We start from the raw sequence: 56,704 nt of genomic DNA, 5'->3' as shown, positions 1-56,704 counted from the left end.
GAAGGCCCAGTTGAACGCCTGATTGAACTGTTGGTCGATTACGTTTCCAATCATGATCTGATCAGTCCCTCCGAGGAGAGCGGGCGTGACAAACGCACCGAATGTGGGTATAGCAACCAGGATAATTCCTGCGATTAGCCCATTGTAGGTGAGCGGGAGCGTCACCGAGTAGAACGTTTTGATCGGTCCAGCACCGAGGTCTTTCGAGGCATCGATGAGGTCCGTATCGAGGTTACTCAACGAAGCATAGAACGGTAGGGTTGCAAGCGGAAGCCAGACATATGCCAGGCCGATGAGTACGGCTTCGTGAGTGAACAACATCCCGAAATCTTCGTTGAGAAGGCCGACGGTGTTGAGCACCCAACTCATCGCACCACCAGTCTGGAAGATATTGATGAGCGCATACATCCGAACGATGTAGTTCGTCCAGAACGGGAGAATGACCAGTAGCAACAGGAGAGTCGTTCGGCGGCTAAACTGGACAACGCTGTACGCAAGGGTGTATCCAACGGCCGTCACGAGTACCGTAACCTGAACAGTCATCGTCAGCGTCCGCCAGAGGACGTTCAGGTAGAGGCTGTCGAACAACCGCATGTAGTTCTCGAGTGTATAGGATGCTGGAGGCATCCCGTCGTGAAACGAGAGCCATAGCATAATCATGAGCGGCAAGACGAAGAACAAAAGAAGGACACCGACCGGTATCCCAACTAGCAGGAGAAGTCGGAGCCAGTATCGATCTCGAACCGACATGTACAGACGGTGCAAGTGGTCTTTGACGGGAAGCCGACGAGAGGGTGTAGAGCTTGCCATTTAATCACACGGGGTTTACATTGGTTTTCGTATCGTTCGTTGGGGCGAACAGATAGGTGCCGGCCCGCGACCAGGTGAGATGAATCGGTGTGCCATTCGTGAACTGTTCGTTCGCTGCATCCTCGATAACCAGAAACTCGTCCCACCTGGTTTCGATAATATACGCAATTTCGTTGCCCCGAAACATCCGGCTTTTCACGGTTCCGGTAACCGAGAACTGGCCGTTGTCTGGGGGCTCTGTCTGAAGCGAAATCTCGTGTGGCCGGAGACAGAGATTGACCGGTTCGCCCTCGGTCAGGCTATCACTGTGGATCAGATTTTCATCTCGTCCCCCTGCATCCAACTCAATCTCGATCAGGCCCTCGCTCGTATCGAGCGTGACATGCTCGTCCGACAGATTGGTGATCGTCGACGGTATCGCATTAAGATCACCCAGAAAGTCGGCGACGAACTGTGACGTCGGCGTATTGTACAACTCCTCGACAGTTCCAACCTGTTGGATAATGCCATCGTTCAGGACAATCATCCGATCTGAAATTGAAAGCGCGATATCTTGATCGTGTGTCACGTACAGGAACGTAATTCCAGTTTCCGATTGGATCCGCTGGAGTTCGAACTGCATATGCTGTCGGAGTTTACGATCAAGCGATGCTAGCGGTTCGTCGAACAGGACGACTGCTGGTTCGTTGACGATCGCCCGAGCCAGTGCAACACGCTGTTGTTCACCGCCGCTCAACTCGTCGGGTTGGCGGTCTCCGTATCCTTCGAGTCGGACGGTTTCGAGCATTTCCGAAACCCGCTTCTGACGCGTCTCTTTATCGACGTTGTTCTGTTTGAGACCATACTCGATGTTCTCTGCAACAGTGAGGTGTGGAAACAGCGCTAAGTTCTGAAACACCATGTTACTGTCACGCTCAAACGGCGGAACACCAACGACTTCGTTCCCTTCAATCGTGATCGACCCCGTTGTCGGGGTTTCGAATCCAGCGACCATTCTAAGAATTGTCGATTTACCGGAACCGCTTGGTCCTAAAATTGATACGAACTCGCCGTCTTTGATCTGGAAGTTTGCGTCCTCGACTGCGGTGAGGGACCCAAACTCCTTCGTGACATTTTCAACTTCTATTGTATTCATATTCATTTTCTGTTTGACTTATTATTAATGGATTTGTAACGTCTATATTCTCTCGAATCGGTTTCGACATCACATTGTGCCTTGACAACTCTCATCAAACATATGCACCTCATTCATCCGTAGGTGTAATAAATGTTTTGAACACCGCAACGAGTCGATTGCGGTTCGTCGCTACTTTGTGTCGTCCGACTGCTCTCAACTCCCGGGACTCTGAGTCGGTGCCGTTCAGACTGGAGTTGCAAGTTGGAGTAGCGCGTTCGTCAGAACATTTGCGCCGGCAACAGCGTCTTGCCACTCCGTGTACTCGTCTTCGTTGTGAGTGGTTCCGTCAACACTCGGAACAAACAACAGACCCGCGTCGGTAATACTCTGGAGCGAGACTGCATCGTGGCCCGCTCCACCGATTATATGCTGAGATGAACATCCCGTTTGATCCGCTGCTTTCGACAACGCCATTCTGGTCACCGGCGAAAATTCCGTGTGTGGGATGTGCCAGAGGGTTTCAAAATTATATTCGGTTCCCTCACGGTCGCAAGCCGCTGCTATCTCCGCTTCGATACGACCGACCGCATCAGTCACAGTCTTGTCGTCGTAGCTTCGGACATCAATAGTAAATGTCACTTCGTCGGGAATTACGTTAATCGAGTTCGGGTGGACGGAGAGTTCGCCGACGGTCATCACAGCATCCTGAGAGAGTTTCTGCGGTAATAACCCAATCCGATTGATCGCACTGCCTGCTGTCGCCATTGCATCCGTTCGCTGGTCCATCGGCGTCGGGCCAGCATGATCAGCGGTTCCCTGAATCGTGACCTCAAGCCATGCCATGCCGAAAATTCCGTCAACGATACCGACACTTTTCCCCGCTGTATCAAGCTTCGGTCCCTGTTCGACGTGGAGTTCGAGATAGGCAGCGAGCTCGTCGGCTTCGCAGGTGACCTCACCCCGGTAGCCGATGTCTTCGAGTTCCGACTCTAGGGATGTCCCGTCATCATCGGTTGCGGCCAGTGCGTCTTCAAGTGCATGATCCCCAGCGTACGTGCTGCTTCCCAAAAGCGCGGGTTTGAACCGCGAGCCTTCCTCGTTTGTCCAGTTGACGATCTCTATCGGATGTGCCGTATTGATGTTCAAATCGTCCAGTGTACGGAGTGCCTCGAGCGCAGACAGAACTCCCAGCTGCCCGTCGTATCGACCACCATATGGCTGTGAGTCGAGATGTGAACCGATAAGCACTGGTGCACGGTCGCTACAGGTCCCCTCTCGTCGACCGAATATGTTGCCCAGTTCGTCAATACGAACCGAGACGTCCAGTGCTTCGAGATCGCTGATAAATTGATCACGCACACGACGGTCCGCATCACTCAGTGCCAGCCTATGCAATCCGCCGTTGTCTGTCGCACCAATCGCGGAATATCGTTCGAACGTCTCACTGAATCTCTTGGCATCTATCTCGAGCATTGGTACCTATCATCTCGATGCCCGATTAAATCTTCCGGGGCCTAGATTTAGTATCTTTCACCTGAATGGGGGGAGTAGCCAGTGGAGAATCAACTATGTCCAGGAAAATCACAGAACTCACTGAACCGAGCGAGTGGCAAGCAGCGTTTCCAGTCCTCCAAGAACTCCGGTCGCACTTGACCGAGGAATCGTTTCTCGACCATCTCGACTCGATGTGGTCTGATGGGTATCGACTATTCGCTACGATCGAAGACGACGAACTCGTGGCTGTTGCCGGCGTGATCGTCCATACGAACTTCTATTACCACCAGCACGCGTTCCTTTACGATCTCGTCACGACTGAATCTAGACAGTCAGAAGGAATCGGGGCCGAGTTGCTAGCCCACGTCGAATCCTGGGCACGAGAGCAGGGATGTGAAACGATCGTTCTGGAATCGGGGCTCTGGCGGTCGGATGCGCATCGATTCTATGAAGATCGAATGGATTATGAAAAATACACCTACACCTTCAAAAAATCCCTTACAGCGGACGACCGGTCGACAGAAGACGGGTAACGCATTCCGCGTCGAACGCGATTACAGACTCTTTGCTCTGAGATCAATGTTCTTCGGCAGCTGGTCCCGTGTTTCGGAACAATTAAATACGGTCTCTCCGATGGCCATGTCATGTCTTCCCAAGAGTCACGGGTACGCATAGACAACAAAATCGAATCGCTCGAGGACGACCTCGTAACACTCCTATCGGACCTGGTCTCGAAACAGACTGTAACCGGTCATGAAAAGCCCGGGCAGGATCTAATTCTGGGGGTATTCGAAGAGATGGGGCTCGAAACGGACGTATGGATACCGGACATCGACGCTCTCGAGGACCACGAGGGTTTCTTCCGAACGTCGGCGTACGACGATGTTGGCTTCGAAGACCGGCCGAATGTGGCTGCAACGTTACACGGTAACGGCGATGGTCCAACCCTCAGCATCAACAGCCACATGGACGTCGTCCCGGCAACTCCCGAATCCGAGTGGACGACCAGTCCCTGGGAGCTTCGACGCGAGGGGAATCAGCTCTACGGTCGCGGAAGCGCAGACATGAAAGGTGGACTCGCCGCGACCGTCATCGCCGTGAAAGCTCTCCAGGCCCTCGACATCGAACTCGACGGCGACCTCATCTTGCAGAGCACGATCGAGGAGGAAGCCGGCGGAACAGGCGGCCTTCTCTCGGCGCTCGAACGGGGATACGTTCCAGATGCTGCACTCATTCCGGAGCCGTTCGATCTGCCCAACGTCGGGATCGCGAGCGCCGGCGTAATGTACTTCGAAGTCTCGGTGCCAGGAGAGAGTGCCCACGCCGCCTGGGGACACGAAGGTGTGAGCTCTTTCCTCAAGTCTCGACTCGTCGTCGACAAACTTGAGGCACTCAACAACCGACGACAACGCGAGATCGACTTCGAACCGGCATACGCATCCGATCCGGCCCTCGAGGGGAACGAGACGAATATCAACATCGGGATGGTTGAGGCGGGTGACTGGCCGTCGACGGTCCCCAACGAGACGGTATTCCAGGGACGCGTCGGCTGGCCGCCGGGCGAAAGTCGAGCCGAGATTCGAGAGCAGATCGAAACTGCTGTTTCCGCTGCTGTAGAGCAGGATGAGTGGCTGCGTGAACACCCACCGACCGTGGATTGGTTTGGCTGGAATGCGGCGCCACACGAGGTCTCGACCGATGCGGAGATCGTCCAGTTGGCGAAGGCTCACGCGGAGGAGATAACCGGTGAACCGGGCGAGTTCGTCGGTGGCAACGCGTCGCTCGACGAGCGGTTTTACCAGCGGTACTACGATGTACCGGTCGTTACCGCGGGCCCAACGGGTACGAACCTTCACGGTGTCGACGAATGCGTTACGCTCGATTCGTTGCTCACGACATCGCAGACGATCGCCCGGACGATCGTTGATTATTGCGGTACTGTCGACAGCTAAGACGACCTGGAGCGGCCACTCGGCGTACGTGTGGCACCCGGCACGAACTACTTGGCCCGAACGGCAGTATCGGCACCACCCTCGGACTGCAATCGGATACAACTATGTCGAGCCGACAGGCTGCAATAGCACGTCTATGACCACGTGTCGTCTTTGTCGTTCATGATTCGATGGGACAGGGGTGCGTCGGTTACTCGGATTCCGACCCTGCGGGAGATGAGCGCGTCGGTTCTGGATTCCCACCGTCGTTACTGCGATGGAGAATCACGCTACACAGAAGGGCGATCAGCGCAGCAACCGCGGCGATAGCGAATGCAATCTGGTAACCGACGTCGGTGTAGACGCGAGAACCACCGACAGTCTCACCTGTCCAGTACACGTCGAGTGCAGCCCCCATAAGTGTCGGAAACGTGGCCGCACCTGTAAATCCTGCACAGTTGACGGTTGCCGTCGAGAGTCCGCTCGTCTGAACCGAGAACTGTTCTTTGACGACCGGATAGCCGAGTGTGAAGGCACCCGTAAGCAACCCGATCGAAAAATACGCGACAGCGACGACGGCGAGGGGTTGGCGACCAGGGCTGGCCAACACGAGAAACGCAAGAACGTACGCACCCGCTCCCGCAACGAGCAGTTCCGTTCGGCGACCGAGTCGGTCGGAAAGCCAGCCGATTGCCGGCGGACCCACTAGCAGTCCGACACTCCCGAGCAGTGTATACTGCGAGGCCGTCGTCACCGAAACGTCGTACATCTGAACGACAAACGGAACGCCCCAGAGACCGAGCAGCGTCGTGACCGTCCCGGTTGTACAGAACAAGATAATCCCGACAAGCCACGTCCGCGGGTGAACAAGGACTCGAGCGATGCGTTTTCTGTACGCAATCTGTCGTTTGGCTGTCGATGGACTCGATTTGCCGTCTCCGTCCTCCTCGTTGAGGGTCTCTGGGGGGTCGTCGCGCACAAGTAGGTAGACACCTGCGCTGAGACAGAGCCCGGAAAGACCAAGTCCGAAGATTACGGATCGCCATCCGATCGCATCGGTCGCCAGCGCGAGCGGTGTTGCTGCTAGAATACCTCCTAACCCAGTAATTGCGACGGTAAGTCCACTCATGGTTGCATACTCGTCGGCGCGATACCAGCTCACGCAAAATCGCATAATCGACACGAACACGACACTCCCACCCACGCCGATCAGGGCTCGAGTGAGAAATCCGGTAAAAAACCCAGTACTCCCTGCAAACCCAATCGCACCAAGGCTCAACAACAGACAGCCTGCAGTTACCATTCGCCGGGGACCGATGCGGTCGACGAGAACCCCTGACGGGAGTTGTAACAGTGCATAGACGTAGAAAAACGACGCGTGTAACGTTCCGAGTTGGGACCCACTTACGTCGAATCCCGCCATGAGACGATCGGCCAGAACCGCCGACGAGAGTCGATACACGTTTACCAGCAAGAACACCAGTGCGAGGAGGGCCCAGAGGATCCACCGGCGTTTCCGTGGGTCTATCCACACACTATAGAGCCGTGATTGGGTGATTGTTGTCTCTGTCACTACTCGTCCACTCGGTTACTGATCGGTAGTTCGTTCTCCATCTTCGTTCCACTTCGCTCGCGTTCCACTCTTCGGTTATTATTAAAAAGTCTTCTGACAATTGCTACTAGCATGAGAAATGGCTATCGAAACACGATCAAATCCCGGATCGTGGTTCGCTCGGACAGGTTCCGTTCCTTCTGAGTATTTATGCTGCTTGTACTTCGGTCCAGATCTCGTCGTATCTCTCCTGAACGTCCTGATCAAGTGGACGAGCCCAGTGTAACCTTTCCATCATCTCGTCATCCCACAGAATGTCGTCGACTAATGCGTCCGGGATACCCTCTTTTCCTCGCACTTTCTCCTCAAGATCTTCCAGTGGCGTTTTGTACGCAAAGACACGTACGAACTCTTCGAGTGCTTCGTCACTGAGCATGAAGTTGAGGAAGTTTAGGTTGGCACGTGGGTTCGGTGCGTTCGTCGGCACCGCCAGCAAGTCGGTCGTGTAGACGGCACCCTCCTCAGGAATTGTCCACGAGACGTGATCAGCGTCGTGAAGATAGTTTGCCATGTTGATTCGGCCACTGGTGTGGGTCCCGACATCGATGTCCTCGTTGATGAACATCTGCATGTGTGTCTCGTGTTCGTCACCGTAGGTCAGGTTCAAGGGCTTTTGCTGAATCAGCGCTTCCCTGATGTCTTCGAAGTCATCGGGATCGTTGGGGTCCTGACCAGTGTAAAGTGCCCCAATCTGGCACACTGCCGCCGAATAGTGAGCCATCAGAGCCATTCGGTCCTCATACTCGTCATCCCAGAGGATGTCCCACGACGTTGGTGGACTATCAAAATTATTCTCGTTGTATACAAGCGTTGGGAAGACGCTCATCGAATGTGGCAGCGCGTAAACGCCACCATCATCGTCCGAAAAGTGCTCCAACACCGGCTCCTTGAATCGATCGTCGATATTCTCCCAGTTCGGCATTCGATTAACTGGAAGCGGTTCAAGGAAGTCATTGCTCATCGCTCGATCGACCCACTCTGCGGTCGTGCCGACGCTATCGATCTCGTGATTGCCTGCTTGAAGTTGTGAATACCATTGGGACGGCTGTGAATATGCGTCGACGGTGGTACTCACGTCGGGGTATTCCTCTTCGAACCGCTCAGCACCCCATTCGACCCACTGCACATACCAGTTCCAGATGTGAAGTGAGTCTTCGTACTCATCTGTCGGAATCGATTCGACTTCCATCGGTCGAATTGACGGTTCGTCGTCCCCTCCGAGACAACCAGCCATCCCGGCGAGTGCACCAGCACCCGCCAGTTTGGTGAACGTTCTGCGGTCTACTCTGTCTTGTGACGGCATACCAAATAGGAGTGCAGACTCTACCATCTTAAATATTTTGGTGAATTTAAACTGTACTGCCCATAGGCTGCTTGAAGTTGGCATCAGCAACCGGCTGACCGAGTCACATCGATCAAAACAATTGGCTTGAAAACGCCGGACCGCCACTGGACGCAGATATCTCGATAGAAGGCCTCATCGAGCAGTTCTGAGTTCGAGCAATACTCGGTGGCGACAGGCAAACCTATTTATCCTCTAACTGGGAACGAGGGGTTATGGTTGTTGGACCACCAATTGACGAATTCCAGTACGACGCACCTGATGTTGATACCGTCCCCGGCCCAAAGTCCAAACGTTTGATTGCACGACAGGACGAGATCGACAGTAGCGCAGTTGCCTATCCGAACGACATCCCAATCGCGTTTGAGGAAGGAAAAGGTGCAACCATCCGAGACGTCGACGGAAACACGTACCTCGACTTCTTCGCGGGGATTGGCGTCTTGAATGTCGGCCACTCGAACCCGTACGTCTTGGAGGCTGTACACAAACAGACCGACAAACTGGTCCATACGATTGATTTTCCGACCGATGCACGGCTGGAACTGATCGACAAGCTTGAGACGATCGCTCCAGGAAATCTCGCTGGAAACAGCCGTGTCGTCTTCGGTGGACCCACCGGAAGCGATGCAAACGAAGCCGCAATCAAACTCGCCAAGCACAACACCGGTGGCGACGGACTCATCGCGTTCCGTGGTGGCTACCACGGTGCGACGAGTGGGGCAATGAGTCTCACGTCAAATAAGAGCTTCAAAGGCAATTACACGCCGCTACTTCCTGACGTTATCCACGCGCCGTATCCGTATCCATTCCGTCAGGACAAGGATCCGGAAACAGCTGTCGAAGACGCTCTGACCGAAGTGAGAGCGATAGTCGAAGACCCATACAGTGGACTTGCTAATCCTGCTGGCATCTTCGTCGAACCAATCCAGGGCGAAGGTGGCGTCATCGTCCCACCGAAGGGCTTCCTTGAAGGGCTTCGAGCAATCGCAGATGAGAATGAACTTCCGCTTATCTTCGACGAGATACAGAGTGGTTTCGGCCGAACCGGGAAATGGTGGGCCAGCGAGTGGTACGACGTCACACCGGACGCAATTACCTCGGCGAAAGCGCTCGGAGGCATCGGTTTTCCACTTTCGGCCACGATATATCACGAGGACCTCGACACATGGGAGCCGGGTGGTCACGCTGGGACCTACCGCGGTCACGTCGTCGGTATGCGTGCCGGTTCTCGAGCAATCGAATATATTGAGTCCCATGATTTGTTAGCTCACGCTCGTGAGCTAGGCCACGTCATTCAGTCACGGCTTACTGAAATCGGTGAGAAAAACTCCTCTCTCGCGTCGGTTCGAGGAAAAGGTCTTTTCATCGGTGCCGAATTTGTCGATAAGAATGGCGATCCCGATGGTAACGCCGTCGATGCTATACAACAGTACTGTTACGAACACGGTATCCTTGTCTGGACGGCTGGCCGTCACGGAAATATCCTGCGACTGCTTCCGCCGCTTGTCCTCACGCACGAACAGGCCGATATCGGCCTCGAAATCATTGAAGACGCGATTCGAGCGAGTACTGACAGCACCTCATAACTTCGTTGATACGTTCATGTGATTATATTTTTGCGTGGTTTTGTCGCTGCATTTGCGAACATAACTGGCTTACTTTGCTTGCGAGCTGGTGCAGAAGGCTTCGCAATGAAGTGGTAGGACGAGTTTGATGTGTCCAGCAGCAAAGCCGTCCTACCGGATGGACAATCCCGTGTTCGCTCTCGATTGAGGAAACGAACACAGGTTGATGACCTACTTGAACCTCTGAAAGGCGTCCTCCACTGTTCCTGCGACGTGATTTACGGACCTCGTGCAGTGGCACGAGAGCATCGTAGTGAAGATGTCTGGCGACAGTCCTCCGTTCCGGTGGACGTCGCGGTTCATTGCTGACTTTGAACACGTCGCAGAAGAAGTTTCGTCCGGCTGTTGCACTCGCTGATCACCACCGCGGAAACGATGTCGCTGGCCTGGACATCACACCATGAAATCCATCTTGCCCACTGCCCACGAATGTGCCGTCGCTTCTCGTAAGGTTCAGTAGTTGATTCAGAATTCAGCTCTTCTGAATCTTGTCACAGATTTAAAAAAACACTTATACGACTGTACAGTCCTTCTACAAGTACTATGCCATCACATGACTCAGATAAGCCGATTCAAGCCGTTGAAACTTCGTTCAGGATCATTGAGGAACTCAGGCGGCTCGAAACCGCAGGCGTAACCGATCTCGCGAACAAACTCGAGTTGCCAGCAAGTACGATCCACAATCATCTACACACGCTCTGTGAACTCGGCTACGTCATCAAAGACGGGAACGAGTACCAAGTTGCACTGCGATTCATCCACATTGGTGAGCACGCCAAACACCGACTAGAGATCTACGACAGCGCTCGAGCAAACGTTTGCGAGCTTGCGCAAGAGACCGGTGAGTTTGTGAAGCTACTGGTCGAAGAAAATGGACGAGGAGTGTTCGTAACCGTCTCTCGTGGCGACAAATCAATTTGTCTCGACCCGTACACCTTTGATCGGGAGTATCTCCACTGTACCGCACTCGGCAAGGCGATTCTCGCAAACCTGCCCCGAGAGCGAGTCGAAGAAATTCTTGACCAGCACGGGCTTCCAGCATTAAGTGACGACACGATTACGGACCGCAATGAGCTGTTTGCCGAACTTGACGAGTGTCGATCGCAGGGATATGCGCTGGATGACGAAGAGCGGCTCGCGGGGCTACGGTGTGTTGCGGCGCCGATTAAGCTCTCCGAGGACGAATATGCAGCCGTGAGCGTCTCAGGACCAACAAGTAGAATCGATGATCAGCTGTTCAGAAATGAACTGCCAAAAACCATTGTCAACACGGCCAATGCGATCAGCATCGACGTCAGGTACTCATAGCACGAAAGTTCCGGTTCAGGTAGAGCACAGCTTTGTACGCTGATTATCGCTTTCGATACTACAAATTGTATTCCGAGTGAATACGTATTGCGCTTGCTTCCATAGAGTTGAACCCATTTTCAGTAGAGCTAAATTTCTTTCCTAGTCAGAATATTAGGAGATTACAACTGTACTATTGTAATCACAACACTCTCGAGATCATTTCGGCCGTTTCGTGTGAATATAATCTGTTATTTCGATTTAAAATCTATAGAGTTCGAGACCCCGAAATTGTGTTCTTTATGAGCAGTCACCTGTAGAAGTCAGCCACCAAGGTTTTCTCGAATCAGTTGTCGGTGTTGAGGATGAAACTGAAGAAACTCCAGTATTTCATAAAGCTCGCTAGCAAGAGGAGTCCGCTTGGCAAGTGGTGTCCAAGCCAAGTAAATAATGAATTCTACAAGGATATAATGAAGAGGACTTATAAAATACGGAATCATAATTCGATTATGAAAATAAAAATTCTGTCAATAGGGATTGGAGGCACCGCTGCCGGTCTGTGTAGATGTCTTTCATATTTCGCTCTTGTGAAGGACACCTATGAGAATCCTGCGACCTAGATTATCGGCTAAATCATGATAATGGTTCGGGTCAGAGTTGGCTTACCCGATCGTATGGGCGGAAAGTGATAGAAAGCGTCGGAATCAGCAGGTGAACACGGAGAATAGGCGGGGGATTCCTGTTTGCGGAGCGGTTGCTGTTGCGGCCGCGAACAGATCGAGCCTGAGGGACTGCCCGTCCCTCAGGCACTCACCTCCGGTGGGTCGTACGGTTCTTCACGAGAGAGCATGTAGAAGATTGAGACGAGTAGCTTTCGAGCGGTTGCAACGATCGCTATCTTGTGGTTCTTCCGCTCTTTGAGCCGTGTGTAGAAGTTACCAAGATACTCGTCGTAGCGGATCGCGTTCGTTGCAGCTTGGACGAGGGCCCAGCGCAATACCGCTGGGCCCTCTTTGCTGATACTCCCACGAACTTCTGTCTCACCGGATTGGTGAACAGTTGGATCTAGTCCAGCGTAACTTACGACCTCCTCGTGGCGATCGAACCGCTCTATTTCACCGAGTTCTGCTGCGACGACCGCGCTTGTAAAGCTTCCAACGCCAGGAATGGACAAGAGCAACTCTGTCTCCTGATGTTCGAGGACCCTCATCTCGATGAGGTCCTCGATCTGTTCAATTTGCTCGGTAAGTTCTTCGATGACAGAGAGGTGCGCGTCAATAATCGTTTGATCGGCCGTACTGAGCGAGAGTTCCGCGAGGAACTCTCGCCCAGTCGGCCCGAACAGTTCACTATCGTACGTATTGTTCGTACGAGTGAGAACTGCTCTGACGCGGTTTTTCTCAGCTGTACGCTCTTCGACGAGCGATTTCCGTGTTCGGACGAGATCGCGCAGTTCGCGGATCTCGTCCGGTGGAACATAACTCTCTGCGAGCATATCTGCACGCAGCATGAGCGCCAGACGTTTGGCGTCGACGCGATCGGTCTTGACCGTCGCGTCGGCAATAATCCGCGTCTTTGCTGGGTTCACTAACGTAACGTCGAGATGCTCGACGAGCATCTCGTAAATCGGGCGATACGTTCCCGATGCTTCGATGGCTGCACTACTGCCAGCATACTCTGCGGCGAAAGCACCAAGATCATCGTTTTGCATTTGAATCTCTTCACGCAAGTTGCCGTCGTCATCCACGACGGCAACTTGCGAGTAGTGTTTGTGAGTATCAATACCAAGGTACATGGAATGCCTCCATTGGGGTTGTGCGTGCGTGAATCGAAGAGACACCTATGCGTGCTCTGAGGCACAGTTTTCCTCGTTCTTTCACGACACTTGGACCAGTCATTGGTTGCATGCTCGAAGCATTGCTTCACAGGCGGTCTCGGCCAACCCCTGTTACTTATTCACGCACACAGGGGCTTAATAGCAGGATTCTCACGGAGTCATTGTTGGTGAGTCAGAGAACAGTTCGAATAATCTCTTTCAGGGCGTCTCGCCCGGGTTTGCGTAGGATTTTCCGGCGAAGTTCGAAGAGTCTGAGATACGCAGTGAGATTGTTCTTCGAGATGCCTCGATGGGGCGAGAGCCACCGTCGCGCCAGCGACGCGTGGCTCTCGCACGTATTCACGTGTGCGTCTCCATCAACGTACTCGCCTTCGCCATGAATAACCGATTCTCGCTGGTACGTTTCGTCCTTCTCTAATGGGTCGTAGGCACGAAATCCATCGGTATAGACTGTCAGCGACTCCTCCTCGTGGTTATTGAGGAGGAGTCGCACGGTTGATTCGTCGGCGGATTTCGACGGGATGGCGTATCGCTGATCGCTACCGCGATCAACGAGGACAAACACAGGTGGCTTATCTCCGTCGTAGCTTCCTCGTCCACGTTTTGACAGGCCACGCGAGCGCGACGGTTGGTCGCGCTCGCGGCCTTTCTTCCCGGCGGAGACGTAGAACTCGTCGATCTCGACTGGGCCAACGAGATCGATGCGAGGCGCGTCGAGCGTTCTGGCGAAGCGCTCGACGCGCCGGTGAAGCGACCGATACGAGACATCAAGTTCAGCGTCTAACTGGCGGATACTCGTGTTGAACCGGAGCAACGAGTAGAACGCGAACAACAGCTTCTCGAGGCTGATCTTCGCGTGCGCGAAGATCGTGCCGGTCTTGTCGTTGAACGTGCGTCCACAATTTTTACAGCGATACCGCTGATACTCTCGATAGCTGCCGTACTTGATCACCGATTCAGACTGGCAGCGCGGGCACTGGAGGCCCTCGCGCCAGCGAACCTGCTCCAGCAGGTTCGCGGCGCTCGCCTCCGAACGAAACACTTCAATTGGAAACATAGTCGGTGATGCTGACGCATCACCCTTGCCCGCTACGCTTTCATAGCGCCAGCTCTGTTCGACCAACAATCTGCTTCCGAAGAGCGTTCATATTTTGATTCAAAGGTCCAGTTAGCCGTTCTTGAGGTTCAAAATGAAACCTTGGAGGAACAGTCGATTGACGTTCGTGCTTTAGACGGCGATCAACAAATACAGAGGAATAAAACCACTGTCGATCCTGCAGAACAAATTGGTGAGAATGTTAGAAGGACTAGTGCAACCAACGTTGAGTGTGCATGGGATACCGAACTAAGGGAGTTTCAATTAGCGGTTCGATTGAACGGAGAGTGGGAAACGGTTGATGTGGCTTTAGAGGCGGATACAGACTGTGTTTTTGACGCAGTTCAAATCGCGGAGGAGGACTTCTTTTATTTTCGAGTAGGTTCCTGTGATAAACCTTCTGAAGATGATAATATCTGTTCGGCTTTTGAAAATGAACTTGAACTTTGAGGATATGGTGTATCGGTTGTGACTCTATCACAAAAACGTCGAGTCGTCACAGATCTCATTCTCGTCAAGAAACCAGCCAGCCTTCCCTTCTGAATGAGCGCTCCCCTGCGCAAGGCACGCATTAGAGAACAGATCCTTGATCTGTTCGTCCTCGTAGACCCTGTTGTCGGCTCTATCGGAGTCGAACTCGGCAAAGCCGTGTCGGCGAGCGAGTTCGTCGACCTTACTCCCGTGCTCGCGCATATGTGCGCGAGACACTGTCGACTCAGATTCATCGTCGCTGGCTTTCACTTCATTCACGTTAATCGGAATGAGTGCGTCAGAAATAACGTCGTGATCCTCTCAGATGGTTTTCTGCGAAGCGAGGACCTCCATGAGGAACATCCGATTCAGCAAGGAATGGATGTGATGAACGCTGCTGCATCTGAAGACGACGAATAAGCACCTCCTCACAAACAGCTTCTTCGAGGACAATAGTGACGTATGTCATTGGACTGGCGGTTTGTAGGATTTGTGATCCCGAAGTTGTGAGAGACAGAGGTCAAGTTTTGTATAGCGACATGAGATTTACGTCAATTTCGGCGTATCTGCTTGTATAACTGCTTAGCTTGGTTGTCGAGTACACGACAACCAACTCAGCGGTAGTTTTACGTGAGTGTCATAAGTACTGAAACACGTGAAAATGAGCGATTTAGAAACCACTCAAACCGGAGCGAACGACCTTCTCAGGTCGGTGAGAGCATGACTCAAGAGGAGGCAATCAGCTGGTCCCGCATGTCCTTCGAGGAACTCCAGCACTACTGGAACGCCTACATCGAGATCGACCTCGAGCGAGCGGGCGTCGACCTCTCCTCGCGGCCGACCTACGAGGAGATCACCGACGCTGGCTACTCGGGAATCGCCTACGCGCTTCGTGAACACCACGACATGACGCTCACGGAGTTTCTCGCCACAGTCGGCTACGAGAACGCCGGTTCTGACAGGCCGTACCCCTGGGGCTTCAATGATAAAACCACCATCGACGAACTCGAAACGTTCCTTCGGTCGCTCTCACGACGTCGCGGGCTGGCCGACTCAACGATCGACACCAAACAGGCCCGACTGGCGAAGTACGCTCGCGTCTATGCCGATCTCTACGGACAAGCCGACCTCGTCGACCAGGCGGTAGACCCATCGAACGAGAGCACAGAGTACGAACGCGTCCTCGGTGTGTTCGACGAGTTCGATCGGGAGTTAACCACTGACGCCTCGAAGCTTCGCTACCACAGCGACGTAAGCCAGTTCTATGATCACCTCGAGCGGCGTTCAAAGGTGGCGTTCAACCCAGTCGCCGAGATTCCCAAGGAGTTCCAGTGGGAATCGGGCAACCCGGACAACCCGGCGCTGTCGGCCGACCAAGTGCGACAGATCTACGAGGCCGTAGAGTCCCCGAGCGAAGAACTCCTCGTACTCGCGTTGTGCGCGTGGGGCCTTCGCCGGAGTGAGGTCGCCGCGTTGCACGTCTCCCAGCTCACACTCGAGGGCGATGACCCACACATTGCCTTCGACGAGAGCCGGAAGAACGGCCCGGGAACGGTCGCGTTGATCTACGGCGTTCACGAACTTGCCGTCCGCGCTGACACCCTCGGTTCGCAAGATCGACATTGGAACGGCTATCTGTTCCCCTCGAGCACGTCTTCGAGCGGCCACATCGTCGGCGGGACGGTCCAGCAGCGGTTCCAGCGGATAGCCAAACGAGCGGGCGTCCGAGTAGGTGGTGAGCCGCCGACGTCGAAAATGGGCCGGCGGTTCTGGTACACAACGTACCTTGAGGCCCAAAAGCATCTCCTCGAGAACCTACAGGCGATTGCGGCCGACCAAGGCAGTAGTGATGAGGGCGTGGTTCTGAAAAACTACCTCTCGGAAGGTGAGCGGCGGAAGTATCGGCGGGAGTTCATGCGCGAGCGGCTGGCGGATGCGTTCGAGGTGAACCCATGACGATTTTCGAAAACGAGGAAGACGACATGCACCCGACGTTCGAACGGGTGATGGGCGAACGGCTGAAAGACGATTTCACGACCTACCTGTACCACGAACAGCGAGCAGGCGCTCGCTCCCGGGTTGATTTCGTAGCCGCACATGTCGGTCTCGACCGGGCGTGGGAGCGCGTAGTCACGTACGGAAACGACGAGGGGCTTCCAAGGGAATACCATCGGACGTACGATACGGCGAGACACAACTGTCCACTCCCGGTTGAAGAGCTACTCGAGCGCCCGTACTACGAAGACGAGGAAACGGCTCTGGAAGCCTTCGAGTGGCTCGTCGACAACAACTACCTGCTCGAAGACTCCGACGGGTGGTATCACTTTAATTACCCAGATACGGTTGTCAGTGGAGTAACAGTCTACGAACTGAAAATGCACAAATGGCAGGACGGGCTCGACCAAGCGACGACGTACAAGAAAATGATCGGTACGGAGGCGTACGTGGTCATCGACGCCAATCGGATCGATCCCGCGATAACGAACCTCGACGAGTTCAAACAGAAGAACGTCGGCCTGATGGCACTCACCCGGGACTCGCTCGAGAAGCTCTATGAACCGACGCCGGAACCAGGACGAACGCCGAGGTCGTCTGACGAATTACTTCGACTTTCCGAGCGGACGTTCTGGAAGTTCATTGAGGAAAACCCACCCGGGGACGCGGAACGGCAGGCGGAAGACGAAATAGGTCAGTTTCAGAATCCCTACAAAGCTCGGCGTATAGCGGATAGGATCGACGAGGTGCGAGAGTAACACCTCGAGTCGAACCCAGCGAATACGAACACCGCGATGGACCCGCTGCCAGAGGACGACGGAAAACGCAAGCGTCAGTACTGGAGCGCCGAGGACCGCGAGACGTTGCTCGAGTACGCCACCAGGCGCGTGGACATGGCCCTGGAGGGAACGATTCGAACCGACGCCGAGACGGCCTTCCGTGACCGGGCGATTGTCGTGATGCTCGACGGGACGGGGGCGCGAGGTGCCGAGTTGTTCGCCGACTCGAAAGACGACAAACGCAACGGCCTTCGCTGGAGCGACGTTGACTTCGACGAGCGGTTGATTGAAGTCTACGGCAAATCGCGTGAGTACGAACAGGCTCCGTTTCCTGCCAGTGTCCACGACGTCCTCGAGCGATGGTCTCGAGTCCAAGAGCCACCGACCGAGGCGTGGCCTGTCTTCCCGACCGGCCACTACGGCTCGAAAAAGCGTGCATTCGAGGCCGAACTCGGTGAGGACCGGGTATCGTCGGCGCTCAAAGATAGGGGCGACACCGGTAAGACCGAGGTCCTCGACCGTCTGCATCGCGAGCATGAGGTGCCACCGCCGTCGATCTCGAAAGAGGGCGTCCGTCGATTGATGAAACGGTTCACCGACGAAGCTGGGATCGATCCAGATGGGGAGTACGACTATCTTACCTTGCACGGCGCTCGCCGGGCACTCGGACGCGACCTCTATACCAGCGGGATGTCCGAAAAGGCTCAGGAAGCGTTACGACACAACTCAATTGAGACTACCCACGAGGCCTACGCCGATGTCAATATGAAGGATGTCTCCGATTCGATTGACGACGTTCGTGGCTGAGAACGAACTTGAGTCACTCTTCTATATCCGAAATGATTCTGCGGCGTTCATCAGCGAATTACCCAAACGGTCAACCAAAACAGCCGTCATACTACTGATGTTAGCGAAAAGTGAGGAAGATATTACGCTGGTGCAACATCGGGAGAGTGCTGACCGATGGGTAGGTCGATATCGATCTCATCGTACCACACAACCGGACGCTTTGCGCGACCGTTTTGCTCGAGTTCGACGAGTCCGTAGTCGGCAAGTTCGGTCACGTTCTCAGTGACTTCTGGCGGATGACGGCCGACGATCCGCGCGAGTTCACGAATACTATCTGGCTCATGATTAGCGATTGCCTCGAGGAGTTCGAGATTCGTCGGCCGAAAGATTCGACCGAACGTCTCGAGGTCCTCCACCGAGAGCGTCGATGGCTTGGGGTCGACACTCTCGCCAGCATCGAGAGCAGCAAGCGTGTCTTCGAGATCGTTACGGTCGGACGACGAGTTGATACGGACGTGAAGTGTTTGGGTCATGGGTGTGGGATCGGTGTATTACCGGTCAGTTCGTTTGGCGAACGGGAGTGCCGAACGCCAAGCACGATACAGCGTCTGCAGTCCCGGATAGTCGGTCTCGTAGACCTCCGAACCAAGATGCAGTTCGTGAATTCCGTGGTGGTTATCGAATCGGATGATTGGATCATCAGCGCCGGCGACGCCGTAGTGGAAGGCGTACTTGATGCCGTCTGGAAACTTCTCGGATTCGGGCACCGAAAGCACGCGGACACGGGCGACAGTATCATTGTCAGTGGTGTGGTATAGCTCGGTACGGGATTTTCATAGGAGTTGGATTCTATGACACGCTCTAGTTGTGAGAATCGATGAACGTGAGAGAACCACACCTGAAAATATCCACCCGCCACTTCATCCCGTTATTGAAACAGACCGCCTAGCGATAGTATAAGAGAATGGTCAGAATACACTATCTTGCGACAATTCAAGGATAGGATTTCCATCAGGATCTGATACAATATCCACAACATATTCGGCCTCGTTTTTGTTTACGTTTTCGTACTCAACCCAAAATTCTGCATTATCATCACGATTCCGTTCTAGGTCGAAATATGTATTATACACCCCTGGCGATTCGGGAATATTTTCAACTCCACGAATTCCAGGTGAGTCTCCGTCTGACGAAGGTACTTGTTCAGTATCAGCATATACCTGCTCGTTACCATCTTCAATAGCAACTAATATTATTTGATCCTCACCAGTATAATTATAAATATCTATCTTTGATAGAGAGAAGATTTCATCATTAGTAATTATGCCATCCACACATCCAGATAAAATAGTGCTGCAAAGAATGCCTGATCCCAGAAGATATCTTCTCCGAGAGGAGTCTGATTTTTCCCTCATAGGTGTTTAATGATGTTTCTCTTTACTATTTATATCCACTTATTTCCGAGAAAGCTATTTTTAGTCTTCCCAAATGCCAATCTGTGAGTTCTGATAGATCTTGGCGACGGCTGGAACATCACTGGGTGAGGATTCGGCAAGGCTGATTATAAATATTATTCTATATAGGCTAAATATTGGAGACCATCAATATCGTGCGCATACTAGTTACCAATAGTTGTTCTATACAGACATTTTACCAGAAGTTTTATTATCATATATAGATAATCTATTTATGTATGCCACAAAGAAGGAAATTCATCAAGGCTACAGCGCTAGGCGGACTATCAACGATCGGCCTGACCAATTCAGTTGGTGCCCGGCTCTGTTGAAATCCTTAGTGAGTTACAGGTTCAGTCGATAGTTTGAGTAGATGCAGACCCTCCCAAAGTCTCGGTTGCTCCGATTTGTCGAGGAAGCATTTCAGTTAGCGCAACGTGCCGTCGCTCGATACTCCTCGAAGTTCTCGAAGCAACGGTATACGCTCCATCAGCACATCGTTCTCCTCTGTCTCAAAGTTCGAAAGGATACGACGTATCGAACACTTCTCGACGAACTCATCGAGATGCCCCGTATCCGGAACGCAATCAATCTCACTGAACTCCCTGCACCGTCTACGCTATGCAAAGCGTTCGATAGACTCGATATGGCCGTCTGGCGAGTGCTTCTCAATCTCTCTGTGTCACTGCTCCCGACCAACGGCGTTGCGGGGATCGACGCTTCGGGATTCGACCGCAGTCACGCCTCCAAACACTACACGAAACGAGCCAAACTCACAATTCAGCAACTCAAAGTAACACTGCTAGTCGATTCCAAAGTGAACGCAGTCCTTGATCTACACGTGACGACGACACGAAAACATGATAGCCAGATCGCTCCGTCGTTGATCAAACGCAACCCCGAGGCTATCGACATCCTGCTCGGGGACAAAGGCTACGACGACCAGAAAATCAGACAGCTTGCCCGTCAACACGAGATTCGTCCACTAATCAAGCATCGTGAGTTCACACCGCTTCACAAGGCATGGAACGCACGCTTAGTGTAGCTTCAACAGTGAACGTCTAACGTATCTTCTCTGACCGCGTCTCTTACTGAATGGGAGGGAAGAAATACATTGTTGAGCTCGGCGACGAAGACCGCAAGACGCTCGAATGGTTCACCTCTACCGGTGAACGGAGAGCCCAAGACAACACACGCGCACGTATCCTTCTGAAAGCTGATGACGGGCTCACTGATGCGACAATCAGTGAGCACGTCGGCTGTCATCCCCAAACCGTCCACAACACACGCAAAGACTACACTGAACGAGGGATTGCGGCGATTCATCGCCGCAAACCCGACCGTGAGTACGAACGCAAGCTTGACGGAAACGCCGAAGCCCACCTCATCAAACTCGCCTGCAGCGAACCGCCAGAAGGACACTCTCGATGGACACTCCACCTCCTTGCCGACGAACTCGTTACCCTCGACGAGATCGACTTCGAGTCGATCTCTCACGAGGCCGTCCGACAGCGATTAAAAAAACGCCCTGAAACCTCATCTCTCCAGCTACTGGGAGATACCTCCAGAACAGGACGCTGACTTCGTCTACTACATGGAAGATGTTCTCAATCTCTACCACGAACCGTACGACGAAACCCGTCCAGTCATCTGTTTTGATGAATCTAGCAAGGCTCTACGAGGACACGAACGCGACCCGCTCCCGGCCCGACCGGGAGCGGTCGCCCGATCCGATCACCGCTACAAACGCAACGGGAAACAGCGAATACACCTCTCGACAGAACCGCTGACTGGCTGGGTGAACGTCGAAATTACTGAGAAGAGGCGGACAACAGAATGGATTGACCGAATGGTCGAACTCGCAGATATTCACTACCCGGATGCGGACTGCATCCGGGTAGTGATGGATCAACTCAACACCCACAAGCCTGCTGCCTTCTACCAGTTCTTTCCACCTGATTATGCTCAGGCGTATCTTGATCGGTTCGAGTTTCACTACACTCCCAAGAGAGGAAGCTGGCTGAATATGGCCGAAATCGAGATAGGCGTCCTCAAACGACAGTGCCTTGATCGCCGGATCTACCACGCAGCGACCCTCCGAGCGGAGGTCGCTGCGTGGCAAAGGCGTCGAAACACGACCAATCGTTCCATCGACTGGCAGTTTACTACTGACGATGCCCGGCTCAAGCTACGCCAGCTCTACCCGATTGAGATTGAAGAGGATCTACAAATTCAGGCTTGAAGCTACACTGAGAAAAACAGGCTCAACAATGCTTATAGATGCACTGTTGTAAATAATGTCCCAGATCGAGTCAGACGAGAATTCTGCGATAGCCTTCCGATGTTCGCTGTCTCGACTATCATCCATCGGCGGTCAATCTGTTTGATTCCGGTCGCGGAAAATTATACGCTGAACAGGCGCAATACCACGGGCTGAAGCCCGTGGATACGCGCCGTCACTTGTGAGTATTCCCATGCATTCCACTTTGTTAGAATTTCTATCGACATGTTCAACTGACACCACGCCGTACTCTGAAACAGGATGAACTCGACACACACTCATCGCGGGCGTCGAGTGTCCTGCCGAGGCGGCCAGCCCGCCGTCAACAATGAGACAGTATCGGAAACCGCACGCGGTGAACGAGATACGCTGACGGCGTCTCTCCCAGTGCCGCGTCTTCGAGTGTTACACACGGTTACCCAACAACGGTCACAAGTAACTCCAAGTCTATCGACTTCACGTGGTAAGCCCCGAGGAAACGAGGGGAATCTAGTGGATGAGGATAGGAGTACCGGGGGTTTGGCGCTCCCAGTTGACCCCACCCGCAAGACCGCGGGCACCATTCAGATTCTACCTGGATTGGTGTCTGGTAGGGTTGCAAACCTGAAATTCCCAACGCAGCGGCGCAGTACCGCGGGATTCCTGCGACTTTAGGCGCAGGAGGACGTCAAACATCCCCGCACGCAAGCAACCGCTTCCGGTCGCCGTTTCAATTTGATTACTCTTTTGTTCATATGATTTGTTAACAACTTGTCCGATATACGTTCGTATTTGTGAACCCAATGGTGGACTGCCTTACGGCTACGTTTGACACCGAACTTCTCTAATTCTCGAACGGTATTTGAAAGTGAGAAGCCGGCAAGATGAAGGCGAATACCGAGGTCCATCAGTTGACGCGGTGTCTGTTCTCTCTCCACAGAGCTCAAACCAATCCAGTCGGTACACCCACTGAGACGGTCGATTTTTGACATAGAGCACCACAAAATTGTACCCCCTCACTTTTTACGCTCAATGGACAGTGCCCCGACGTGTCCCACAAACCGGAAGTCATCCATTCAGTCGCATCGATCGGACCAATGAGACGGGACTAGTCTCCTCCTCTGACAGATACTTGGAATATTATCACGTCTAGATGACTAACGACGCCCTCGCAGAATTCAAAGGCCGCTACGCCAGTGACCAGATCAGCGAGGAGGAATTCGAACGCCGTCCTGAGCGCCTACTCGCGGTCAACGAACTTCTAGACGTGCTGTTCGAGTTCGGGTCCGGACGGGAAGAGGCGGATCAGGAGTTGGATCTCGAGCGGTAGGCAATCTTGTGCCGATCAGTCCTGAGTGGCTTCCTCGGGTTTCTCGAGATCAACCGACGGCGGTTCGTGGGTGCCGAAGTCGGGGTGGGTCTCCTCCATCCAGACCACGACCAGGCCACCGGAGAGGAACATGGCAATCGCGGTGCCGTAGAAGGCGGCTTCGATGAACAGCACGTCGACGGTGAGGCCGATGAGGACAGCGCCGACGGCGTAGCCCAGATCACGCCAGAGGCGGTAGACGCCAAGGCCGGTCGAGCGCCACAACGGGTGGGCGGCGTCACTGGCGACCGCGATCAGGTTGGGGTAGTGCAGTGCCATCCCAACGCCTGACAGCGCCGAGAAGAGAATCCAGAGATAGTATCCCTCGACGAGCACCATCCCGAGGACGCCCGCGCCGGCGAGGAAGAAGCCGACAACGATCGGCGGCTTTCGTCCCACTCGGTCACCGAGTCGGCCGGTGTAGACCTGGAGGAAGTATGCCGCGCTGTGGACACCGACCACGACGCCGACTTGGGCGACGCCGAGACCCTGGGTGACGAGGAAGATGGGGAAGGCGATCCAGACGAGCGTATCGACAAAGTTCTCGACGTGGCCCGCCTGGGCGGCCGTAAAGAGCGTCCGGTCTTTGTACGTCGCACGCTTGACGATCTCCGTAAAGGTGAGATCAGCCTCGTTTTTCCCGCCGTCAGCCTCGACGCCGTCGTCCTCGAGGCCCGCGGCCTCCGCTTTCGCGTAGGGGAGCGTCTCCTCGATCAGAACGATCGCGATGAGCATGGCGACGACGATCACCGCTGCGAGGAAGTAAAACGGCTCTGGCCGGAGGCTGTACTGGGCGGCGATCACACCCGTAAACCACGCGCCGGCGGCGACGCCGGTGTAGCCAAAGGCCTCGTCGAGTCCCGCGGCGAGCCCACGCTCGTCGGGGCCGGCGAGTTCAATCTTCGAGATCATGCTCATGCTCCAGGCGACGCCCTGGTTGACCCCGAGCAAGACGTTCCCGACGGCGATCCAGCTCCAGCTTGGCGCGTAGATCAGGATGAACGGAATAGGAAGGGCGGCGACCCACCCTGCGATCAGGATCGGTTTCCGGCCGTAGGAATCGGCCCACTTGCCCGAATAGAGGTTGAGGACGGCCTTGACGATCCCGAAGCTCACGACGAACGAGCCGATCACCAGCAGGGATTCGACGCCGAAGGTCTCCTCGCCCATGATGGGCACGACGTTGCGCTGTGAACCCATCGTGAGCCCGACGGCGAAGACCGTCATGATCTGCAAGAGGAACTGCCGCCAGTTGCGACGGATGCCCTGTGCGTACTCTCCGCTCATGGATTATTCAGCCGCACAGCGATTCGGACCGAGTTCGAGTTCGTCCGCCTCTTCCTCCGAAATCTCCTCCGTGCCGACGTTTGCGAGCTTGATGCGCTCGAAGTTCGCTGGCTGGTCAGGGATGTCGCCGGCCAGTGCCGCGACCAGGGTCTTCCGGTCCTGGCCGAACGCTTTGTTTTGCTCTTTGACCTCGCTCAGGCGGGCGACCACCGGCGGCTGTGGCGAGCCGGGGTCGTGGGCCGGCAACACGAGCGGGTCACCGCTCCTGTTGCGGAGGCGCTCTAGGCTCTCGTAGAGCGTCTCGGCGTTGTCCTCGACATTCGTCTCCTCGAGTCCGGCGTCGACGCCGAGTTCGACCCGGCCGACGCTGTTGTGAAAGAGCGTGTCACCGGTGAGCAGCGCCTCCTCTTCGAGGGCGTAGGTGACGCTGCCCGGGCTGTGGCCTGGCGTGTGGATCACTTCAATCTCGACTGCACCGACCTCTAAGACCTCTCCATCCTCGACGTGCGTGGCGCCGATCCCGTCGTCGTCGGCAGGGTGCAGGTGGTACGGTGCCTCCTGGCTCTCGGCAAGTTTCTGTCCGCCGGAGACGTGGTCGGCGTGGGCGTGGGTATCGAAGATGCCCGACAGATCGGCGTCGTATTCGGCGAGGATCGCCTCATACTCCTCGGTGTATTGGGAGGGTTCGAAGACGGCGCCTTCGCCTTCGGAGATCAGGACATGAGAGAGACAGCCCGTGCCGGGCCGGGCGACTTGGATCAGTTCGCCCTCAAGGTCGGTCTCGAGTTCGGCGTGGCGGTGGACCCGGGCCCAGCCGTTCATGCCATCCTCGAGGGTTTTAGCGTCGTACCCCTGGTCTCGGAGCAGGTCCGCCGCGTCGGCGGCGAGTACGCCCGCTCCACAGACGGTAACGATCTCGCCGTCTTCCGGCAGGTCGGAAAGCACCTCGGCTGCCGCGTCGGGATCGTCTTTCAGCTCCTCGTAGACGTCGACGTTCTCACTACTCGGGACGTGCCATTCCTCGAAGTCGGTCCCCTGACGAATATCGACGAGCGTGAAGTCGTCATCTCCCCGCTCGAGTCGTTGTGCAACGGTTTCCGGCGCAATCTCTGACATCGATATACCGTAAGGGGAGTAGGGGCATATTCTCGGTGCCAGTTATAACCGGCACTCGTGATATTTCGTTAGGGACCGACGAGGGAAGCATGGGAAACTACAGGCGAACTACGACGATATCGAGACGATCCGGGGAGGCATGCACTTCCTCGGGGGCCCACTCGAGTGTCGGAACGTTGGAATAACGATCGTCAGGTGTGAGCCGGGCTGGCGTAGCGAGCCACACGACCATCGCGAGGACGGCCATGAGGAAGTGTACGTCCTGATTGAAGGCGAGGCGACAGTCGTCGTTGACGACGAGGAAGTCGAGATGGGACTCGGCGACGCGATCTGGATTTCCCCCGAGTCGACTCGACAGATCACGAACAGTGACGAAGAGAGTGTGTTCGTCCTCGTCAGCGCGCCAGTGTCACTCGAGATGGACTCCTCCTTACGATGGGTCACTGACGCCTTCCTCGGCTAATCGAGCCGGTTATAGCCGGCAAAACTATTGAGCTCAAAGGCGTTGTACTATGTATAGGAATGTACGAAGTCTCATTCAAGCTCCGCCACGAGTGTCCCTACCGAGAGGTCTCGGAGCAGTTTCCTGGGATGTCGATCCGGGAGTGGTACCTCCAGGACTGCCAGATCCTCGAGATCACCGCTCTGGACGCCGACGACGACGAGTTACTCGAGGAAATCGACGAACTCGGGACGGTCCTCCACACCTCGATCGATGGCTCGGACCTGAACGCGATCGTCCAGTCGTGTTCCTGTCCCATTGAGGAGTCAATCGTCCGGAAGTTCGAGCGCCACAACTGCGTGCACCTGCCGCCGACGGTGTACCGTAACGGCTGGGAGCACTATTCGGTGATTGGCTTCGACGAGGGCGACGTCACCGCCTTGCTCGCCGAACTCGACGAGAGCCGCGAGATCGACGTCCTCTCGAAGACTTCGATCGAGGAGCGCCACGTCCCCCACAGTTCGCTGTTTTCGGTCGACCGACTGTTTGACGGGCTCACGCAGCGCCAGCTCGAGGCGCTGCGGATCGCCCTCGATGCGGGCTATTATGATCAGCCCAGGGGCGCGTCGATCGCCGAACTCGCCGAGGAGACAACCGTCGCTCGAGCGACCTTCGAGGAACATCTCAGAAAAGCCGAGAACAAGCTCGTCACGAACGCCGGGCAGTTTGTGCGACTGCTGACAGAGACCCAGGGCGACGTGCTTCGGGCGGAGCCTCGAGGAGTCACGCCGGCCGACGACTGATCACTCCTCGTCCTCGAGGTCGTGCCAGGCCGTGGCAGCGGTGTCGGTCACCTCGAGTGCGGCCTCGCTGCCGTTCGCGACGTCTTTCTCAAACTCCTCTTCTCCTTGGCCCATGTCGTTCGTGACGTAGGCGAAACAGACCCGCGGACGAAAGCGGTTCGGCGGGCCGACGACGACGAATTTGGGTCCCTCGTACTATATAAACGAACATATTTACTCTCGACCCATGATACAAGCCTATGATCAAAATAGCGTTCGTCTGTGTCGGGAACGCTGGCCGCAGTCAGATGGCGACCGCGTTCGCCGAACAACTGCAAAGCCAGCGGCAACTTGCGGATAGAGTCTCTATTGTTACTGGCGGAATTGATCCTCATGATCACGTTCACGAGGATGTGATTACGGTGCTCGACGAGGTGGGGATTGACATCACCGATCGGAAACCACGCAAAATCACGGAAGATGACGTTGCTGACGCTGAATACGTTGTCACGATGGGGTGTTCGATCGACGAATTTGCCCCCGATGACTGGGATGGGACAACAGAGACGTGGGAGCTTGACCATCCTGGGAGTGACAATTTGGACGCTATTCGATCTCAACGAGATGAGATTCAGCAGCGTGTCGAAGACTTTTTTGATCGAATAGAGCTGTCGGACACGCAACCATAAACGGACTCACCAATGGCTAAAGAACAAGTCACGGTCGAGGCAGATGAAACGAGCCCATTAGATACGTTTCAGCAGTTCTTTTCGCTTAAACGGGATGTGCTCGTTCTCTCGCTGGCGATGTTCGCGTTCAGCCTCGGGTTCCAGATGACAAACCGGTTCCTCTCGGAGTACCTCGTCTTTCTGGGTGCCTCAGGCCTCGTCGTCGGAATCTGGGGATCATTTGGGAACGTGATCGGTGCGGTGTATCCGTATTATGGTGGCGTAATCTCAGATCGTGTCGGTTCTCGCTATGCCCTGACCGTCTTTGGCTTTCTGTCGGCGATCGGGTTCGGCATCTGGCTGGCAGCCGCCTTCATTGATCCCATCGATCTTGGTATCCTCACCATCGAGCCGTGGGTGTGGGTGTTCGTCGGCCTGTTGCTCGCTCAGTGCTGGAAGTCTTTCGGTATCGGTGGCCACTATGCCATCGTCAAGCAGGCCACGGAACCGGATCGTCTGGCTCGCGGATTCGCTAGCACGGAGACATTTCGGCGGACGGCTTTCCTGCTCGCTCCGCTGATTGTCGCGGTGTTGGTCGCCGACGAGTTCATGCCGGGGTTCCTGTGGGTACTTGTCATCGGGATCGTCTTCGCCCTTCTCGGGACGATCGTCCAGCACGTCATGTACGAGGCCGAAGAAGATTCCGTGGGCTCCGAGTTCGAAGGCTTCGGACAGATCCTTGACGATCTTAGAGCGCTCCCAGAACCGTTGCGGCCACTGCTCGTGGCGGATACGTTCATACGGTTCGCAAATGGGATGGTGTATGTGTTTTTCATTTTGGTGATCACGCAGCTGATGGAGATCGGCTGGCTGGTGAACCTGCCCGTGGTCGGTGCGATCGATCTGGCTCCAGCAGCGTTGTTCGGGGTACTCACGGGGATTGAGATGCTTGTTGCGCTCCTGACGATGGCACCGGCGGCGACGATCGCCGAACGGACCGGTCTCAAACCGGTTGTCGGCTTCGGATTCTTTGTCTACGCCGTGTTTCCGGTCATGCTGATCTTTGCGCCAGAGAACGTCTGGGTTCTGATCGCCCTGTTCGCGTTTTCCGGATTGCGATTTGCTGGTCTCCCTGCACACAAGGCGTTGATCGTCGGTCCAGCAGAACGGGGAGCGGGCGGTCGAGTCACCGGGTCCTATTACTTTGTACGGGGCGCTATCGTGATCCCCAGCGGTTTGCTCGGGGGAGTGCTCTGGGACTACGTAACTCCCGAGACTGCGTTCACGATCGCGTCGATTATCGGGATGGTCGGGGTCATATACTTCGCTCTCTACGGGAAAGAATTTGAGGCGTATCAGTAGACGTCTATCAGTCTCTTCTCCATTCTCCGATATCTCACTTTGTATTCCAATCACTCCGCGTAAACGCACTTCTCGAGGTAGGACTCCACTTCATCCCGAACGTCGGCGATCCAGTCGTCGCTGTCGCTGGTCGACCGTCGCACAAGCGCGCCGTTTGTGACGGTGGTCACCGTCGCCGCGACCCCGACTGGATTACACGCGCGGAAGACGCCTTTTTCGTTACCTTCCTCGATAATGTCGACGATGAACTCCTCAAAGACCTCGTCGCTCCGCGTGAAATGTTCGCGGTAGGCGTCGTTGTGGATCGCCCGCGTTCGCAACTCGAACAGCGTCGCGAGAGACTTGCGCTCTTTGTCGCTGATGGTCTCTTCGAGCGGTTCGGTGATGACTTTCTCGAGTTTTTCCCGGGGGTCTTCGACCTCCATCTCGAGGGACCCGGTGCGATACTCCTCGAGGACGTACTCGAGCGTCTCCAGAACGAGGTCGTCCTTTCCGTCGTAGTGGTGGTAGATCAATGACTGACTCTTCTCGAACTCGTCGCCGATCTTGTCGATCGTGAGATCCGCGTAGCCGTGTTCGCAAAGCGACTCGAGCGTCGCGGCGAGGATTTCCTCGCGTGTCCCCGAGGGGTTTTCAAGAAGATCACGAGACATCGTTACTCACCCGTCGGTGCTCAAGCACTAAACACTCGATGACTCGCGGTGGTGGTGATCCCTGCCAGTCGTGGCTGTCTCGAGGACTGGCAGCCGCCGTTCGCTCCCTGTGACTCATAGTATCGCAGACTACCTGAGGAACCAAAAAGGGGGTTGATTGAATGTTCAATCACAAAGCCTATCAAGGATCCCTCCTGACCTCAACCAATGACAGACATTCATCGAGCCAATGTATTTTCTTTGAGCGCTCGTGAGTACAGCGCACTATCGCATCGCGTGCGTCTCGACAGTCGTGGAGATAACACATGAAGGGGGGACGCCAATCGTTCGTCGCAGTGGTTCTAGCTTTTCTCGTCGCTATCAGCGCGGGTATAATCCCGATGGGTGCCCTTGCTGAGGAAGAAGGGCTCAGTCAGGGAGGAGCGCTGAGCGTTATAGAAGAGTTAGAGGAAGAGGAAGAAATCGAGTTTGGCATCAGCGACGTAAACTTGGACAACCTACATATCGCTCTCGGATTTGGCGACTATGAGGAAGGTGACAATGACGGTGAGTTTGAACAAACGCTCCAGGAAGATGACGGAGTACTCGAAGAATTCCTGACTGCGGAGGAACCGGATGAAGACGCTCCGATGCCAGATACCAGGGGAGGCGGTAGCGACTACGTTCCACCGGATCGGGGCGAGCCTGACCTCTCAGCCGATCTTTCGGACAACGAAGTTGCATCCGGAATAACTGAAGAACTCGAGTTCCAGATCTCGAACGACGGCGAGATTACGACGGGATCCGGTGAAGGGGTCACTGACGCCCAGAGCGTCACCGTCGAGATGGACGACGACGGGCCGTTCGACGCACAGGTGGACAAGGTCTCTATCGGACCTGTCCAGGACGGAGACGTTTCCGGAGCGGTGTTTCCGGTGAACGTTCCCGACGATATCGAACCTGGCGAGTACGACGTCTCCCTCGAAATCGACTACACGTACGCGGAAACGATCGGAACGGACGGCAGCGTCGATCGAACGAGCGACAGTACGACCGAAGACGTGACCATCGAAGTGCCGGACGAACCGCGCTTCGACGTCACCGACCTCTCGACGAATGCAGAACCCGGCGCGAGCGGCAGCGCGAATATCGAGATCAAGAACACCGGAACCGAAGCCGCGAACAACACGCAGGCGACGATCTCTGGCAGCGGCGGCGTCATCATCAACGGAGAAGTCGCGGAAGAACACCTCGGCGACCTCAAGCCGAACGAAACGACGACGACGAACGTGAACGTCGACCTCGACAAATCGACCAGCGACGGAGCGAAGCCGATCGATCTCGAGTTCAGCTACGAGGACGAGAACGGCATTCTCCAGGACGGGATCACCGAATCCGCCAGCCTCGCACCGATGGCCGAACAAGAGTTCTCGATTCAGAACGTCGCGGAGGACCTCGCGGTCGGCTACAACGGAGACATAACCGGGCAGGTCCACAACGACGGGCCGCGGACCATTGATGATGCGGTCCTGGTGGCGGAGCCGATGAGCGAATCGCTGTTCATCGAAGACACCTACTACGCGCTGCCCGAGATCGAACCCGGCGAAACCGCCGACTTCCACTTCCCGACCGACGTGAGCGGGCAGGCCGACGGCGGCGACCGCCAGATGCAGTTCAGCGTTGAGTACACCGGCGGTGACAACTCACCGCTCGAGGACGGCCCGCACTCCGAACGCGTCGTCGTCGACGACTATCAGGACGAGTTCGCCATCGAGGGCGACAACATCTCGGTTCCCCAGGATGGAACTGAGGAGTTCACCCTCGAGATCACCAACGACCGCTCGGAGACGCTCTCGAACATCGACGCGATGTTGTACACGAGCGGCGAGCTCAATACGGACAACGACGAGGCGTTCGTCGACAAACTCGAGCCCGGCGAAACCGCCGAGATCACCTTCGACGTCTCGGCTAGCGACCAGGCGACCACTGAACCCCATCCTATCGAACTGGACTTCCAGTACGACACCGAGCGCGGTGACACGACGGTTTCGGACACCTACCAGCATCCGATCGAGGTCGAGAGCGCCGAAGACGACGGCGGCGGAATCACGGGCACACTCGTCGGCCTTCTGGGTGCGTTCACCGTCGCCGGCGTCGGAATCACTCTCTGGTGGCAACGGGATAACTGAATGACCGACTCCGATCGCCCCGACGACCGCGCCAGCGACGACAGCCTCGCCGATCGTTTCGGTGATGGCGGTCTCTCCGGCAGCGGCGCCGACGGCGGGAGCTCCGATAGCGGCAGTCCCGCCAGCGGTGGCGGGACCGCTCGAAGCGATTCGGGCAACGCCGGTCGGTTTGGCGGCCTGTTCGGCTCGCTCTCGAGTCGCATCGGCTCGTTGGGCGATTCGAGCGGGAGCCCGGACGACGGCCGCGGCAGCGACCCTTTCACCCGGCGAGTGAACCCGCTTATTTCGAAGCGCCCGTGGACGATCGTCGTCGTTTTTCTCCTGCTGACGGGCCTGTTCATGATCGGTGCTGGCATGGGCGGTGGCGAGCAGGAAGCCGGGGCAGACCAGTTCGCCGACGACACCGAGGAGGCCGAAGCCTACGAGGACATCCAGGATAACTTCGGTGAATCAGGCCACGAGGAGGGTGGTACGACCGCCCAGTTATTCGTCGAGGACGAACGCAACGTCCTCTCCGAAACGAACCTCCTGCGGATGCTCGAGTTCCAGGACGAGATAGAGACCAACGACGATCTCCGCGTCGAGTCCTCGACGAGCCCCGCGTCCCTGATCGCAGGACAGCTCGATCCCGAATCGGAAACACCGGAAGAACAGTACCGAGACGTAAACAGTGCGTCGGATCGTCAACTCGAGGAGGCGATCGCCGATGCCGACGAGGTGGCCGGTCTCCCGGTGAGTACCGACTTCACGCCTGAATCAGCACAGGCGAACGTCGCCCAGATCGCGATCACCTACGACACCGCGCCGATGGCCGACACGGACAATTACGCGGGCCTACAGTACGAAACCGAGGATATCGCTAACGAGATCGACGGCTTCGAGAGCGGCGAGAATATCGTCATCTTCGGCGACGCGATCATCGAAGAGGAAACCCTCCAGCTGCTGGGCGACACTTCGATTGTCGTCTTCCCGGCGGCGGTCGTGCTCATCTTGTTCTTCCTGCTGGTGGCCTACCGAGATCCGATCGATCTCAGCCTGGGGCTCGCAGCGCTCATAATGACGATGATTTGGACGTTCGGCTTCATGGGATTCGCGAACATTCCCTTCTCGGACTCCCTGATCGTCGTCTTCCCCTTACTGTTAGCAGTCGGGATCGACTTCGGCATACACATAATCAATCGCTATCGTGAAGAGCGGGCCAAGGGTGTCTCAATCGGCGAGTCGATGACCGTCACGTCGGCACAGCTGACGACCGCGTTCCTCATCGTGACGATCACGACCGTCTTCAGCTTCGCGGCGAACCTCGTCAGTTCAATGGGCGGAATGCAAGACTTCGGGATCGTCGCCGCCTTCGGGATGATCTTCACCTTCCTCATCTTCGGTGTCTTCCTCCCGGCGGGGAAAGTCGGGTTCGACCGACTCCGCGACGGAACACGCTTCCCCGAGTTCGGGACCACCCCGTTGGGTCGCGAAGACTCCTACATGGGGAAGGTTCTGCCCGTCGGCGTCCACATCTCGAAAGTAGCGCCGGTGCTTTTCCTCGTGGCGATTCTCGTCATCGGCGGCGGTGCCGCGGCCTACGGAACCGGCGTTGACACCGAGTTTGACGAAGAGGCGTTCTTCCCCGAGCAAGACCGCGTCGATCAGTACCAGCACTTACCTGGCCCGCTCTCTCCCGGCGAGTACACCTTTATGACCGTCCTCGACTACATGGAAGAAGACTTCGAGGAGGGAATGGAGGAGTCGGTCACCATCTACGTCGAGGACGGGGACTTACGATCGGATACCGCCCTGAGAGACATCAACAGAGCGCTCGAGAACCCGCCCGACGAGTTCGAGAGCAACAGTCGGAAGGCAGAAGCAGAGAGCATCCTCTCAGTCATCGAATCCCACGCCGAGGAGGATCCAGAGTTCAACGCGGTCGTCGCCCAGCACGATTCGACGGGCGACGGAATCCCGGACCGTGACGTCGACGCCGTCTACGACGAACTCTTCGAATCCGAAGCCAGCGGCGAGGCTAGCCAGCGACTCACGACCGATCGCGGCGCGGCTCAGATCGACATCATGGTCGACGTCGATGCAGAGCAAGACGAAGCCGTCGTCGCCACCCAGGAAACAGCCGAGGAGATGCCGATGGACGCGACGGCGACCGGTCAGCTCGTCATCTTCGAGTCCGTGATCGACGAGACCACCGATGCGTCGATCAACAGCCTGCTCATCGCGTTCGTCCTGACGGCGATCTTCCTCGTGCTCACCTACTGGTGGCTCGAGGGGCGAGCGATCTACGGCGTGATCAACCTCGTACCGGTGTTGTTGACCGTCGCGCTCCTCGCGGGGTCGATGCGGTACTTCGACATTCCGCTGAGCCCGATCAACGCGCCGATCCTTTCCGTGTCGATCGGATTGGGGGTTGACTACACGGTCCACTTCATGCACCGTTTCGTCGACGAGTTCGAAGACGGCCACGACGCCCACGAGGCGCTGATGGTGACTGTCCGCGGGACGGGCGGTGCTCTGACCGGGAGTATGCTCACGACCGTCTGCGGTCTCGGCGTCCTGTACGTCGCGTTGATCCCGCTCATCATGGAGTTTGGCTTGCTCCTCGCGCTGGGCGTGTTCTACGCTTGCTTCACGTCGCTCCTCGTGTTGCCCTCGGTGATCGTCGTCTGGGATCGATTCGAGAGCGGTGCTCTCAGTCTGCCCTCCTGGCAGTGAAACCGAAACCGCCAGGTCAACCGACGCCGAGCCGTTCGGGAGGAACCAACTGGGTGCAGACGGCACCCTCGAACCCTGCCACAAAAACGAAGTGATTTTGCTGTACGCGGCGCTGTTGTCCTTGGTTGTGAGTCGCGAATTGCTCAGTCTGTTCATCGAACACGCAGGTAATGGCCTTGTGTTTCCACGGATTGCTGGACGGCGACCTTCCGGTCGCACGCCTAGCTCATTCTCTACAGATGAGCAAGGCGAGTGCCTCGGGGCTTGACCCCGAGGGTGAAGCCGACATTCAAACGTGTTCTGTTCGTTCGATGTAGCGTTCAATCGTCTCTGACGAAACTGTTCCTGCCGTTCCAATGTAGTACGACTGTTCCCAGAATCCACCACCCCACAGATATTCCTCCAAGTATGGTTCGTGCTGTTCCCACATCTTTCGTGCCGTGATGCTCTTGACCGTCCGAACGATCTCGCTCGGTGCATACTTCGGATGCGTGGATAGGAACAGGTGGACGTGATCAGGCGAGATGTGGAGCGACAGTATATCGTATTCGTACTCGTCACACACGGCGCGGAAACACGCTTCCAGCGAATCTTCGATTGGTTCGAGCATCGCGTGCCGGTACTTTGGACACCACACGAAGTGGTAGTTGAGATTAAACACCGTATGATTCGACCGCTTTTCACCCATATTGATAACACGCCATCGACACAGTTAAGTATATCCAAAGGATATACACCTGTATGGTGAATCGCTTTGAAATTGAGGGCGAGGAAATCCTCGACGGTGAGGTCAAGCCGTTCGGGAACAGCGCCCACGTCACCGTTCCCAAACGCTGGCGTGGGGCTGACGTGAAAGTCGTCCGCACCTCAGAACCCACCGAACAAGACGACGAATGACCGACTCACAGTCCCTCGTCAAGACGCTGGACTTCCAACTCGACATCCTGAGTGACAACGAGGGTCTGTTGTACGAGGCCACGCTTGAAGCCCGGTCAGCGTACAACGAGACGATCCGACTGGCAAAAGAAGGCGTAGACTGGAATGCGATCCCTGATCGAGTGGCCGACGAAACCGATCTCGTGAAGAACACGACCCAGCGAGTCGTATCGAAGGCCCTCGGGGCAATGGAGAATTACCACGAGTACGAGGACTTCGGCGTGCCGAGCCACACCAAGGACGGCACGTACCCGCTTCGTGCGAACTACGAGGAAGGGTACAACCTGTCGCTCACTCATGACGGCGACGTGGCGTTCCGCATTAGTGCGAAGCCGTACAAGCACGTCAAAGGCGTTCTCAAAGGGAGCGACACCCACCTCGACATTCTCAAGACCGCACTCGAAAGTGACGAGTGGAACATCGGGACGGCAGAAGCCCTGTTCCACAACGACACCGCCGAGTTGCACGTCAACGTCACCAACACCGAACAGACCGTTCGAGACAAGCAGGACTCACGGACGGTGGTCGGTGTGGACGTGAACGAGGACAACGTGGCTCTCACCGCGCTCTCCGAAGACGGAGTTGAGGACACGCTGGTCATCGACTTCCCCGAAATTAAGTTCGAGCGTCACCGCTACTTCACGATGCGAAAGCGTGTCCAGAACGCGGGGAAGAACAGCATTCACGACACGCTCGAAGGACGGGAGGAACGGTTCGTCTGTGATCGGCTCCACAAGGTGTCTCGGCATATCGTGGAGTGGTGCCGTCAGTTCGAGAAGCCGTGCATCGTCTTTGAAGACCTCAAAGAGATGCGCGAGAGTATCGACTACGGCACGCGAATGAACCGTCGCTTGCACCACCTCCCGTTCCGCGCCCTCCAATATTACACGTCGTACAAGGCGTCGTTCGAGGGCATCCCGACTGGCTGGATTAATCCAGAATATACCAGCCAGCGGTGTCCGATGTGCGAACATACGGAGCGTGCAAACCGCAACAAGAAGCGGTTCAAGTGCCGGGACTGTGGGCATCAAGACCATAGCGACCGTAGTGCAAGCGTCAACATAGCCGTCAAAGGCATCGAGAAGCATCAAGATTGGAATGTGCCTGCTCTCAACAGCCTTCCCACCGTGAGGAAGGTGCGACGGCAGGCATCGGGGGCCGTGGACGCCCCGACCGTGACCCACCCGACTGCCCGAGGCTATCAGGCCGATGGTCAGATGGGAGTGTCCGATTAATCCACGGGAAGCCTCGGGGCTTGACCCCGAGGCGGTTCACAGAGATACGTGTCGTTCAAGACGGCTGGCTTCAAGCAGGATGCACAGTTCACCCGCGTTCGCCTCTCGAAAGGACGCAACCTGAAGGAACACCGCTCGGACTTCGTGCTGTGCGAGTACGAGCTATGTCCCGACGTAGACCTCTCCGAGTGGGACATCCAACAGGTTCGGGCCGTCCACAAGTACGACGAGTGGCGACTCCACTTCGTCTGCCGACAGTCGATTGATCCCGATCCACCGGGAGACGAAACTGCCGGGATCGACCTCGGCATCTCGAACGTTGCCGCGCTTTCGTTCGGCGGTGAATCACTCCTCTTCCCCGGCAACGCGCTGAAAGAGGACGAATACTACTTCGGACGGAAAAAAGCGAAGTGCGACGACAGTCGGTCGAACGAGCGGCTTCGCTTGGACCGGAAGCGCACGGAACGCCGAACCCACTTCTTGCATACCCTCTCAAAACACATCGTTTCGGAGTGCGTCGAGAGGGGTGTCGGGACGATCATCATCGGTGACCTCGGCGGTATCCGAGACGACGATAACGGCGAGTCCCGCAACTGGGGCAAACACGGAAATATCGACCTTCACGGGTGGGCGTTTGACCGCTTGACGTCGATACTCGACTACAAAGCGGAAGCCGAAGGTATTGACCTAACGGTTGAGTCCGAACGCGATACCTCAAAGACGTGTTCCGCCTGCGGAACGAAGGACGGCAACCAGCGTGTTGAACGCGGGTTGTACGTTTGCGAGGAGTGTGAGACGGTGGCGAACGCGGACGTGAACGGTGCGGAGAACATCCGCCGAAAAGTAACTCCGAGTCCTTCTGAGGATAGGAGTAACAGCTGGTTGGCACAGCCTTCAGTCCATCTGTTCGATCGTAACGAGGGTCGTTTCGCCCCGCGAGAACAGGTCGTGGACTGTAAACCGTAATATCCCAACGGCGGTCGGGATTCCACGTCGTTTACGGCGTGGAGGATGTCAATCCCTGTCTAACGGCCGTCGAACTGTCGTTGCGGACCGTTCGCACCGCTCGCGAGCGGTCCGCACCGGCGGGTGCACTCGCCCAAGGAGCTGTCGAACTCGCTTCGTATGTGCTGTTGCTCTCGTCATTACTGACCGTGCTAGCTACCCTGCCATTCCTTCGTTCGGCACTTCCGGATCCACTCTTCGGGTTCTTCATCTTGCTTGGCTTCTTCTACAGATGAGCAAGGCGAGTGCCTCGGGGTCGTACGGAAATCGAAGATTTCCGTGACTGAGCGACGCGGAGCTTCGCGATGTCCGCGAAACCGTCGGTTTCGCTTGATGACGAGACGCTTCGCGTCTCGAACCACGTGACCCCGAGGTGGTTCATGATTCGATGGCTCAGCCAATGCAGGGATGCGAACAATTAACAATGATGGTTAAGACTGTAATAGATACGCATGCCAGAGCCAGTCATCGCGTCGGTCGGCGCCTCGCCGCTCGGCCGCACGGACCTCCCAGGCCGCGACCTGTTCTCGGTCGCCCTCGTGGAGGCGTTCGACGAACTGCCTGACCCTGCCGACCTCGTCGAGGCGGTGTACGTCGGCAACCAGTCAGAGAGCTACGAACACCAGATCATGTACGGGACGCTTTTGGCCGAGTGGGCCGGCCTCCGTCACGTTCCCGCCGAGCGGGTCGAGGGGTGTGCCGCTGCGGGCGCGCTCGCGTTGCGCCATGCGGTCAAGGACGTCCGCAACGGGGAACACGAGGCCGTGCTCGCGTGCGGCGTCGAGAAGATGACGTCCGCGGGCACCAGCGGCGCGACGGACGCGCTGTCGGCGGCGTTTGACCGTGCCATCGAACAGCGCTCCGGCATCACCGCACCCAGCCAGTACGCACTGCTCGCCAAGCGTTACCTCCACGAGACGGACGCCACGGAACACGACCTTGCGGAGATCGCAGTAAAAAACCACGCCAACGCCGCTCGCAATCCTCGGGCACAGTTTCCGAAAGAGATCGACGTGGCGACAGTTCTGGAATCTGACCCCATCGCCCCGCCGCTGAAACTCTTCGACTGTGCGCCGGTCGGTGACGGCGCCGCGGCCGTCCTCGTGACGACCGCTGAGCTGGCGGCCGACCTCGACCGCCCGCAGGTTCGCGTCGCGGGCAGCGGGGCCTCCGCGAATAACATCGCGGTCGCCGAGCGGGACATGACCGACATTGCGGGCGCTCGCATCGCCGCCGAGACGGCCTACGAGGAAGCGGGCATCGACGCCGCGGCCATCGATATCGCGGAAGTCCACGACGCCTTCACCGTCTGCGAGGCGCTGCTCGCGGAGGCCGCCGGCTTCGCCCCCGAGGGAATGGGCTATCAGAGCTACCAGGCGCCAGCCGAGCGGGCAGACGGCTGGACGGACGTGCAGTTGAGTCCGAGCGGCGGGCTGAAGGCCCGCGGCCACCCCATCGGCGCGACCGGGCTCTTGCAGGCGCTCGAGGCCTACGAACAGCTCACGGGGGCCGCAGGCGACCGCGCGGTCGAAGGGGCCGAGACGGCCTTGTTGCTCAACGAGGGAGGCGTCGCGGACGCCGTCACCGTTGGCCACGTGCTCACGACGGCGGAGGCACCATGACTGACGGTGACCTCGATGCGACCGACCCGCGGACACTTCCGGGCTTCTTCGACGCCCTTGCGAACGGTGAACTTCTGGGTGGAGTCTGTGCGGACTGTGGGCAGGTACTGTTGCCGCCGCGGCCGGCCTGCTACGCCTGTGGCAGTCGCGCCGTCGACGTCGAACCGCAGTCGCGTGAGGGCGAGGTCTTCTCGTACACGGAAGTCCACACGCCGCCGCCGGCGTTCGCGGCGGATGCGCCCTACACGGTCGCCGTCGTGGAACTCGCAGACGGTGGCCGCCTCCTTGGGCGCGTGGCCGCCGACTACGCCGATGTCGCCATCGGTGACTCGGTCGAACTCACGGTACACGAGCCGACGGCCGCAGAGCGGGAGATCGCGCTCGACTACGAGACCGACTGGCCGGTCCATGTCTTCGAGCCGCGGTGAGGGTCAGGCCCGACTCCACGCCGGATGTCAGTGGTCGGCTGAGTAACTCAACGACCCGCTGTTTTCTCAAGCTGGCTTTATACCTGATATTGGGCTAAACCGGCGTCGGCGGCTCTGAATCTGGTCGCTCATCACGTACGCTGGGCGGCGTCACAGATTGACGGGTCGCTGACGGTGGCTGATAACGAGCCGACCGGGATACGGGCAACGATCATGTTGCCCTCGCGTGTATACGAGTCGCCGACTCAGCGTGGTGCGCTGGAGCAAGACTGAATCAATCGTCCTGGGGATGATGTCACCGATCGCGGTTCCTCATACGCTGAGCGATGTTGCTGACTACGCGTACTGTCTCGATTGGTCGATCCAACAGGCTCATTTGTGACAACCCTTGGTCCCTTTGTTTTTCTCAACCACATCACTTACTATGTTGTGGACCGTAACAACAACTGATGGCAGACGATGATGAGGGCGCTAACTTACTCATCGAAGTGACGAAGGACTTCGGCGAAACGTATGCTGAAGTGCAGGCGTGGGCAGTTCCGCCATTTGACCGGTATCCCGACGAAATAAAATATTCGATGCAGTATGGTACCACCGACGGCAAAACCATCATCCGATACGACAACTTTCCGGACCATCCCGGGGCAGCACCCCACCACAAACATCTGCCGAACGGTGAAACAAAAGACATCGATTTCAGCGGTCTCGAAGCGCTCTACGAACGATTCAAACAAGAGGTGCGTAATCATGGAGAACACTGGTAACCAAACTGACGACGATCGAACAATGTACATCCGATTCCAGAGCGGTGATGAAGATGGCCTACGAGATGCCCTTCGAGCGCTCGACCGCGGTGAGACACCAGACCCGCATTTCGAGGTGATTTTCGACGATCCAGACGATATCCATCGCGTCACCCGTCCGAAGAACGTGGAATTACTTCGGACGATTGTGCAACGCGAACCAGAGAGTATTCGCGAGGCAGCGCGGCTCGTCGATCGGGATGTCCGTCAGGTCCACACAAACCTCGAGGAACTCGAATCACTCCATCTAATCCACTTCGAGCAGGACGGGCGACGCAAGCGCCCAACTGTCTGGTACGACTCTCTCGAAGTGGATCTCCCGCTGCACGCTCCGGACGTGGCTCGAGACGAAGCGAACGCATGACCGAGTGTCGACCGACTCGTTGCGTCAACAGCCTTGGGGTCACGTGGTTCGAGACGCGAAGCGTCTCGTCATCACGCGAAACCGACGGTTTCGCGGACATCGCGAAGCTCCGCGTCGCTCAGTCACGGAAATCTTCGATATCCGTACGACCCCGTGGCATCCGCCTTGCTGATCTGTGAACATTTCCGGCGAGCGTTCAGTAGTGATCGATGTGGGCGTGAGTAAGCAAACTCGCGTTCAGATTCTCCTCGCCGCCGCCACGAAACTCCCACCCGTCCTCGACCCATGCGCAGGATCCAGTGGATTGTGTGAATGAGACAGTTCGTTCATCCGACCGAGGTCTTCTTCGACAGTCGCTTTCTCCTTCGGTTCGTCGCTGTCGCCGTTGCTATCGGACTCGTTGCCGCTCCCATCGGTTGGGTCGCTCGAGGGCAAGCGGTTCGAGAGAGCGACACTCTCTCGCCAGTACGGACGCCAGCGATCTGTCGATCGACCATACGGTACTCGGCCTGCTCCGGCAATGGCGTACACCACTCCCCAAGAGTGGCAGCCTAGCCGAGCAGTCGCTCCCAGAGTATCAGCGTCGCCGGCAGCACCGCGATCGCCATGAGATACGAGTAGAAGACGCTGATGACCATCAGGACGCCGAACTGGCCGAGCGCAGGCGTGATCGCCAGCACGAGCGACCCGGATCCGCCGAGTGTCGTGAGCATCGATCCAGTGAGTGCGCCGCCCGTTCCCTGAAGCGTAATGACAAGCGACTCGTAGCCGTCCTGGCACTCATTGTACTCGTCGATGAACCGATGCGTAACGTGGACCGAGTAGGCGACACCGACACCGATCGTGATCGAGAGCACCGTCCCCGTCAGTGCGTTTAACGGAATATCGAGCACCGGCATCGTTCCGCCGAGGAGGGCAACGGTGACGACGATGGGAATGAGGTTTGCGATACCTAACGACGCCCGTCCCTCGAGGAGATGGTAGAGGAGCATCAAGAACAACGCCGTGAGTACGAGGGCAATAGCGAGGCTCACCAGTGCAGATTCGAAGATCAACGTCGAAATTTCGTGGAAGACGACGATATCGCCCGTTGGTGTCGTATCGAGGCGATAGTCCGCCGCTAACTCTTCTGCATCCGCGGAGATCTCCGCCTGAGTCGCATCGGACTCGACGGTGTAGATAACGCGCATACTGCGTTTGTCCTCGGTGATGTACTCGAGGGCTGCCTCCCGAGAGTCCGACTCGAGCAATCGATCGAGGACGTAGCCGACGTTGTGGTCCGGGACACCGTTGCCGCTGACGTCGTTCGCTGCAAGCACTCGAGCGAACTCGGGATCGGTCTCGGCGTGGTCGTGCATGACATCAACGATACTCTCGCTCTCTGCAGTCGCGCCGTCGGTGACGACCGTCGACGGCGGATCCGTCCCGGCGCGGTGAACTGACTCCAACGCGTGGTCTTCGGATAATGGCCCTTCCACGTAGATCGTCACTTCGTCGTCTGCGCCGCTCTCGAACGTCTCTTCGAGGAAGTTGAGTGATGCCGTGGTCGTGTACTCAGAGGGAGCCATTGGTCCGGGTGCGGCTTCGACGTAGGCTGGCAACTCCTCGGGCGGGAGGAAATCCTCCTCTTCGAACGTGGTATCGACGGTCGTCGCGTACGCTCCGGCACCCCCAGTTATCAGTAGTGCAGCAAGGAGGATCGCGACCGGGCGACGATCACCCAGCTTGGCACCGGCGACGAGCACCCGGCCAAGTGCCGAATCCTCGGAGCCAAGGGGCTCCGTACTGAACGAGGGGAGGCCGTACGTTTGTCGAAGTCGATCGATTTCGACTTTCGCCGCCGGAAGGAAGATGCTGAAGACAATGAACGTAAAGACGATTCCGACGCTGGCGACGAGCGCGAAGTCCTGAATCGGTTCGAGGTCGTTTGCCATGTTCGCCCCGAACCCGATGACGGTCGTTCCGGTGACGATGAAAAACGCAATGAGCAACTGTGCAGCGGCAACTCTCATCGAATCGGTGATCCCCGCTCCCGTGACGCGTTCCTCTCGATAGCGATTGACAGCGTGAATACCAAAGTCGATCCCGACCGCGAGCAACAACGGCGGGACCGCGATCATCATGAGCGTAAACGGAACGCCAGCATACCCCGTAAAGCCGAACGTCCATATGATCGACATGATGAGCGCAACCAGTCCGAGAACCAGATCGAAAGGGTCGCGATACGCCGTGATCAAAAAGACGAGAATCAACACGATAACGACGGGGACGATGATATCGAGGGAATCTTCGATGACGTTCTGAAACTCCGTATCGAGGACACCGCCGCCGAATACGACGAACTCACCGTGCATCGACGCAGCAGCGTCCTGCATCCGGAACTGAACCTCGGACTCGTCGACAGCGCCGTCATGGACGGCGATCGCAATCGTCGCCGAGGCGGCCGGTTCATTCGCACTGAAGTCATCGCTCAACGAAGCGGCAAACGATGGCTCGTCTCCCAGATCCCGAATCGTCTCCCGCACCGTCGCGTCGGAACTCCCCTCGAGCGTGCGGATCTGTTCGTCCCGAGTCGTCGCGGTTGGATCGATCGATCGGGCGACCGCTTCAGCGATGCTTGACGTTTCTTCCACTCGATACTCCTCGTGTGCCTCGAGATACTGCTGGAACTCGAGCATCCGAACCAGTGCGTCGCCAGTGAGGACGTTCTCGCTGCGCTGGATGACCTGTGTGGTCGGTTCGGTCTCATCGAACGGCGGTTGGAACTCCTCTTCGATCGCTCCCTGGGCCTCGTAGGCTGGAACACCCTGTGCGAAGATATCGACGCCTTCGTCCACCTCGATGCTGGTGAGCCCGCCAGCGAACAACGCAGTCGTCAATAAAAACACGAGAATGACCGTCCGAGACCGGTCGGTAACCCAGCCGTTGATGATCTCGATGGTCCGCTGAATGAACGCCGGTTCCGATCCCATCGGTCAGTGCTCGGTGTCGCGTTTCGATTGCGATTGTGTCGTCTCAGCACCATCGGACCCCTCGTCGAACTCCAGGACACTCTCTCCGTCGTCGGATGGCGGATCGGGAGTGTGCTCGTCGTCGGGGCTCGTCGCCGTTGAACGCTGATCTGGATCTTCCTGTGTCTCGCTCTCGCGGTTCAGCACGGTCGCGAGTGAGGACGGTAGCGGCAGTTTATCCTGGAAGCGCCACGCGACGACGGCGATCACGCTGATCGAGCCGAACAGTATGGCGAGAGCCACTACGGAGATGCTCCTGCTGTCGTCCTGCTCGACATCGATCGGGATCCGGTACGTATCAGTCAGCTGTGAATTCGATCGCTCGTCGTCGTACCGAAAGTCCATTCGGAGCGGGTACGTCTGTGAAGCGGCGTCGTCGTCGACAGAGACGTCGAAGACCATCGACGCAGACTCGCCGGGTTCGAGGACGGGGACGAATCCCTCGTCGTCGCCGCTATCGAGCGGAGCGTTGGTAAACGGCTTCGCTTCGATGTCGGTCAGGGTCTCGTCTTTCTCGTTGGTGATGACGAGCTCGATCTCGTTGTTTTCACCGGGCTCGAACGTTGTCTCGACCGGTTCGATGTCGAACTCGTCGCGCTCGGGTTCGACATCGAGTGTGATGTCAAGCGGGTCCCCGATCATCTGGATATCGCCGTGGGTATTTTGATACCGCACGTCGACTTCCATTATGCGCGGCCCTGGCTCCGCCTCACTGCCGACGCCGATTCGGAACTCGAACGGCGTCGACTCGCCGGGCTTGAGCGTACCAACAGCGTATTGGGTTTCCCTTGGATAGACATTCGAACCGGATCCGATCCCATCACTGACCGTCGGAATGAATTGGTCGTCACCGTCGTCGACGACGAGTACTACTCCGTCGACTGGATGTGGCCCCTCGTTGTAGAGTTCGCCTTTGACAGCGCCGTCCTCGCCGACATAGAGAGAACTCGAGACGTTTTCGAAATTGAACGTCTGTTCGTGAGACGTCGGAACGCCAACGCGGGTCGACCGGGCGGTCCGATCAGTTCCGTTTTCGTCCTGGAACTGGACCTGTACTGACACTGGATACGTCCGTGCGAGGGCATCGTTGTCCACTTCCATCGCCGCTTTGGCAGTCACCGTCTCGTTGATACCCCAGTCACCGACGTACTCCTCGCTGCCCGCCGTCTGGAGCTCCGACTCCTCGACCGTCGGATCGATCGTCTGGACGTTCTGATCGGGCGAAGAGAACTGGACAACCGCATTGCTCGCGTTTTCGACACCGATGTTCGTCAGATCGAATTCGACCACACCCCGCTCGCCGACGACGAGATCGGAGGAGACCGTCTCGGCGTCGAACCGAGCCTGATCCTCGACGACGACTTCGATCGTCTCGGTATCGGTGGTCGATCGTTCGCTCCCACTCGAGCTCGTGTAGGTGTACTCGATTTCCACGTCGACGTCGTAGCTCCCGGCCTGGGCATCCTCGTCGACGGCGACGGTGAACGTCTCCGAAGACATCGACTGCGCCGACATCGTCCGCATCGGCGTCTCGTTTGATTTGACGTTGACCGGTCCATCACCGCCGTCGAGAGTCACAGTCACGTCCCGTGCCTCGGTCGTCGGCGTCTCACCCACATCGTCGCCACCTTCCTCGACCGACGCACCGTTGCGAATCTCGAGTTCGAGCGTCGTTTCTTCGCCCGGTTCGACGATGTTCTCCGGGACATATACGTCAAAATCTGGTGTGCTGGAGGCTGAAACGGCCATTGGAGAGCTCACAAGCACCAATAGCACAATTAAAACCGAAACGAGGTTGTTTCTTCTCATTGAATAGGGATTTCTGTAGTACATATATCAATCTTCCTATTACAAACCACAAGGTTGTTGTTTCATACTTCGGAAGGAACGGTATGGACGATGATCACGCCGAGTTACTCACGGAACTCGGTCTCTCGAGTTACGAAGCCAAGGCCTACGTCGTACTTGCACAGTACGGGTCGATGAGTGCAGACGAAGTTGCTGAAGAATCAGACGTCCCACGTGGCCGTGTCTACGACGTTCTGAACTCGCTTGTCGACCGTGACCTCGCCAGAGCGGACGATGGCAGACCGCGTACCTACGTCTACGTCGAACCCGACGAGGCCGTCGAGCAACTTCTCGACAAACGCATCGACGAACTCGAGACACAGCGGTCGGCGTACGAACAGACGGCAGCGACCGCAACGGATGCGCTGGCGGCGATCACTAACGGCGAACAACCCGGCGGGTTTGCGACGAGTGCAGTTCACGAAGACGCAGCACGAAAACTCCTCCTCGAGCGGTTCGCTGCCACGGACGAAACGATCAGGATCGCTGCAAACACCGTCGACGTGAGTCCGGAGTTCAAAAGCGAGTTCGTGAGTCGGCTTCAGGAGTTACTCGATGCCGGGGTTTCCGTCCGTCTGCTCGGCGTCGATCTCGATCACGCAGCCGATCGAATTAGCCGTCTGATCGACGCCGGAATGACCGTCCGGAAGACGGACCACGTTCCACACCAGCGGTTTATTATCCTCGACGACGACGAAGTCTGCCTCGAAGTTGTGAATCCAATGTCGGGAGAAGAACTCCTCGCGGTCGTCAACTTTCGGGACGACGAAACGGCTCGCACGCTCGCGAAAAGCTTCGATGAACTCTGGGAACAGGGAACGCCCTGGAGCCTCGAGGAGTAGCGTTCTTAGTCTCGCTGTGGACGCTGGCAAAATCGGCTGCCGGCGGCAAATGTGTCGGTCTCAGATTCCGAACGTCGCCTGGAGCATGCCGCGGGTTCCGGGCCGGCCGACGGCGACGACGATGATCATCATCAAGATTTCAAACTGCGGGCTTTCCTCGAAAATCTCCTCGTTAACTATCGCAACGAATCAGTCTCGCTCAGATAATTTCGTCGACAGCCGATCGAGGCGCTCCTGTGCGGACTCCTTGCGAGACTGTGTGACTTCAGAAAGATATTCGGCTTCACAGAGTTCGCTTGCTTCAACAACGATCTCGAGAACTGCCCCTTCGTGCTGCCCCTCTGGTGGTAGTTTCGTTACGTCGACGTCGAACTGTTCGACAGTCTCACCGCCTTCCTCGAGCAAGAGCACCGCTGTTTGTCCGTCGACGATCCGGTCGAGTGTCGCGGTGTAGGTTTCGGTCATTAGCCCACTAGTGGTGCTGTAGGCACGTCAATCGGGTGGGTGATCGACGCTTGTGTGTCGTCATCGTCAGCTGGTTTCTCCTCAAGAAGATCCGCAGCATCAGTCGAGAACTCGTGTTCTGTCTCGAGTTCGACATCGTTCCCGTCAGTCGTGAGCACGACGTCACCGTGGACGGCGGTCCAGTACGTCTCGATATCCCGATCGGCGAAGTCCTCGAGAACCTCGTCGTTTGGATGCCCATACTGGGAGTCGTACGCACTCGAGATGATTGCCACGTCTGGTGTCACCTGGTCCATGAACGGTGTGGTCGAGGACGTCGTCGAACCGTGATGGCCCGCCTGGTAGGCATCTGCCTCGAGTTGCTCTCCGTGTTCGTCGACCATTCGCTGTTCAGCACCAGATTCCGCATCGCCGGTGGTGAGATAGGAGAACTCACCGAACTCGATGGAGAGCGCCACACTGTTATCGTGAATGTCGGAACCCGAGTCTCCTTCGGGCGGGTTGAGCACGTCGACGTTCGCGTCGCCGAACTCGATGTGATCGCCATCTTCGACGACCAGAAGTTCGACGTCGTGGTCTTCGATGGCGTCGAGGTACCGCTCGTACGTCTGGCTTGTTGTTGCTACGCCAGAGTCGTAGGCCGTGCCGATGCCGTTACGTTCGGTTTCGTAGTGCTCGATGACTTCATCGTGACCGCCGATGTGGTCAGCATGCGCGTGTGTTGCGACGAGATGATCGATTCGATCGACATCCTGATCCTCGAGGTACTCGATCACGTCGGATCCTGCTTGGGGCCAGTCACCGGAGTCGATGAGCATCGTCTCACCAGAGGGTTCGATTAGGAGCGTCGCGTCGGCCTGTCCGACGTCGATGTGGTGGATCTCGAGGTCACCGTCGATCTCTCCTTCGACTGTCTGCTCACCGTTATCCGTCCCAGTCCCATCAGCACAGCCCGCAAGAACGAGCATCGCTGCGACGAGAATAATCAAGAGAACTCGTTTCATCGTTTATATGACTCGGTTGCCGCTACATGACCATTCGGAATTCCATGAGGTGAAACCGGCTGTAGACTGCAAACCCCAATATCTCAACTGCGGTCGGGATTCCTCCGCGTTCACGCGGAGGAGGATGTCAATCACTCTGGAATACCTGTTCAACGGCGTTTCGTCAGCCCCTTCGACTACTCTAATTGTAATCTCCCCACTGGGTAAAGCCGAGTGTCGGTATCTGAACAGCCGCGACAACCGACGAACGCACGTAAATCAAGATTGGTCAGGCTAGTAGATTGAGTCTATCGAGGCGTGACGAAATAACATTGAGTGCACGGTCCGCTTCCGCCGGTTCTTTTGCTCCAGTGACGACAACTTTGCCGCTACCGAAGATGAGGGTAACCACATCGGGATCGTCCAGTCGATAGACCAGACCCGGGAATTGCTCGGGTTCGTATTCGATGTTTTCGAGACCGAAGCCAATGGCAGTGGCGTGCAGATTGACTGGACAATCCAAATCGCCAGTCGAAACAATATTTTGGATGACGATCTCAGGATTCGATGGAACGTCGATACCCAGACCACGGAGTTCATCGAACACGATATCAAGACTCTCGTAAACCTCGTCAGTACTTTTTGTGCCCGTACAGACGATCTTGCCTGTTCGGAAGATCAACGAGGCGGATTTCGGGTTCTGTGTCCGATAAACCGCCCCGGGGAACTTCTCTCGGTCGTAGTCCGTTCTGTCGAGGTCTTCGGCGACCGATTCGAGGTTAAGTTCTTGATTGACCCCAGTCGAAGCGACGACATTCTCTACCGTAGGAGAGTGTTTTGAATTGGACATACCTACATAGAAAATTGGGTTTAACTACGAAGTAGCTGGTGATTCTCCATTGAAATACGATGAACCACAACACTAATGGTTGATTTATCTTAACCAAAAAACCTCCACCGCTAGGGAGCGGTATCGTCTGTGTCCTGCGTTTAGATCATACACCATCGCTGTGCAACGTTGAGTCAGTAACTTGGCGCGCTGTATATCTCTCGTCATCCACAGCTCGTTTTTCTCCGGATACAACGAGTGGTCTCCTGTTTCCATGCTGGTGGCAGTCGCTCGCAGTGTTCGAAGACCGGTCGGGGACCACAATCGAGCAATCTGGCTGTTCGCTCATTCCGGCGGCTGTCGACCGATGACCGCATAAAATGGGTCCGTCCCTGGCTGGGCGACGATTCGGTCCGTCTCTCCAAATCCACCAGCGATAAAGTACTCTTCGACGAGCGCCGCTCGTTCGTCCATCGATTGGGTTTGCCAGGCCCGAATCGCTTTTGTCGGGAACATCCGGTTGGTGAAACTCACTATGGCAGAGCCGTCAGACGTGAGGATGCGCCCAAACTCGCTGAACACGTCACCAGGATACTGCAGATACTGCACTGACAGGGCACAACAGACGACGTCGAACGAGTTCTCCTCGAGTGGGAGCGTCCGGTCGCTATTGAAATCCTGCAGGAAATACTCGTCTAGACAGTCGTTTGCTTCGAGTTCGGCCTCGTTGAGTCCGTGGCCAACAACGCACTCTAGTGGGACGTCCGGGAGAAACGAGACCCAGCTACTCATTGCATCGAATACACGATCTCCCGGCCTGATCTCCGATTCGTACAGCGTTGTCAGCCGAGCCGTGAATGCATCGTCCGCGTGAGTGACAAACCGGGGCGACTCGTAGAACTGCGTGTCGTCATTGGTATCGATTTTTTGCCGATCGATGTCCGACAGAACCCTCGACACAGTGGTCTCAGGTAGGGCCTAGAGAGCAAAGTATTCAGTGCCTGCCGACCCGGACGCCGAGCGTTCTCGGGTTGACGACCGGCCAGTACCAGTCGGCTAGCGGTCCTCGACGGCGTTCCGGAAAGCGACGAGTGCCAGTTCGGCACACCTGAGCCGTGATGGCGTCAGGTCCATTCCAACCAGGTCCTCGAGCGTCTCACTGTCCCATTCGACGATGTCGGTGACCGGTGTCCCGATCATTTGCTCGGTGAGTAGTGATGCCGTTGCCTGTGAGAGTGTACAGCCTCGCCCAGTGAACTGGACCGTTTCGACGACCGGTGGTGTCTCGTCGGACAGTTTCACCGTCACCGCTATTTCGTCACCCTCGGGATGTGTCGGGCCGACACACTGGGGGTTGCTAGTTTCGTGCTCGATATCCGGGTCCGTGAGCGTACCGTAGTTCCGGGGATTTTGGGAGTGGTCAGCGAGCAACTCCCTGATGAGCGTCTTGTCCATACATACCACTGGTGTCGAGTAATGAAAAACGGACGGGACACCGCCAGAATGGTGTCAGAATTCCCACGCACCCGAACGTGGGCGAACGGTGGCAGGCCACTAGCAAGAAACCAGAGTGGGTTCTGCTGTACGGAGGGCATCCCAACTGGACTCGGACTCAAAGGTGTCGCCGGTGCAAGCCTGATCACGGGCGGTCCCGGACTATTGATTTCGGCGATGTCCACCGTGCTGATCCGATCAGCGATCAGTGAGTACGGGAAGACTCCGACAGCACTGATCTCAATCGACCGGGCAGCGATCGACCCCGAGCACGCGATACAACAAACATCGCCGCATCACCCCTTCAACGATCAACACGATCGCGATGATTCCAAGCCCGAGTGCCGAGACGACTGGCACGGTCACCACCCCGAATGCGGCAAGTACAGCGAAGGCTGCCAGTGCCACTCCACCCACGACCCGAACAATCGCATCGATGTGTCCGACATTACGTTTCATTCCTGCGTGGTCCCTTCGCCATTCGTCGCGGTGAACTCAAGCGCAACGCCGTTGAGACAGTAGCGCTTCCCGGTCGGTTCTGGCCCATCGCTGAAGACGTGTCCGAGATGTCCTCCACACTCAGCACAGCAGACCTCGATTCGCCTGTCCAGGAGGCCTGTCTCGCGCTGGGTGACAACCGCATCGTCGTCGATCGGATCCCAGAAGCTCGGCCAGCCCGTCCCTGACTTGTATTTCTGGTCAGTGTGAAACAGATCGCTTCTACAGCCAGCGCACTCAAACACACCGTTCTCGTCGATGTGGAGGAGATCAGACGTACCAGCAGGCTCCGTTCCAGCCTCACGAAGCACGTGGTACTCCTCGTCGGAAAGCACTTTTCGCCATTCGGAGTCGGTCTTTGGTTGCTCGTCGTCTGTGAGTCGCTTGCTCATATGTAATTGCGGGTCGTCGACTGCATGAACGTTGTGCGTCCACAAAAGGTGGTTTCTCTCTCCGCAGACAGCACGGCAGCCGGCACGACAGAGTGATCCACTGCGTTCTCGTCGAACACTACCCGTTCCGTACTGCCACGATTGACCTCGAGATACGCCACATCGATGACGTTCGAATCGGAACGACAGTTGGCTAGTTCCTCGAGGCCGAAACCGACGGAAAAGGCGATCAACGACGGAAAGATTGCAACGAGGAGACCGGGATAGAATTGTAATTTCGTTCCTCTGGGTTCGATAGTAGAACGGAGCTACGCTACCAACGAGTCGGTCGTCGTCCTACTCGTTCCCCAACAGGCTCTCTCGAATGTTCTCGACGACCCCAGAGAGGTGGACCTGTCCGAAGGTCGCAACGAGAATTGCACCAACCGTATTGAACATCATATCGCGCACGGTATCGTCGAGACCGTGTTGAGCCAGCGGCATCGTAATTCCCGTGGCGTCTGCGGCGATATCCAGACCGAACTCGAACAGCTCCCAGACGACGCCGAAGGCCATCACGACGATCAAGATGAAGACGAACGCGAATCGGTCGGGGATGTGAATCTCGTCGCTGTGGAGGTCAACGGCGCGGACGGCCGTGTAGCCGATCCCCGCGACGAGCGACGCCGACATCGCGTGGGTGAGATGGTCCCACCAGCCGATCCTGGCGTAGAGCCCAGCCGATCCCATCGTGTGCAAGAAGACAGCAAGCGTGATCCAGAGCCCTAACCACGGATCCAGCGGGATATTGTAGTTTTTCTCCAGTAGTGCCGGGGAGAACGTGATGAGTAACGCGATAGCACCGTTTACGATCGCCTTCGGCTGCGAGAAGAGGAGGCCGTAGCCGACGATCACGACCAGTACCACCTGCATTCCGCGAGTGAGTCGCCGCTGGGTTCGCAGGGAGGGGCGCGGAAGGAGCGTCATCGGCGCACCACCTGACGAAGTCGGCGACGAAGATATCGGCCACGGCGTTTGAAGTACGCCTCAAAGAGTATTCCAGCAACCAGCCCGGCGAGGGTAACCCAAACGAACTCACCCATCAGTGCCGCGTTCGCGCTGTCCTGTGATATCCCCGGTTCGGTCAGGAATGAGGTGCCCAACTGCCGATCCATGTTCCACCGAACGATCGCCCACGCCGCGCCGGACGCCATTGTTGTCATGACGACCAGCACGACCGTAGCCCAGTGTGTCAGTCGAAGGTCGCTGACAGCGAACATATGGAGTTCGGCGATGAGAAGCAATGCTAGCCCAGCAACCGAGAGATAGTACCCGAACGTCCCGAGTTGACCACCGAACAGTCCGCGGACGAGGATTGGGAGTAGTGCCACCACGAGCAGTTCCCACGGTAGCATCATCCGCCAGTCCCAGTAGGCGACCGGCGGGGCGAGAACGATGGTCGCCGTCGCCGCGACGAACAGTATCCACAGCCTGTCGGAATCGAGTACGCTCTCGAGAAATACCAAACAGAGAACCCCGACGAGCACCCAGGAGATGAGTGCGTTGATCCGTCCACTTCGAAACAGCCGTGCGAGCACGTCTTCCGGCTCGTCCGTGACGCTGGTTCTCTCTCCAGTCCCCTCACGTTGCATGGCATGGTCAGTGTTCCTCCCACGTTATAAACCCCACAGACCCATTCGGAATCGTTACTGTTGGCTGACCTGTTCACTTCTCAGCGGGTGAATGTCGATGCCGCGGAGCCGTCGCAAACATCTGCGGTTCGTCATGCCACCGAACGTCGTCACAACCGCGAGAAGACTGGCGCGGACTGTCGGTGCTCAAATAAACGTCACTGTGTGCGGTACCGCTCCGGGACATATTCCTCGAGCCGGTCGGGAACGTGCCCGAAGACGACGGGTGCGACGGTCGCCAGTCGCCGACGAAGGCCGACGTAGACGACACCGACGACCAGTGCGACGGCGACGACAGCGCGAAACGGACCCTCGAGAACGACGAGCAGTGGGAGACCGATGCTCAACAGAAGCATGAGATCTTCGGGGGAGCCGTCGTATCGGACCCACCGCTTCGGCCGCCGCCAGCGCCCCCGGACGTGGTCGTAGACTGCGCGATCAGATGTCCCCTCCCACGGACGAAGCTCGAGTCCGCCGCCGAATCGATCCAGCTGACAGTGAATAGCTGCACCGACGATGGCGGCTGTGACGCCGACGGTCATGGTCGTTGGAACCACTACCGCGACGGCAGCCAGCGGGAGTGCGAGGAGCGCGTAGCCTGTCGGGTAGTGGAGCGTCCGTCGGTGCCCAGCGTACAGATCGAGATCCGGACCGAGACTCCCGACGAGGATACCCGTGAGTGCAGCCGGCGCGAGGTCGGGGTAAAAGACCACGAGCGGCGCCGCTACCGCCAGTCCGATTACAGCGTGTGTTGGCAACATCATCGTCTCCCGTAGCCCTCTCTGGACAAATCCGACGTAACGACGTCATAAGAGTCCTTCTACAACTGTTCTCTGGCCAATCTATGGGTCGTCTCGGCGAGGCGACAAGACGGTTGGTCGGATGCGCCTTCATGGACGCCGACGACATCGTCGGCCCCGATGGAAGCTGGCTGATCACGATCAACCCACAGGAGCGTCCCGAGCTACCGGGGACGATGGTGGAGATCAACAGTCGACGGAACAAACTCTCGAGAAATCTCTCGCTGAACGCCATCGGCCAGTCATTCCGACAGGTCGTAGACCAGCAACTAGCCCAACCCAGCGGTGCGGTGACGTGGGACGCCTCGCCAGTTACGGCGAGGAGGAAGTCGCACACCGCTCGAGGTAACTTCAAGCATTTTAACCGACGCTAACACGAACCTTCAAGCGTTCAAATGGATCGATCACCGAGAGCTGAGGATAGCTCATCAACTGATCTTATCGTTGCAATCATCGAGACGCTGGAAGCGTGTGGCCTCGACCGTGACGACTACCATCTCTACGACACTGTTGATCCCGAAGCACTTGAACAGTTGCTGGACTCATCGACTCGAGATATTGAAGTTCGATTCACTGTCGAAGGCATTCGGATTGCTGTGACGTCGGATGGTGTCGATGTTTTAGCCGACGAACCAGCCGGTGCGTTGGATTAGTCGCGAAATTACGTGAGTACGAAGCCCGTAACCGGGACGTTTCACACGAGAGAGCAGGTCGTGTCGTAGACCAGCAAATATCCCACCTGCGGTACGGGAAGCCGCGCCGTCGTCGGGCTTTGCCCGACTGCTTGAGGGATCTCCGATCACTCTCCGTTTACGGCGCGGAGGATGTCACTATTTGCGATTTCCCCTCATGAGTATCAACCGGTCGTTACATCGACTGTGACATTCAGGTCTTCGTAGAACGCCAACATTTCCTCCTTGCCATAGGGAGGAAACGGGAGCGATTTGTATCCCTATGCACCACAGTCGCTGATTCCGATCAGGTGTGTGCGTGTTATCGTTTCCAGAACGCCCCTGTAAACAGCACGAGCACCGGAATGATCTCAAGGCGGCCGACCCACATCAAGAAGATCATCAGCAGTTTCGAGGACGTCGGGAACTCGAGGTAACTGCCGAACGGGCCGAGTTTCCCGAATCCCGGCCCGATGTTCCCGATGGTCGCGATGCTCGCGCTGATGGCCTCGAGGATGGACAGTGAGTATCCGACGCGGGCCGAGTCGAGCATGATGAACACCGTCGCGAAGACGAAGAGGAGCAGATACAGGAGCGTAAATCCGAGGACACCGCGGATCACGTCTTCGTCGACGACGTAGCCACCGAGCCGGATTGGCCTGACGGCCTCGGGATGGGCGGCAGTGAACAGTTCTCGGCGGGCGACTTTCAAGATGACCAGCCAGCGGATGACTTTGATCCCGCCGCCGGTCGAACCGGCGCTCCCGCCGATGAACATCGCGAACAGGAGAATAATTTGAGCGCTCGTATCCCACTCGGCGAAGTCGCTCGTCGCGAATCCTGTCGAGTTCATCAGGGAGCCGATTTGGAACGCGGCCTGCCGAAGTGCCGGTTCGGTCGTCCCCTCGGTCGTCCCGCCGAGTTGCCCCAGTGGCGGTGCTGCACCGCTGTAGAGCAGCGCGCCGAGAACGCCGATCAGGGCGGCAATCGCGCCAGCGTAGGCTCGGAATTCGGTGTTTCGGATGAATTTGCGGGGCTCGCCGTGGATGACGTACCAGAAGAGTGCGAAGTTCGTTCCCGCGATGACCATGAAGGGAATAATAACCCACTGGACGACTGCGGCGAAGGCTGCGATACTGTTCGCTTCGGGCGAGAACCCGCCGGTCGGCAGGGTCGTAAAGCCGTGGGCGACCGCATTGTAGAAGTGCATGTTCGGCGCCAGCCCAACGAGGTGGAGTCCGTAGAGGATCCCAATGAGGAGGATCGTGAACCCAAAGTAGACGAGCCAGAGGATGCGGGCCGTCTCGGCGATTTTCGGCGTGAGTTTCTGGAGTTCCGGCCCCGGCGCTTCGGTTCGAATCAGCTGTGCCCCGTTGACCGCTAGTTCCGGGAGGATCGCGATCATCAGGACGATGATCCCCATCCCGCCGAGCCACTGGGTGAGCTGTCGCCACATCATGATCGCGTGAGAGTGGCGATCGGTCGAGATCTCGCCGAGGACGGTCGCGCCCGTGGTCGTAAACCCGGACATCGACTCGAAGAGTGCGTTCACCGGGTGTCGAAGCGTCGATTCGGTGCCGTAGCCTGCGATGAGGTACGGAACTGCGCCGATGACCGCGACGGCAAGCCACACGAGCGCGACCAACAATAGTGCTTCTCGGGGTTGGAGGTCCGGATTCGGATCAAGTCGCTCGAGGAGGTATCCGATGGTGACGGTAATCACGATGGCAGCGACGAAGACGAGGATATCTTCCCGATAGACGACGGCGACGATCAGTGGCACTAGCAGTGCGAGGGCGAGATACTTGCAGACGGTTCCAGTGAGGGAGACGCTTGTTCGCCAATCAACGCGCACACTCATGGGGTCACACCCGACGCCGTCGACGACAGGATCATCCAGAGCTGTCGGTCGTTTATCAGTGTACTGCAATCGAATGCAATCGTGGATGATCGATGGCGAGACGAGGTGAGACGACTCTCCATTGGTGTGTTGACTACGGTCGTTCGTTCATACTGACCCTCCCGCGATCTATATACGTTCGTCTCGTAGAGATGCCCAGTTGAAATGGTCCGACTGCCAAGCGTTCGCCGTCCGGTGACGTTTTTCGACGTCTTTACCGTTACCGTCATGTCGATCGCGCTCGTGGCGGCCGTCCTCGCTATCTGGCACGGTTCGTTCGTCCGTATCGAAATGGGCGCATTCATCGTAATCGTTTTTGGCTGGGTCATCTGGGCTGTCAATCGAATTCTCAAACGCTCGGTACAGCAGTCGCGCACACCATAATGTCCATCGAAACCCACGCGGTCGCGGGATGATAATTACGGGAGCGATCTGGCGTCGGGTTAG

General features: G+C 56.8%; 55 protein-coding genes and 6 pseudogenes (2 of these 61 cut by a window edge). 31 read left to right on the top strand and 30 right to left on the bottom strand.

What is annotated here, in order from left to right:
- The 3 genes from ACERJA_RS13370 to ACERJA_RS13360 form a co-directional block, all read right to left on the bottom strand.
- Window positions 1-810, bottom strand: partial view of an ABC transporter permease gene (locus ACERJA_RS13370; RefSeq protein ID WP_373608760.1) — the 5' portion only. 105 nt of this gene lie to the left of the window's left edge; the window shows 810 of its 915 coding nt (coding positions 1-810); its start codon is at window positions 808-810; the stop codon falls past the left edge of the window.
- Between the two features lie 4 nt (window positions 811-814).
- Window positions 815-1,945 carry an ABC transporter ATP-binding protein gene (locus ACERJA_RS13365; protein ID WP_373608758.1) on the bottom strand — a complete coding sequence of 377 codons (1,131 nt, stop codon included), beginning with the start codon at window positions 1,943-1,945 and terminating at the stop codon, window positions 815-817.
- 225 nt (window positions 1,946-2,170) lie between these two features.
- Window positions 2,171-3,400 carry a Zn-dependent hydrolase gene (locus ACERJA_RS13360; RefSeq protein WP_373608757.1) on the bottom strand — a complete coding sequence of 410 codons (1,230 nt, stop codon included), beginning with the start codon at window positions 3,398-3,400 and terminating at the stop codon, window positions 2,171-2,173.
- Window positions 3,401-3,495: 95 nt separating this feature from the next.
- Here ACERJA_RS13360 and ACERJA_RS13355 point away from each other — a divergent pair, with 95 nt between their 5' ends.
- Entirely contained in the window at window positions 3,496-3,954 is a 459-nt protein-coding gene (locus tag ACERJA_RS13355; RefSeq protein WP_373608756.1) for a GNAT family N-acetyltransferase, read from the top strand.
- A 111-nt stretch (window positions 3,955-4,065) separates the two neighbouring features.
- A complete protein-coding gene (locus ACERJA_RS13350) occupies window positions 4,066-5,373 on the top strand; it encodes an ArgE/DapE family deacylase (RefSeq protein WP_373608755.1) in 1,308 nt (435 codons plus the stop codon).
- A gap of 190 nt (window positions 5,374-5,563) precedes the next feature.
- On the opposite strand, the gene ACERJA_RS13345 is transcribed toward ACERJA_RS13350, so the two are convergent.
- Entirely contained in the window at window positions 5,564-6,925 is a 1,362-nt protein-coding gene (locus ACERJA_RS13345) for an MFS transporter (RefSeq protein WP_373608754.1), read from the bottom strand.
- Between the two features lie 187 nt (window positions 6,926-7,112).
- On the bottom strand, window positions 7,113-8,267 hold the full coding sequence (locus tag ACERJA_RS13340) for a PotD/PotF family extracellular solute-binding protein (protein ID WP_373608753.1): 1,155 nt from the start codon (window positions 8,265-8,267) through the stop codon (window positions 7,113-7,115).
- Window positions 8,268-8,521: 254 nt separating this feature from the next.
- Here ACERJA_RS13340 and ACERJA_RS13335 point away from each other — a divergent pair, with 254 nt between their 5' ends.
- Together ACERJA_RS13335 and ACERJA_RS13330 are read left to right on the top strand one after the other, a co-directional pair.
- Complete coding sequence (locus ACERJA_RS13335) at window positions 8,522-9,892, top strand: aspartate aminotransferase family protein (protein WP_373608752.1); 1,371 nt, start codon at window positions 8,522-8,524, stop codon at window positions 9,890-9,892.
- Window positions 9,893-10,474: 582 nt separating this feature from the next.
- On the top strand, window positions 10,475-11,239 hold the full coding sequence (locus tag ACERJA_RS13330; protein WP_373608751.1) for an IclR family transcriptional regulator: 765 nt from the start codon (window positions 10,475-10,477) through the stop codon (window positions 11,237-11,239).
- Window positions 11,240-12,020: 781 nt separating this feature from the next.
- On the opposite strand, the gene ACERJA_RS13325 is transcribed toward ACERJA_RS13330, so the two are convergent.
- Together ACERJA_RS13325 and ACERJA_RS13320 are read right to left on the bottom strand one after the other, a co-directional pair.
- A complete protein-coding gene (locus tag ACERJA_RS13325) occupies window positions 12,021-13,013 on the bottom strand; it encodes an IS110 family transposase (protein ID WP_373608750.1) in 993 nt (330 codons plus the stop codon).
- Between the two features lie 214 nt (window positions 13,014-13,227).
- On the bottom strand, window positions 13,228-14,112 hold the full coding sequence (locus ACERJA_RS13320) for an IS1595 family transposase (RefSeq protein WP_373608749.1): 885 nt from the start codon (window positions 14,110-14,112) through the stop codon (window positions 13,228-13,230).
- 141 nt (window positions 14,113-14,253) lie between these two features.
- Here ACERJA_RS13320 and ACERJA_RS13315 point away from each other — a divergent pair, with 141 nt between their 5' ends.
- The gene (locus ACERJA_RS13315) at window positions 14,254-14,601 is read left to right on the top strand and encodes a hypothetical protein (protein WP_373608748.1); all 348 of its coding nucleotides are present in this window, start codon (window positions 14,254-14,256) and stop codon (window positions 14,599-14,601) included.
- Window positions 14,602-14,631: 30 nt separating this feature from the next.
- Here the strand turns inward: ACERJA_RS13315 and ACERJA_RS13310 are convergent.
- Window positions 14,632-14,940 (bottom strand): annotated as a pseudogene (locus ACERJA_RS13310) (ISNCY family transposase); the annotation flags it as partial.
- A gap of 402 nt (window positions 14,941-15,342) precedes the next feature.
- Here ACERJA_RS13310 and ACERJA_RS13305 point away from each other — a divergent pair.
- Genes ACERJA_RS13305 through ACERJA_RS13295 form a run of 3 tightly spaced genes read left to right on the top strand, consistent with a single transcriptional unit; the run spans window position 15,343 to window position 18,203 of the window.
- Window positions 15,343-16,578 (top strand): tyrosine-type recombinase/integrase, encoded by a 1,236-nt coding sequence (locus ACERJA_RS13305; protein ID WP_373608747.1) that lies wholly within the window; start codon window positions 15,343-15,345, stop codon window positions 16,576-16,578.
- Entirely contained in the window at window positions 16,575-17,375 is an 801-nt protein-coding gene (locus tag ACERJA_RS13300) for a hypothetical protein (protein WP_373608746.1), read from the top strand. Before ACERJA_RS13305 ends, ACERJA_RS13300 begins: the two co-directional genes overlap by 4 nt.
- 36 nt (window positions 17,376-17,411) lie before the next feature.
- Window positions 17,412-18,203 (top strand): tyrosine-type recombinase/integrase, encoded by a 792-nt coding sequence (locus tag ACERJA_RS13295; protein ID WP_373608745.1) that lies wholly within the window; start codon window positions 17,412-17,414, stop codon window positions 18,201-18,203.
- Window positions 18,204-18,325: 122 nt separating this feature from the next.
- Here the strand turns inward: ACERJA_RS13295 and ACERJA_RS13290 are convergent, their stop codons facing one another.
- The 3 genes and pseudogenes from ACERJA_RS13290 to ACERJA_RS13280 form a co-directional block, all read right to left on the bottom strand.
- Entirely contained in the window at window positions 18,326-18,718 is a 393-nt protein-coding gene (locus ACERJA_RS13290; protein WP_373608744.1) for a MarR family transcriptional regulator, read from the bottom strand.
- An 18-nt stretch (window positions 18,719-18,736) separates the two neighbouring features.
- Window positions 18,737-18,979 (bottom strand): annotated as a pseudogene (locus ACERJA_RS13285) (DUF6516 family protein); the annotation flags it as partial.
- Between the two features lie 174 nt (window positions 18,980-19,153).
- Window positions 19,154-19,600, bottom strand: a complete 447-nt coding sequence (locus ACERJA_RS13280) for a hypothetical protein (RefSeq protein WP_373608743.1) — start codon at window positions 19,598-19,600, stop codon at window positions 19,154-19,156.
- 412 nt (window positions 19,601-20,012) lie between these two features.
- On the opposite strand from ACERJA_RS13280, the pseudogene ACERJA_RS13275 reads away from it, so the two are divergent.
- From ACERJA_RS13275 to ACERJA_RS13265, 3 genes and pseudogenes are all read left to right on the top strand, one after another.
- A pseudogene (locus ACERJA_RS13275) lies at window positions 20,013-20,678 on the top strand (IS5 family transposase); the annotation flags it as partial.
- A gap of 56 nt (window positions 20,679-20,734) precedes the next feature.
- A complete protein-coding gene (locus tag ACERJA_RS13270) occupies window positions 20,735-21,220 on the top strand; it encodes a helix-turn-helix domain-containing protein (RefSeq protein ID WP_373608742.1) in 486 nt (161 codons plus the stop codon).
- Complete coding sequence (locus tag ACERJA_RS13265) at window positions 21,168-21,881, top strand: IS630 family transposase (protein ID WP_373608870.1); 714 nt, start codon at window positions 21,168-21,170, stop codon at window positions 21,879-21,881. The genes ACERJA_RS13270 and ACERJA_RS13265 overlap by 53 nt, the downstream gene beginning before the upstream one ends.
- Before the next feature lie 809 nt (window positions 21,882-22,690).
- On the opposite strand, the pseudogene ACERJA_RS13260 reads toward ACERJA_RS13265, so the two are convergent.
- Window positions 22,691-22,891: pseudogene (locus ACERJA_RS13260) on the bottom strand (IS6 family transposase); the annotation flags it as partial.
- Between the two features lie 161 nt (window positions 22,892-23,052).
- On the opposite strand from ACERJA_RS13260, the gene ACERJA_RS13255 reads away from it, so the two are divergent.
- Entirely contained in the window at window positions 23,053-23,229 is a 177-nt protein-coding gene (locus tag ACERJA_RS13255) for a hypothetical protein (protein ID WP_373608741.1), read from the top strand.
- 15 nt (window positions 23,230-23,244) lie between these two features.
- Here ACERJA_RS13255 and ACERJA_RS13250 read toward each other — a convergent pair whose 3' ends face one another.
- Window positions 23,245-24,555 carry an MFS transporter gene (locus tag ACERJA_RS13250; RefSeq protein ID WP_373608740.1) on the bottom strand — a complete coding sequence of 437 codons (1,311 nt, stop codon included), beginning with the start codon at window positions 24,553-24,555 and terminating at the stop codon, window positions 23,245-23,247.
- A gap of 3 nt (window positions 24,556-24,558) precedes the next feature.
- Window positions 24,559-25,671, bottom strand: coding sequence for an MBL fold metallo-hydrolase (locus tag ACERJA_RS13245; protein ID WP_373608739.1), 1,113 nt, complete (start codon window positions 25,669-25,671; stop codon window positions 24,559-24,561).
- Window positions 25,672-25,810: 139 nt separating this feature from the next.
- Here ACERJA_RS13245 and ACERJA_RS13240 point away from each other — a divergent pair, with 139 nt between their 5' ends.
- From ACERJA_RS13240 to ACERJA_RS13225, 4 genes are all read left to right on the top strand, one after another.
- On the top strand, window positions 25,811-26,134 hold the full coding sequence (locus tag ACERJA_RS13240) for a cupin domain-containing protein (protein ID WP_373608738.1): 324 nt from the start codon (window positions 25,811-25,813) through the stop codon (window positions 26,132-26,134).
- 53 nt (window positions 26,135-26,187) lie between these two features.
- Entirely contained in the window at window positions 26,188-26,916 is a 729-nt protein-coding gene (locus ACERJA_RS13235; RefSeq protein ID WP_373608869.1) for a helix-turn-helix domain-containing protein, read from the top strand.
- 239 nt (window positions 26,917-27,155) lie between these two features.
- Window positions 27,156-27,584, top strand: coding sequence for a low molecular weight phosphatase family protein (locus ACERJA_RS13230; protein ID WP_373608737.1), 429 nt, complete (start codon window positions 27,156-27,158; stop codon window positions 27,582-27,584).
- Between the two features lie 12 nt (window positions 27,585-27,596).
- On the top strand, window positions 27,597-28,925 hold the full coding sequence (locus tag ACERJA_RS13225) for an MFS transporter (protein WP_373608736.1): 1,329 nt from the start codon (window positions 27,597-27,599) through the stop codon (window positions 28,923-28,925).
- Between the two features lie 50 nt (window positions 28,926-28,975).
- Here ACERJA_RS13225 and ACERJA_RS13220 read toward each other — a convergent pair whose 3' ends face one another.
- Window positions 28,976-29,578 carry a TetR/AcrR family transcriptional regulator gene (locus ACERJA_RS13220; RefSeq protein ID WP_373608735.1) on the bottom strand — a complete coding sequence of 201 codons (603 nt, stop codon included), beginning with the start codon at window positions 29,576-29,578 and terminating at the stop codon, window positions 28,976-28,978.
- 380 nt (window positions 29,579-29,958) lie between these two features.
- Here ACERJA_RS13220 and ACERJA_RS13215 point away from each other — a divergent pair, with 380 nt between their 5' ends.
- The 3 genes and pseudogenes from ACERJA_RS13215 to ACERJA_RS13205 all read left to right on the top strand — a co-directional run.
- On the top strand, window positions 29,959-31,746 hold the full coding sequence (locus tag ACERJA_RS13215; RefSeq protein ID WP_373608733.1) for a COG1361 S-layer family protein: 1,788 nt from the start codon (window positions 29,959-29,961) through the stop codon (window positions 31,744-31,746).
- Entirely contained in the window at window positions 31,747-34,461 is a 2,715-nt protein-coding gene (locus tag ACERJA_RS13210; RefSeq protein ID WP_373608732.1) for an RND family transporter, read from the top strand.
- 94 nt (window positions 34,462-34,555) lie between these two features.
- Window positions 34,556-34,683, top strand: a pseudogene (locus ACERJA_RS13205) (IS4 family transposase); the annotation flags it as partial.
- A 67-nt stretch (window positions 34,684-34,750) separates the two neighbouring features.
- On the opposite strand, the gene tnpA reads toward ACERJA_RS13205, so the two are convergent.
- Window positions 34,751-35,149, bottom strand: a complete 399-nt coding sequence (gene tnpA, locus ACERJA_RS13200; protein ID WP_373608731.1) for an IS200/IS605 family transposase — start codon at window positions 35,147-35,149, stop codon at window positions 34,751-34,753.
- Between the two features lie 53 nt (window positions 35,150-35,202).
- Here tnpA and ACERJA_RS13195 point away from each other — a divergent pair, with 53 nt between their 5' ends.
- The 8 genes and pseudogenes from ACERJA_RS13195 (at window position 35,203) to ACERJA_RS13160 (ending at window position 40,854) form a co-directional block, all read left to right on the top strand.
- A complete protein-coding gene (locus ACERJA_RS13195) occupies window positions 35,203-35,358 on the top strand; it encodes a DUF2080 family transposase-associated protein (RefSeq protein WP_373608730.1) in 156 nt (51 codons plus the stop codon).
- Window positions 35,355-36,632: an RNA-guided endonuclease TnpB family protein gene (locus tag ACERJA_RS13190; RefSeq protein ID WP_373608729.1), complete on the top strand. Its 1,278-nt coding sequence runs from the start codon at window positions 35,355-35,357 to the stop codon at window positions 36,630-36,632. The genes ACERJA_RS13195 and ACERJA_RS13190 overlap by 4 nt, the downstream gene beginning before the upstream one ends.
- A gap of 48 nt (window positions 36,633-36,680) precedes the next feature.
- Window positions 36,681-37,598 (top strand): annotated as a pseudogene (locus tag ACERJA_RS13185) (RNA-guided endonuclease InsQ/TnpB family protein); the annotation flags it as partial.
- Window positions 37,599-37,636: 38 nt separating this feature from the next.
- Window positions 37,637-37,873: a hypothetical protein gene (locus ACERJA_RS13180; RefSeq protein WP_373608728.1), complete on the top strand. Its 237-nt coding sequence runs from the start codon at window positions 37,637-37,639 to the stop codon at window positions 37,871-37,873.
- Window positions 37,874-38,089: 216 nt separating this feature from the next.
- Window positions 38,090-39,259: a beta-ketoacyl synthase N-terminal-like domain-containing protein gene (locus ACERJA_RS13175; protein ID WP_373608727.1), complete on the top strand. Its 1,170-nt coding sequence runs from the start codon at window positions 38,090-38,092 to the stop codon at window positions 39,257-39,259.
- Entirely contained in the window at window positions 39,256-39,687 is a 432-nt protein-coding gene (locus ACERJA_RS13170) for a Zn-ribbon domain-containing OB-fold protein (RefSeq protein WP_373608726.1), read from the top strand. Before ACERJA_RS13175 ends, ACERJA_RS13170 begins: the two co-directional genes overlap by 4 nt.
- 449 nt (window positions 39,688-40,136) lie before the next feature.
- A complete protein-coding gene (locus ACERJA_RS13165; protein WP_373608725.1) occupies window positions 40,137-40,451 on the top strand; it encodes a DUF6516 family protein in 315 nt (104 codons plus the stop codon).
- Entirely contained in the window at window positions 40,435-40,854 is a 420-nt protein-coding gene (locus ACERJA_RS13160) for a transcriptional regulator (RefSeq protein ID WP_373608724.1), read from the top strand. Before ACERJA_RS13165 ends, ACERJA_RS13160 begins: the two co-directional genes overlap by 17 nt.
- Window positions 40,855-41,405: 551 nt before the next feature.
- Here ACERJA_RS13160 and ACERJA_RS13155 read toward each other — a convergent pair.
- Both ACERJA_RS13155 and ACERJA_RS13150 read right to left on the bottom strand, forming a co-directional pair.
- A complete protein-coding gene (locus tag ACERJA_RS13155; protein ID WP_373608723.1) occupies window positions 41,406-43,826 on the bottom strand; it encodes an RND family transporter in 2,421 nt (806 codons plus the stop codon).
- 3 nt (window positions 43,827-43,829) lie between these two features.
- Entirely contained in the window at window positions 43,830-45,614 is a 1,785-nt protein-coding gene (locus tag ACERJA_RS13150; protein ID WP_373608722.1) for a COG1361 S-layer family protein, read from the bottom strand.
- Window positions 45,615-45,757: 143 nt separating this feature from the next.
- Here ACERJA_RS13150 and ACERJA_RS13145 point away from each other — a divergent pair, with 143 nt between their 5' ends.
- Complete coding sequence (locus tag ACERJA_RS13145) at window positions 45,758-46,555, top strand: TrmB family transcriptional regulator (RefSeq protein ID WP_373608721.1); 798 nt, start codon at window positions 45,758-45,760, stop codon at window positions 46,553-46,555.
- 189 nt (window positions 46,556-46,744) lie between these two features.
- On the opposite strand, the gene ACERJA_RS13140 is transcribed toward ACERJA_RS13145, so the two are convergent.
- From ACERJA_RS13140 to ACERJA_RS13095, 10 genes are all read right to left on the bottom strand, one after another.
- Window positions 46,745-47,020 carry a DUF3006 domain-containing protein gene (locus ACERJA_RS13140; protein WP_373608719.1) on the bottom strand — a complete coding sequence of 92 codons (276 nt, stop codon included), beginning with the start codon at window positions 47,018-47,020 and terminating at the stop codon, window positions 46,745-46,747.
- Complete coding sequence (locus ACERJA_RS13135) at window positions 47,020-48,024, bottom strand: ComEC/Rec2 family competence protein (RefSeq protein ID WP_373608718.1); 1,005 nt, start codon at window positions 48,022-48,024, stop codon at window positions 47,020-47,022. Before ACERJA_RS13135 ends, ACERJA_RS13140 begins: the two co-directional genes overlap by 1 nt.
- Before the next feature lie 268 nt (window positions 48,025-48,292).
- Window positions 48,293-48,853 carry a TATA-box-binding protein gene (locus tag ACERJA_RS13130; protein WP_373608716.1) on the bottom strand — a complete coding sequence of 187 codons (561 nt, stop codon included), beginning with the start codon at window positions 48,851-48,853 and terminating at the stop codon, window positions 48,293-48,295.
- A gap of 324 nt (window positions 48,854-49,177) precedes the next feature.
- Window positions 49,178-49,792 carry a methyltransferase domain-containing protein gene (locus ACERJA_RS13125; protein ID WP_373608714.1) on the bottom strand — a complete coding sequence of 205 codons (615 nt, stop codon included), beginning with the start codon at window positions 49,790-49,792 and terminating at the stop codon, window positions 49,178-49,180.
- 96 nt (window positions 49,793-49,888) lie between these two features.
- Window positions 49,889-50,287 carry an iron-sulfur cluster assembly scaffold protein gene (locus ACERJA_RS13120; protein ID WP_373608713.1) on the bottom strand — a complete coding sequence of 133 codons (399 nt, stop codon included), beginning with the start codon at window positions 50,285-50,287 and terminating at the stop codon, window positions 49,889-49,891.
- 279 nt (window positions 50,288-50,566) lie between these two features.
- Window positions 50,567-50,785, bottom strand: a complete 219-nt coding sequence (locus tag ACERJA_RS13115; RefSeq protein WP_373608712.1) for a DUF2892 domain-containing protein — start codon at window positions 50,783-50,785, stop codon at window positions 50,567-50,569.
- Window positions 50,782-51,216, bottom strand: coding sequence for a peptide-methionine (R)-S-oxide reductase MsrB (msrB, locus tag ACERJA_RS13110; protein ID WP_373608710.1), 435 nt, complete (start codon window positions 51,214-51,216; stop codon window positions 50,782-50,784). The genes ACERJA_RS13115 and msrB overlap by 4 nt, the downstream gene beginning before the upstream one ends.
- 336 nt (window positions 51,217-51,552) lie before the next feature.
- On the bottom strand, window positions 51,553-52,182 hold the full coding sequence (locus ACERJA_RS13105) for a hypothetical protein (protein ID WP_373608708.1): 630 nt from the start codon (window positions 52,180-52,182) through the stop codon (window positions 51,553-51,555).
- Window positions 52,179-52,847 carry a hypothetical protein gene (locus tag ACERJA_RS13100; RefSeq protein ID WP_373608707.1) on the bottom strand — a complete coding sequence of 223 codons (669 nt, stop codon included), beginning with the start codon at window positions 52,845-52,847 and terminating at the stop codon, window positions 52,179-52,181. Before ACERJA_RS13100 ends, ACERJA_RS13105 begins: the two co-directional genes overlap by 4 nt.
- 197 nt (window positions 52,848-53,044) lie before the next feature.
- Window positions 53,045-53,650: a metal-dependent hydrolase gene (locus ACERJA_RS13095; RefSeq protein WP_373608706.1), complete on the bottom strand. Its 606-nt coding sequence runs from the start codon at window positions 53,648-53,650 to the stop codon at window positions 53,045-53,047.
- Window positions 53,651-53,778: 128 nt separating this feature from the next.
- On the opposite strand from ACERJA_RS13095, the gene ACERJA_RS13090 reads away from it, so the two are divergent.
- Window positions 53,779-54,060 (top strand): hypothetical protein, encoded by a 282-nt coding sequence (locus ACERJA_RS13090; RefSeq protein ID WP_373608705.1) that lies wholly within the window; start codon window positions 53,779-53,781, stop codon window positions 54,058-54,060.
- 21 nt (window positions 54,061-54,081) lie between these two features.
- The gene (locus ACERJA_RS13085; RefSeq protein ID WP_373608704.1) at window positions 54,082-54,339 is read left to right on the top strand and encodes a HalOD1 output domain-containing protein; all 258 of its coding nucleotides are present in this window, start codon (window positions 54,082-54,084) and stop codon (window positions 54,337-54,339) included.
- Between the two features lie 340 nt (window positions 54,340-54,679).
- Here the strand turns inward: ACERJA_RS13085 and ACERJA_RS13080 are convergent, their stop codons facing one another.
- Complete coding sequence (locus tag ACERJA_RS13080; RefSeq protein ID WP_373608703.1) at window positions 54,680-56,218, bottom strand: TrkH family potassium uptake protein; 1,539 nt, start codon at window positions 56,216-56,218, stop codon at window positions 54,680-54,682.
- A 204-nt stretch (window positions 56,219-56,422) separates the two neighbouring features.
- Between ACERJA_RS13080 and ACERJA_RS13075 the strand changes: the two genes are divergently transcribed.
- The gene (locus tag ACERJA_RS13075) at window positions 56,423-56,641 is read left to right on the top strand and encodes a hypothetical protein (RefSeq protein ID WP_373608702.1); all 219 of its coding nucleotides are present in this window, start codon (window positions 56,423-56,425) and stop codon (window positions 56,639-56,641) included.
- A gap of 59 nt (window positions 56,642-56,700) precedes the next feature.
- Here the strand turns inward: ACERJA_RS13075 and ACERJA_RS13070 are convergent, their stop codons facing one another.
- A protein-coding gene (locus ACERJA_RS13070; protein WP_373608701.1) for an amino acid permease crosses the window boundary here: on the bottom strand, window positions 56,701-56,704 show its end. 2,297 nt of this gene lie beyond the right edge of the window; only the last 4 of its 2,301 coding nucleotides appear in the window; its start codon lies off the right edge, out of view; the stop codon is at window positions 56,701-56,703.

Origin of the sequence: Natronorubrum sp. A-ect3 (assembly GCF_041821125.1) — an archaeon.
Lineage (GTDB): Archaea > Halobacteriota > Halobacteria > Halobacteriales > Natrialbaceae > Natronorubrum > Natronorubrum bangense.
The sequence above is the reverse complement of the archived record's forward strand: the minus strand, read 5'-3'. Positions and strand labels throughout refer to the sequence as shown.

Coding starts and splice junctions, on each gene's coding strand:
- ACERJA_RS13225 (WP_373608736.1), top strand. CDS start 27,597: ATGGCTAAAGAACAAGTCACGGTCGAGGCAGATGAAACGAGCCCATTA.
- ACERJA_RS13165 (WP_373608725.1), top strand. CDS start 40,137: ATGGCAGACGATGATGAGGGCGCTAACTTACTCATCGAAGTGACGAAG.
- ACERJA_RS13220 (WP_373608735.1), bottom strand. CDS start 29,578: ATGTCTCGTGATCTTCTTGAAAACCCCTCGGGGACACGCGAGGAAATC.
- ACERJA_RS13105 (WP_373608708.1), bottom strand. CDS start 52,182: ATGACGCTCCTTCCGCGCCCCTCCCTGCGAACCCAGCGGCGACTCACT.
- ACERJA_RS13330 (WP_373608751.1), top strand. CDS start 10,475: ATGCCATCACATGACTCAGATAAGCCGATTCAAGCCGTTGAAACTTCG.
- ACERJA_RS13100 (WP_373608707.1), bottom strand. CDS start 52,847: ATGCAACGTGAGGGGACTGGAGAGAGAACCAGCGTCACGGACGAGCCG.
- ACERJA_RS13255 (WP_373608741.1), top strand. CDS start 23,053: ATGACTAACGACGCCCTCGCAGAATTCAAAGGCCGCTACGCCAGTGAC.
- ACERJA_RS13335 (WP_373608752.1), top strand. CDS start 8,522: ATGGTTGTTGGACCACCAATTGACGAATTCCAGTACGACGCACCTGAT.
- ACERJA_RS13365 (WP_373608758.1), bottom strand. CDS start 1,945: ATGAATACAATAGAAGTTGAAAATGTCACGAAGGAGTTTGGGTCCCTC.
- ACERJA_RS13215 (WP_373608733.1), top strand. CDS start 29,959: ATGGGTGCCCTTGCTGAGGAAGAAGGGCTCAGTCAGGGAGGAGCGCTG.
- ACERJA_RS13075 (WP_373608702.1), top strand. CDS start 56,423: ATGGTCCGACTGCCAAGCGTTCGCCGTCCGGTGACGTTTTTCGACGTC.
- ACERJA_RS13295 (WP_373608745.1), top strand. CDS start 17,412: ATGGACCCGCTGCCAGAGGACGACGGAAAACGCAAGCGTCAGTACTGG.
- ACERJA_RS13355 (WP_373608756.1), top strand. CDS start 3,496: ATGTCCAGGAAAATCACAGAACTCACTGAACCGAGCGAGTGGCAAGCA.
- ACERJA_RS13170 (WP_373608726.1), top strand. CDS start 39,256: ATGACTGACGGTGACCTCGATGCGACCGACCCGCGGACACTTCCGGGC.
- ACERJA_RS13195 (WP_373608730.1), top strand. CDS start 35,203: ATGGTGAATCGCTTTGAAATTGAGGGCGAGGAAATCCTCGACGGTGAG.
- ACERJA_RS13290 (WP_373608744.1), bottom strand. CDS start 18,718: ATGACCCAAACACTTCACGTCCGTATCAACTCGTCGTCCGACCGTAAC.
- ACERJA_RS13210 (WP_373608732.1), top strand. CDS start 31,747: ATGACCGACTCCGATCGCCCCGACGACCGCGCCAGCGACGACAGCCTC.
- ACERJA_RS13115 (WP_373608712.1), bottom strand. CDS start 50,785: ATGAAACGTAATGTCGGACACATCGATGCGATTGTTCGGGTCGTGGGT.
- ACERJA_RS13350 (WP_373608755.1), top strand. CDS start 4,066: ATGTCTTCCCAAGAGTCACGGGTACGCATAGACAACAAAATCGAATCG.
- ACERJA_RS13305 (WP_373608747.1), top strand. CDS start 15,343: ATGACTCAAGAGGAGGCAATCAGCTGGTCCCGCATGTCCTTCGAGGAA.
- ACERJA_RS13090 (WP_373608705.1), top strand. CDS start 53,779: ATGGACGCCGACGACATCGTCGGCCCCGATGGAAGCTGGCTGATCACG.
- ACERJA_RS13150 (WP_373608722.1), bottom strand. CDS start 45,614: ATGGCCGTTTCAGCCTCCAGCACACCAGATTTTGACGTATATGTCCCG.
- ACERJA_RS13325 (WP_373608750.1), bottom strand. CDS start 13,013: ATGTACCTTGGTATTGATACTCACAAACACTACTCGCAAGTTGCCGTC.
- ACERJA_RS13160 (WP_373608724.1), top strand. CDS start 40,435: ATGGAGAACACTGGTAACCAAACTGACGACGATCGAACAATGTACATC.
- ACERJA_RS13280 (WP_373608743.1), bottom strand. CDS start 19,600: ATGAGGGAAAAATCAGACTCCTCTCGGAGAAGATATCTTCTGGGATCA.
- ACERJA_RS13120 (WP_373608713.1), bottom strand. CDS start 50,287: ATGGACAAGACGCTCATCAGGGAGTTGCTCGCTGACCACTCCCAAAAT.
- ACERJA_RS13175 (WP_373608727.1), top strand. CDS start 38,090: ATGCCAGAGCCAGTCATCGCGTCGGTCGGCGCCTCGCCGCTCGGCCGC.
- ACERJA_RS13245 (WP_373608739.1), bottom strand. CDS start 25,671: ATGTCAGAGATTGCGCCGGAAACCGTTGCACAACGACTCGAGCGGGGA.
- ACERJA_RS13085 (WP_373608704.1), top strand. CDS start 54,082: ATGGATCGATCACCGAGAGCTGAGGATAGCTCATCAACTGATCTTATC.
- ACERJA_RS13230 (WP_373608737.1), top strand. CDS start 27,156: ATGATCAAAATAGCGTTCGTCTGTGTCGGGAACGCTGGCCGCAGTCAG.
- ACERJA_RS13300 (WP_373608746.1), top strand. CDS start 16,575: ATGACGATTTTCGAAAACGAGGAAGACGACATGCACCCGACGTTCGAA.
- ACERJA_RS13190 (WP_373608729.1), top strand. CDS start 35,355: ATGACCGACTCACAGTCCCTCGTCAAGACGCTGGACTTCCAACTCGAC.
- ACERJA_RS13130 (WP_373608716.1), bottom strand. CDS start 48,853: ATGTCCAATTCAAAACACTCTCCTACGGTAGAGAATGTCGTCGCTTCG.
- ACERJA_RS13340 (WP_373608753.1), bottom strand. CDS start 8,267: ATGCCGTCACAAGACAGAGTAGACCGCAGAACGTTCACCAAACTGGCG.
- ACERJA_RS13270 (WP_373608742.1), top strand. CDS start 20,735: ATGGGAGGGAAGAAATACATTGTTGAGCTCGGCGACGAAGACCGCAAG.
- ACERJA_RS13140 (WP_373608719.1), bottom strand. CDS start 47,020: ATGACCGAAACCTACACCGCGACACTCGACCGGATCGTCGACGGACAA.
- ACERJA_RS13095 (WP_373608706.1), bottom strand. CDS start 53,650: ATGATGTTGCCAACACACGCTGTAATCGGACTGGCGGTAGCGGCGCCG.
- tnpA (WP_373608731.1), bottom strand. CDS start 35,149: ATGGGTGAAAAGCGGTCGAATCATACGGTGTTTAATCTCAACTACCAC.
- ACERJA_RS13250 (WP_373608740.1), bottom strand. CDS start 24,555: ATGAGCGGAGAGTACGCACAGGGCATCCGTCGCAACTGGCGGCAGTTC.
- ACERJA_RS13360 (WP_373608757.1), bottom strand. CDS start 3,400: ATGCTCGAGATAGATGCCAAGAGATTCAGTGAGACGTTCGAACGATAT.
- msrB (WP_373608710.1), bottom strand. CDS start 51,216: ATGAGCAAGCGACTCACAGACGACGAGCAACCAAAGACCGACTCCGAA.
- ACERJA_RS13135 (WP_373608718.1), bottom strand. CDS start 48,024: ATGAAACGAGTTCTCTTGATTATTCTCGTCGCAGCGATGCTCGTTCTT.
- ACERJA_RS13320 (WP_373608749.1), bottom strand. CDS start 14,112: ATGTTTCCAATTGAAGTGTTTCGTTCGGAGGCGAGCGCCGCGAACCTG.
- ACERJA_RS13240 (WP_373608738.1), top strand. CDS start 25,811: ATGCACTTCCTCGGGGGCCCACTCGAGTGTCGGAACGTTGGAATAACG.
- ACERJA_RS13080 (WP_373608703.1), bottom strand. CDS start 56,218: ATGAGTGTGCGCGTTGATTGGCGAACAAGCGTCTCCCTCACTGGAACC.
- ACERJA_RS13145 (WP_373608721.1), top strand. CDS start 45,758: ATGGACGATGATCACGCCGAGTTACTCACGGAACTCGGTCTCTCGAGT.
- ACERJA_RS13155 (WP_373608723.1), bottom strand. CDS start 43,826: ATGGGATCGGAACCGGCGTTCATTCAGCGGACCATCGAGATCATCAAC.